The sequence below is a fragment of the Myceligenerans halotolerans genome, assembly GCF_054782975.1.
On record NZ_BAAGRL010000008.1, the window covers coordinates 88,148 to 145,363 of the forward strand.

Here is a 57,216-nt window from a genome sequence, read left to right on the forward strand (position 1 = left end):
TCAGCCTCGACCACGTCCTCCTCGTCGCCGTCGTTGCCCCAGTAGAGGAAGCGGGTGTCGTCGGGGAGCTGGGTCAGGCCTTCGAGGTCCAGGTAGGACAGGCCGAAACCGTCGTCGCCCGGGTCCTGCCAGGCAGCGGCCAGACCGATCTCGGCGGCGACCGCCTGGACCGCGCTGCGCGGACCGTGCATCCGGATCGAGAGGTTCGCCCCCTCCGCGTACGGGGAGGTCAGGACCACGGGCGTGCCGGCCAGACCGGCTGCCTCGATCTTCGCGGCGTTGGCGGCCAGGGTCTCGTCGAGCTCGACGAGCATGTCCTCGGCCTCGGCCTCCTTGCCCACCAGTGTGGCGACGGTACGGAACTCGTCCGTGATCGTGCCCAGCGGGTCCTCGGCGTCGGCGCTGGCCATGATCGCTACCGGGGCGATACGTTCCATCTGTTCCATCGCCTCCTCGGGGATGGAGTTCGATCCGCCGATGATGAGGTCCGGCTCGAGGTCGGCGACCGCCTCGATGCTCGGCTCACGACGCACCCCGACGTCCTCGGGGTCCGTGTCCAGCGGGGCGCCGGCCCCCACCCAGCTCTCGTAGCCGGCCGGGTCGGCCATGCCGATCAGGTCGACGCCGAGGGTCGTCACCATCTCGGCCTGGTTCCACTCGAGGGCGACGACGCGTTCCGCCGGCCCGTCCTCCAGCACGACCTCCTCGCCCCGGGCGTCGGTGACGGTGACGGGTTCGGCCTCGACCGCCGCCTCGGTGCCTTCGGCGCCGGTCTCGGGTACGGCTGCCTCGTCGGTCGTCCCGCAAGCCGTGAGTGCCAGACCCACCAGCAGCGCGGTCGACAGGGCACGAGCAGTTCTCATTCGTTCTTCTCCTTCTGGTCGAGGCCGTTCTTGGCCGTTCAGGCGTCGGCCGTCGCGGTCCGTCGCCGCAGCAGCTGCCGCGGTACGTGCACTCGTGGCACGCGGTCTTCGGCCTGGAGATCGACGACGATGTCGATCTCGAAGACCTCACTGAGCAGTTCGCCGCGCAGCGCCCGCGCGGGTACGTCGTCCGCGACCACGTGCCCGCGGCTCAGCACGACCACCCGGTCGGCGAGCGCGGCGGCCTGGTTGAGGTCGTGCAGCACGGCGCCGACGGCGATGCCGTGGTCGTCGGCCAGCTCACGGATCAGCTCGAGCACCTCGACCTGGTAGCGCAGGTCGAGATGGTTGGTCGGCTCGTCGAGCAGCAGCACGTCGGTGTCCTGGGCCAGGGCGCCGGCGATCCACACCCGCTGGAGCTGCCCTCCGGAGAGCTCGTCGATCAGGTCCGAGGCACGGTCGGTCAGTCGCGTCAGGTGCAGCGCGTACTCGATCCGCTCCGCTCCGCCTGGGTCGCTCCCCCGCCACCGCGAGCGGTGTGGGTGACGGCCGAACTCGACGGCGTCGCGCACCGTGACGCCCACCGGCGTCGGCCGGCTCTGGGCGAGCATCGCGACCTCACGGGCGAACTCCCGGGCGCCGAGGTCACCTGCGTCCCGGCCGTCACGCAGGGTGACCGCGCCCGTCCGCAGCCGTTGCAGCCGGGCGATCCCGCGCAACAGCGTCGACTTGCCGGATCCGTTGGGCCCGACCAGCGCGGTCACCCGTCCCGGGGCGAGCGCGATCTCCGCCCGGTGGACGACGTCGTCGCCGCCGTAGGCGATCGAGACCCCTCGGGCGTGCAGCCACAGGTCCGGACCGTTCAGCTCGACCACGACACCCTCCTCACTATTGGTTAGCCTTACCTAACTAGATTGACGCGAGGTGGGCTCACAGTTCTCAACCTGCGAGACGGCCTCGGCCTCATCACCGGCGCCTCGGCCATGGGTGTGCTCTGTTCGCCGCGGCAGGCGGGCCACGGAAGTGTCCACGGCTTCCTCGGACGCGTCGAGCGTGGCGGTGGTCCACGCGACCGCTTCGGGCCCGACTCCAGGGCCGATGGCGTGCCACGTGTTCACCGCTTATGTCTTCTTGCACCGATAGGCTCGTCATGTGTGGCGACGCCGGGAAGGGGCGTGATGTCGGAAGTTTTCTGGCCGTCGGTGGGGATCGCGGTCGCAATCGTCGTTGTCAGTGTTCCGGTCATGTGGCTGGTCGCGGTCTTCGCCGCGAAGGTGCTGCGCTGGCCCTCACGCAAGACCGTCGAACGCTGGGCCCGCAGCGCGGAGAGGAACCCGAACGCGGACGGCCCGATGACGCCCCTGCTCTTCACGGTCCTGTTCCTGGGGCTCGCCCTCCCGCTCAACGTCGGCACCGCGCTGCTGTGGCACTTCGACGCGCCGACGAAACTCCCGGAGTACACCGGCCACGTCGTCGAGACCGGCACGTGTGAGCACGGGGCACTGGAGCTGTGGTGGCTGTACCGGTGCGAGGCACTCGTGGAGGTCACCGACCGCGAGGTCGCGGAACGGCCCGCCGGGACCGGGCCGGGACTGCCCGAGCCGCCCCAGGAGCCGGCGTGGGTGGAACTGCTCGCCCGGGAGCCGGTGCGCGCCGGGGCGGCGGTCGGCCTGGAGACCGAGTTCGACGACGACGGCGAGATCGTGCGGGACTGGGGCCTGACCTCGGAGGCCGACCGCCCGACCCCGATCGCGGGCGTCCTGGCGGGGACCGCCGTCGCGCTCGCCCTGTCGATCCCGGTAGGTCTCTGGTGGCGCCGCTCCCGCCCCCGAGCACGGATGACCGGCACCACCGGCAAGCCCGCGCCATCGGCCGGCACGCCGGTCTGGACCGAGGACGAGAACGAGTACCGGATCGAGGTACGCGCCAAGCGGCTGTCCATGGCCGCGCTCACGTGGCTCATTGTTCTCGGCGCCGTGATCGGTGCGGCCATCCTGCTGGCGCCGCTCATCGCACTCCAGACGGAGACCGGGATCGAACTGGGTCGTCGTGAGATCGTGCTGGTGGGCCTGCTGGTCGGTATCCCGATCGCGGGCGCCTTCCTCCTCGCTCTGCGCCACGGCATCGCGACCCACCGCGTGGAGATCACGCCCCAGGGAGTGCGCATCGCCTCGACCCAGGACTCTTTCGAGTGGACGTGGACACAGATCGACCGGCTCACCGTCCGCACGGACAGCGACTACGCCCGCGTCGGCATCAGATCCCCGCTCCACGGCAGCTTCACCCTCATGATCGGCGTCATGAACCGCGGGCGAGGCACCTCGGAACTGCCCTACCCCCTGCGCGATCTCGTCGTCGACCAGGGCTTCACCGAACAGCTCCCACCGACCAACGCCCCCGGCCTCCATCGCTTCACCTCCACAGGCGGCGGCCGCGGATCGGCACGCTAGTGTCCTGGGCCTGAGATTCGGGGTGGAGGTCTGTTGCGGTTCGTCGCGAACCGCAATCGTGTGTCGGTCGGTGTCGGCGAACCGCAGCCTGCGCCCGCCCAGCGCCGTCGAGCCGCAGCCTGCGTCTGCCGACCACGGTCGAGCCGCAGGGACACGCCGACAATTCCTAGTGTTGTCGGCGTGTCGCTGCGGCTCGGCGACGGAAACCGTCCTCGAGCTGCGGTTCGGCCGACATCGGTGAACTCAGGGTGCGGCTCGGCCGACACCAGCGAACTCAAGCTGCGGCTCGGCCGACACCAGCGAACTCAGAGTGCGGCTCGGGCAGAGGGAATCGCTGCGCGGCTGCGGTTGGACCCGTGGTGTCTGCATGCTGCTGCGGTTCGCCGGAGACAGCCCGGCATGAGGTTGCGGTTCGCGACGAAGCGCAACCGACTTCCATAACGGATCTCAGGCGCAGGACAGTAGCGAGCGATGCCACCGACGCCGACCCTGGTTGAAGTGCCGGACGGCAAGCACGACCGCGAGCGCACCGCTGACGACGACCGTCGCGAGATGCGCGACCAGGTACGCGGGGTTGAGTTGCACTCCTGGAGTGGTCAGCAGGTGCCCGGACCATGCGGCGAGCCCGTATCCGGCCTGGTCAGCCGGCCATCCATACCCACACGCCCTTCCTCTTCGTCGCGCCGGGCCACGGCCCCGTCCGTCGGGGCCGCCGAGCAGCAGCCGGATCCGCACGTCCTGGTCGGCTAGCCTGATCAGCTCCGATGTGAGGTCCATCACCTGCGCTCCGCCCACTCCACATCGACGGGCATCCGGCCCTCCGCCTCACGCCAGGACTCCGCCCACGACCGGGCCGCCTCGACACCGGCGAGCACGTGCCTCTCGGTGGGCGGCCGCAGCGCGACCGCCGGCCGGGCATCGTCACCGCCGTCAGATGAACGCGGCGATGGTGGGTTCGGATTGGACGAAGTCCGTCGCGACAGCAGAAGTGTCCGGCTCGCGCTTCGATTGCGCGGTTCGGGTCTCTACGACACCGGATGTCCGGAAGGGCCTTCGACGGCTGCCAGGAACAGATCGACGTGACTCGCCGGATTGTCGCCGGGAAACATGACGCCATCCTTCTCGTGTCGGCGCCGCGCCTTCTGTGCTCGCTTGGACGCGGTGGCACGTCGCGCGACGAGGTGCGCTGCGTCGACATGCTTGCCGTTGACCCCGTCCATCGCCTGCGCTGCCTTCACCGCCTCAGCGGTGGTGAGGAAGCCGCCGAGGTCACGGTCGTGGAGCAGCAACCAGGCTTCGAAGCACGGGTTCGAGAATGCAAGATGGACCTTTGCATGCCGAGCGGCCAGCGCGACAACCTCGACCAGCCTGGGATGCCGTCGAGGTGCCTCGACGTCCATGAGGCACCAGACCTCGTCGACGTCGCGGTCGCGCGCCTGCTCGATCGCTCCCTCGACGAGGGGGTACGGCACGGTGTGTGCGGGTGCGATCTTGATGGAGAGAGCGGTGTTCGCGCGCACGTGGTCGAGCCGCTTGAGTGCGTTGACGTACGCCGGTTCGGTGACCTCACCCTCGGTCCACACGACCATGACGCGGCGTGGAGCCTTTCTTGCGCTGGTGCGCGACAGCGACTGCTTGCGGGCCATCGGCGCTCAGCCCGCGAGACCGAGCGAGCGCAGCCGGGTGGGGTCGATCTCAGGGATCGCTCCGTACCGGCCGTGCAGGTAAGCGGACTCCAGGTTCGCCGACTTGCGCACACGCTCGCCGGCGAAGTCGGCGAGCGCGCCGAGCTCGGTCGAGCCGTCGGGACGCTTCTGGGTCAACCAGACCTCGTCGCGGTTGAGGTGGGCCAGCAGGCTGGTGTCGTGGGTGGAGAAGATCAGCTGGGCGCCGCGGGGATTGGTCCGCCGGTCGTGGAAGATCTTGACGAGCTCTGCGGACAGGACCGGGTGGAGGCTGGCGTCGAGTTCGTCGAAGACGACGGGCGCACCGGCGTTCAGGGCATCCAGGACAGGGGCGAGGAGAGCGAACCAGGTCCGAGTGCCTTCGGACTCCTGAGAGAGCTCCAGGGGAATCGATCCCTGAGCGGTCTCGTGGAGCAGTACCGGTCGTCGCCGCGTGGCGGTGCGGAGGTCCCGGTTCGGCGAACCTTCCTTGCTCTCCACGACGACATCAGCGATTCCGAGATCGGCAAGGCGAAGCAGGTCCAGTGCCTGCACTCGGCGGCCCGCAGAGGTCTCGCCGAAGAGATCTTGCTGGTCTGGTTCCTTGGGCGAGATGTCGAAAAGTCGTGTCGTAGGCCCGCTACTCATTGGCGTGACAACGGTCCGGCTGCGATTCGGAAGCTTGCCGAATGCTTCGGTCCGGGTGAACGCCTGAGCGAACCGGGCCGCGACCGGCATTTCAAAGCGGCGCGCGAGCGAGAGCAGGAGCGTCGTCGGCGTGAGTAGCTCGACGAACGGGCCACCGTTACCCAGGCTGCGGTGGAACACGACGTCGTCGCCCACCCGTTCGAAGACTCGGCGGGCACGGCCCTCCGGGTAGTGGTGGAGTTCCTCGCGCACGACACCCGCCCGGGTGAGTTCCAGCAAGTATTCGAACCTGATCCCGTTGACGACGAAGTCGACCGTGAACTCCGTCGGTGTGTCCCTCCGATCGTCGAAGGCGAACGGGTCGACGGGAATGTCGTCGTCCCATGCCTTGAGGGAGTCACGTACTGCATCGACCAGCCAGACGAGCGCCGCGAGGACGTTGGACTTGCCCGAGGCATTCGGTCCATAGATGGCGGCACGGGTGAGCAGGTGCTCACCGAGGCTCGGCATCTCATGGGCGGCCTCGCGTTCGGTATCGATCGCGACGAGCGAGAGCTCGACCGGCTCGGCGATCGACCGGAAGTTCCTGACCTCGAAGCGCGCGAGCATGCCTCGATGCTAGCCGATCTGAAGCAGGATCGACACGGATTCTGCCAACGTCATGCGCGATGGACGGTCTGCGTGCTCAAAATCTGCAGGAAGCGTGCGTGGTGTCGGTCCCTGGAGTACCGCATGGGAGGCGCACTCCCTGTTCTACGGTCGGACTGCCACCCGGTAGCAGGTGGGCAATCGTCGCGTTCACTCCTGCGGGCGGAGCCGTTTCGGGAGCGCCGCGACCACCATGCCGTAAGAGATGTCGACCAGCTCACGCAGCGCCCAGCTCACGCAGCGCCCAGGGCGCGCGGCAGTACGGGCGCTAGGTCCGCTACCGGCTTCAGGCGAAGTGCTCGTTCAGGACCGCCCGGTAGGTCTCGGCTGCCGACAGGTAGCGCTCGCCGCCCGCGTCGGTGATTGCGAGGAAGTTCGAGCGGCGGTCGAAGCCGCACTCCGCGCGCTCCACGAACCCGGCCTTTTCCAGGCGGGTGACGGTCCGTGAGAAGGCACTCTGACTGAGGTGCATCTCGGCCTCGAGATCCTTCATCTTCACCTTGCCCTTGTCCGGCCCGCAGCACCGGCAGAGCGTCTTGAGCAGCTCGAAGTCACTCAGGCCGAGGCCATGACCGGCCTGGAGCTCGTGCTCCAGCTCGTTCGAAACGGCGTGGTAGGTGCGGAGCATCTCGGACCACCGAGCGTCCACGCCGACCTCGGATGCAGCCTCCATGGCGGGGACGTTACCATGCCCGCACATCTCATGTCCACGCATTTTATGCGTTGACATCACATGCACGCGCATTTATGTTGCCACCATGGCGCTCACCGAAACAAGAACTCCGGGCACCCCGGTCCCGGAACCCGCTGATCACGCGACGCCCGCCCCGAAGCCCTGGGGGCCGCGACTGTGGGCCGTGCTCTTCGTCGCCGGCCTGGCCATGTTCCTCGACGCGCTCGACGTGTCCATGGTCGGCGTCGCACTTCCGTCGATCGGCGCCGAACTCGGCCTCGAAACGACCTCGCTCCAATGGATCGTCAACGGCTACATCCTCGGCTACGGCGGCCTGCTCCTGCTCGGCGGGCGGATGGCCGATCTCCTTGGCCGACGGCCGGTGTTCCTCACCGCACTCGTCGTGTTCGGCGCTGCCTCGCTCGTGGGCGGTCTCGTTGACAACGAGGCTCTGCTGATCGCGTCGCGCGTCGTCAAGGGCGTCGCCGCCGCGTTCACCGCCCCGGCCGCCCTGTCGATCATCACCACGACCTTCTCCGAGGGCCACGACCGCAACAAGGCCCTGTCGATCTTCACGGTCTTCGGCGCCACCGGTTACGCGTCGGGCCTCATCGCCTCCGGCGCCCTGACCAGCATCGACTGGCGCCTGACGTTCTTCGCGCCGGTCGCCGTCGTCGTCCTGGTGACCATCGCCGCGTTCATCGTGGTCCCTCGGACCTCCCGGCCGGCGGGAGGCCACATCGACTTCGCCGGTGCCATCACCCTCACCGGCGGGATGCTCGCAGCGGTCTACACCATCGTGACCGTCCCCGAGACCGGGTTCACCCCGCTGGTCACCGTGGCCGCGGTAGGGGCAGCCATCCTCCTCGGCGCGTTCCTCGTGCTCGAGAACCGGGTCCGCGAGCCACTGGTGCGGCTGGGGATCTTCCGGATCAGGTCGATCGTCCGGGCCAACCTGGCCGCGCTCGCGATCTTCGGCTCCTACATCTCGTTCCAGACGATCGTCACCCTGTACCTGCAGAACACGCTCCAGTGGGCGCCGATCCAGATGGCGCTCGCCCTGGCCCCGGCCGGCATCATCGTCGCGATCCTGTCGCCCCTCGCGGGCCGGTTCATCGACCGTTTCGGCACGACGCCGATGATCGTCACCTCGATGGCGGCGTTCGTCCTCGGCTATCTGTGGTTCATCCTGCGCGGCGACTCGGCCGAGCCGTCCTACCTCACCGACTACCTTCCGGCGTTCGCGCTGCTGGGCCTGGGTTTCGCGCTCGGCTTCTCGTCGGTGATGGTCCAGGCCACCGAGGGCATCGCCGACGACGAGCAGGGCCTGGCCTCAGGCCTGGTCCAGACCTCCGGCCAGATCGGCGGAGCCGTCGTCCTCGCGGTCGTCACCGCCCTGATCTCGGGCGGTGCCGCCACGTCGATCACCCAGTACCAGCCAGGGTTGTACATGGTGACCGCGGTGGCGGGGGCCGGGCTGATCGCCAGCGCGACCGCACTCCTCGGCCGCCGCCCCGCTCTCAGCCCCGCCCGGTAAACCGAGGGGCAAGGCGCGCGCCCGCCCGATCGAGGCGCCCGGCCCAATCAGCGTGGTCGCGGATCGCAGGCTCAGCCAGGGCTGGTGCGCGTTCCTCGATGTGAGCGAGGAGTCGTTCGACGTCGTGCCCGGCGGCCTCGGTTCTGCGCAGTTCGGTGCACAAGGATTCTCTGCACTGTGCAGGTGATGGATGTTGCCTGAGGTCAGGTTTGGGGGTGCCCCTCGCCGTCGGACACGTGGCGGATCAGGTCGCCGGGCTGGCAGTCCAGGGCGGTGCACAGCGCGTCGAGCGTGGTGAACCGGACGGCCTTGGCACGCCCGTTCTTCAGGACCGCGAGGTTGGCCGGCGTGATCCCCACACGCTCGGCGAGCTCGCCCACCGACATCTTGCGCCGCGCGAGCATGACGTCGATGTCGACGACGATCGGCATCAGATCACCTCGTCGAGCTCGGCTCGCAACGTCGTCGCCTCACCCTTCAGCCCCACGGCCTTCGCAAGGAGCGAGCGCAGCACACCGACCAGGAGGGCGACGCCCGCCGCCAGCACCGCACAACCGAACAGGACCAGCGCGACGCCCGGCTGCATCCCCATCTCCACCGTCTGCCCCGTCAGCCAGAGCAGGAGGCCGAGGGCCAGCACGCAGGCAGCGACCGCGGCCCCGATGATCCCATCGACCCAGCGGAACGCCCCGCGCGAGAAGACAGCACCGTGACGCACCAACGTCACGAGCCGCCAGACGCAGATCAGGGCCAACTGAGCGGTCGCCAGCATGACGATCGAGGTCACCAAGGTCGGCGTCCGCACGTGGGCAACCTCTGGGTACTGATCCGCGAGCGACCTGGAGATGTCGGGAAGCACTGACACCTGGGCGATCAGGATCCCCAGGAACATGAAGGCGATGACCAGCCGCAGCAGCCCCGTCACGAGAGCGCTCATAACCAACCCGCTTCCTATCGAGAAACGATAGAAAACTATCGTCTCGCAGCCTGGTTGCCAAGAGTGTGGGCCCACTGGGCATCTCCTTGGCGAGCACGGCGTCGCTAGAGTGCCGTGTCATGACGCTCGCCCGGCTGCTCCGCGTCCCGACTCACCGCCTGCTCGTTGCGCGTCTGCGTCGTGAGCTGCGAGGTTTACCCACGCCCGCTCACCTGGGGATGATCATGGACGGGAACCGGCGCTGGGCCCGCAGCGTCGGTGTGGACGATGTCCGGTTCGGGCATCGAGCAGGGGCCGAGCACCTCGACCGTGTCCTCGGCTGGTGCGCACGAGCGGGGATCGGCGCGGTGAGCGTCTACGTGTTGTCGGCCGACAACATCACCAAGCGGGACGACGAGCAGGTGCGGTTCCTGTTCCACCTGCTCGAGACACTGATCCCCGACCGCATCCGCCGACCTGACGGGCTCTGGGAACTGCACATCGCCGGGAACGTCGACATGGTCCCGGACACTACGGCACGCGCGCTCAAGGAGGCCGTGGAGGCCACGCGAGGGCGCCCCCACCGGCTCACGCTCGCGGTCGGTTACGACCCATACGGTGACGTGGTCGACGCCGTGCGCCAGGTCCTGTGGGAAGCGGCAGACCAAGGCGAGTCCGTCGACGACGTCGTGCGCACACTTGAGCCTGAGGCGATCGACGCCCGCGTGAACGCCCCCGACGACGACATCGACCTGATCATCCGCACCAGCGGCGAACGCCGGCTGTCGGGCTACTTCCCCTGGCGCTCGGTCCGCGCCGAACTCATCTTCTGCGACGTGTACTGGCCCGGCTTCCGCGAACTGGATCTGCTGCGCGCGCTACGCACCTACGCCCGACGCCGGGCGAGCACCTCATGACCTCCCTGCCGCCCTCGGAAGATCACACGGCATTTCCGCTGTTCACGGTCCTACCGCTGCCCCCTGCGATCCTCACACGTTGAACCCCAGCATCCGCAGCTGCTCTTTCCCCTCGTCCGTGATCTTCTCCGGCCCCCACGGCGGCATCCACACCCAGTTGATGCGGTGGCCGGTCACGATGCCCTCCAGGGCCTGCGCGGACTGGTCCTCGATCACGTCGGTGAGCGGGCAGGCCGCGGACGTGAGGGTCATGTCGATGGTCGCGAAGCTGTTCTGGTCGATCTGCACGCCGTAGATGAGGCCCAGGTCGACGACGTTGATGCCCAGCTCGGGGTCGATCACGTCGCGCAGCGCCTCCTCGACGTCGGCGACGTTCGCGGGCGCCCCGGCCGCGGCCGCCGCCTCCGTCACGGGAGCCTCGGTCTCCGGAGCCTGCTGTTCGACGTCGGTCGTGGTTCCCTCGGTCATGTGTGTCACCTCAGTGGTTGGTGGCCGACGCGCCGCTGCGCACCAGCGAGTCCTTGAGCGCCGCCCAGCCGAGCAGCGCGCACTTGATCCGGGCCGGGTACTTCGAGACCCCGGTGAAGGCGGTGGCGTCGCCGAGGTCGTCCTCGGCCGTCTCCCCGAGCCCCTTGCCGCGCGAGCCCATGAGGTCGTGGAACAACGCGTCCAGGCGCGCGACCTCGTCCAGCGGCTGGTCGCTGACCAGGTCCGTCATCACGGACACGGACGCCTGGGAGATGGAGCAGCCCTGTCCTTCCCAGGACACGCCGGCCACCCGCGCGGGCGCGCCGTCGGCCCCGGGTACGACGTCGACCCGCAGGGTCACCTCGTCGCCGCACGTCGGGTTCACCTGGTGCGACTCCCCGTGCAGGTGACCGCCGTCGACCGCGACGAGTCCCCGTCCCACGGGATGCTTCGCGTGATCGAGAATCACCTGCTGGTACATCTGCTCGAGCGAGCTCACGCCTGCCCCTTCCGAAAGTTCTGTCATCCCAGCCTAGGACCCGGCGGATGGTCGGTCCGTTGTCGTGCGGTCGGTCGCTTGTCGGATGATCGGTCGCTCGGGGGACCGATCATCCGACAAGCGACCGACCATCCGGCATCTATTCCGCTCCGAAGAACGCCCGGACCCCCGTCAAGGCTTCCCGGAACGTCTCGATCTCCTCGACCGTCGTGTACACCGACGCCGACGCGCGCGCCGTGGCGGCGATCCCGAACCGGCGGTGCAGCGGCTGCGCGCAGTGGTGCCCGACCCGCACGGCGATGCCGGCGTCGTCCAGCACCTGCCCGACGTCGTGCGCGTGCACGTCGTCGACCACGAACGACACGGCCGCGACGCGGTCCGGCAGCCCGGCCTCCGGGCCTGCCTCCTCGCCGAGCGTGCCGACCGACGCCGGCCCGATCACCCGCACACCCGGGATCGACGCGATCCGCAGGAGCTCCGCGGCCAGCTCGGCCTCGTGCGCGGCGACCGCGTCCATGCCGAGCTCGCGCAGGTAGTCCGCGGCCGCCCCGAAGCCGACGGCCTGCGCGACCATCTGCGTGCCCGCCTCGAACTTCAGCGGCGCCGGGGCGAACGTCGTCGCCTCCATGGTCACGACCTCCACCATGGACCCGCCCGTGGTCACCGGCGGCAGGGCCTCCAGCAGCTCGCGCCGCCCGTACAGGGCGCCCACGCCCGTGGGCCCGAGCGTCTTGTGCGCGGAGAACACCGCGAAGTCGACACCCAGCGCGTGGAAGTCCACCGGCCGGTGCGGCACCGACTGGCAGGCGTCCAGCACCGTCAGCGCGCCCACCTCGCGCGCGGCCGCCGCGATCCGGGCCACCGGCGCCACCGCACCGGTCACGTTGGACACGTGCGCGAACGCCACCACGCGGGTCCGGGCGTTGATCAGCCCGGCACCGCCACGACCGCCGTCGTCGCCGGAACCGCCGCCGGCCGCACCCTCGAGACCGGACAGGTCCAGCCGCCCGTCGTCCCCCACCGGGATCCACCGCAGCGTCGCCCCCGTCCGCGCCGCGAGTTCCTGCCACGGCACCAGGTTGGAGTGGTGCTCGGCCTCGGTCACGAGGATCTCGTCGCCCGGCCCGATCCGGAACCGTTCGGCGGCCGCTCCCCCGCGCCCGAGCGTCGCGTTCTGGATGCCCGTGGCCACGAGGTTGATCCCCATGGTGGCGCCGGGCGTCCACACGATCTCGTCGCTGTCGGCCCCCACCAGGGCCGCGACCTGCTCGCGCGCCCGCTCGAACGCCTCCGTGGCCTCCTCCGCGAGCGCGTGCGCGCCGCGGTGCACGGCGGCGTTGCGCTGCTCGTAGAAGTCGACCTCGGTGTCCAGCACCACCTGCGGCTTCTGCGAGGTCGCCGCCGAGTCGAGATAGACGAGACGTCTACCGTCACGCACCGTGCGCCCGAGCAGCGGGAAGTCCGCCCGCACGGCGGCCAGCTCGGTGGGCGTGAAGGTGCGGGCGCTGGGCCCTGCTTCAGTCGTGGTCATCATCTCTCCTCGGCACCGATGTTCTCCGGCGGCGGTGGTGACCGCCGGGTGTGTGATCGGTCGTTCCGTGAACGGTCGGCAGTTCGAACTGCCGATCATTCGCTGAACGACCGACCACGCCGGCCGGTCTCCCGGACCGCCGGCCGTATGTCAGACGGCGGCCGGGGCCGTCGTGCCGACGTACTTGTCGTAGCCCTCTTCCTCCAGGCGGTCGGCGAGCTCCGGCCCGCCCTCCTCGGCGATGCGGCCGTCGACGAAGACGTGCACGAAGTCCGGCTTGATGTAGCGCAGGATGCGCGTGTAGTGCGTGATGAGCAGCACGCCGACGTCCGTGTTCTCCTTGGCGCGGTTCACGCCCTCGGACACGACGCGCAGCGCGTCGACGTCGAGGCCGGAGTCGGTCTCGTCGAGGATCGCGATCTGCGGCTTGAAGAGCTCCATCTGCAGGATCTCGTGGCGCTTCTTCTCGCCGCCGGAGAAGCCCTCGTTCACGGAGCGCTCGGCGAAGGCCGGGTCGATGCGCAGGTTGCCCATCGCGTCCTTGACCTCCTTGCCCCAGGTGCGGAGCTTGGGGGCCTCGCCGTCGATGGCGGTCTTGGCGGTGCGCAGGAAGTTCGCCACGGACACGCCGGGCACCTCGACCGGGTACTGCATGGCGAGGAACAGGCCGGCGCGGGCGCGCTCGTCGACGGTCATCTCCAGGACGTTCTCGCCGTCCAGGGTTACGGTGCCGGAGGTCACCTGGTACTTCGGGTGGCCCGCGAGCGCCGAGGCGAGCGTGGACTTGCCGGAGCCGTTGGGGCCCATGATGGCGTGGGTCTGGCCGGACCCGATGGTCAGGTCGACGCCGCGCAGGATCTGCTTGGGGCCTTCCTTGGTCTCGACGCTGACGTGCAGGTCGCGGATCTCGAGGGTGGACATACATTTTCTCCAGGTTCTTACGGAAGCTTCGTGTGGTGTACGACGGCGGTCGTGGTGACGTCGGTCCTCGGCGTGCGGCCGTTCCCGCGCCGTCGGGCGGTCAGGAACCGCCGGCGGGTTGCCCGTCGATGTCGACGAGCACCTTGTCGCCCTCGACGTTCACGGGGTAGACGGGTACGGGCCGGATCGCGGGGAGCTGGACGGGCTGGCCGGTGCGGACGTCGAACTGCGAGCCGTGCAGCCAGCATTCGACGAGGCAGCCCTCGACCTCGCCGTCGGACAGGGACACCTGCCCGTGGGAGCAGATGTCGCTGATGGCGTGGTAGGCGCCGTCGGCGTCGCGGACGAGCGCGACGGGGACGGGTGCCCCGTCGATGCCGTCGAGCTCGACGAGCATGGCCTCCTCAGGGGCCAGGTCGTCCGTGAGGCACGCGGTCTGGAACGTCACCGGTTGCTCACTCCTCGGGGGCGCCGTCGGCCGGGCCCGCCACACCGGTGATGACGCTCATGGACTTCTCGAGCTCGGCCTCGATGGACGCGATGAGGCGTGCCTCGACGGACTCGACGCCGATCTCCTGGATGAGTTCGGCGAAGAAGCCGCGCACCACGAGGCGGCGGGCGTCGGTCTCGGGGATGCCGCGGGCCATGAGGTAGAAGAGCTGCTCGTCGTCGAACCGGCCGGTCGCGGACGCGTGGCCGGCGCCGTCGATCTCGCCGGTCTCGATCTCGAGGTTCGGCACGGAGTCGGCGCGCGCGCCGTCGCTGAGGACGAGGTTGCGGTTGAGCTCGTACGTGTCGGTGCCCTCGGCCTCGGCGCGGATGAGGACGTCGCCCACCCAGACGGTGTGCGCGCCGGAGCCCTGCAGTGCGCCCTTGTAGGTGACGCGGGACTTGCAGCGCGGCACGGCGTGGTCCACGAAGAGGCGGTGCTCCTGGTGCTGGTCGGCGTCGGCGAAGTAGAGGCCGACCATCTCGACCTCGCCGCCCTCGGCGGTGAACTCGGCGTCGGGGGTGAGGCGCACGACGTCGCCGCCGAACGTCACCACCACGTGCTTGAGCTTCGCGTCGCGGCCGATGCGGGCCCGGTGGCTGGAGGTGTGCACGGCGCCGTCGGCCCAGTCCTGCACGGAGACGACGGTGAGGTGTGCGCCGTCGGCGACGTCGATCTCGACCGTCTGGTTGAGCGTGGCGACGCCGGCGTGGTCGATGACGACGACGGCCTCGGCGTGGTGCTCGGCCTTGACGAGCACGTGGGCGGCGGAGGCCGTGCCCTCGCCGGTGCCGTCGAACCGCACGGAGGTGACGTCGGACGCGACGGCCTCGGCCGGCACGGTCACGACCGTGGCCTCGGTGAACGCGTTCCAGGCGGTGACGCCGGTGCGGTCGCCGGGCTTGCCGGACCGGCCGAGCCGGGCGTCGTCGCGCCCGACGGTCTCGACCTTGACCTCGGGGGCCGTGTCGACGGTGACCCGCACACCGGAGCCGTCCGCGCCCGCGGTCACCAGACCGCCGTCGAACAGCGGCTGGATGCGCGCGACCGGGGAGAAGCGCCATTCCTCCTCGCGGCCCATGGGCACGGGGATGTCGTCCAGGGAGAACGAGGTGAGGCGCTCGGCGCGGGAGCCCTGGGGCTTGGCGCCGACGCCGTGGGTGTGGGCGCCGTCGGCCACGGCGCGGGTGTGATCCGTGGTCAGATCAGTGGTGGTGGTCATATCAGCCGACGGAACCTTCCATCTGGAGCTCGATGAGGCGGTTGAGCTCGAGCGCGTACTCCATGGGCAGCTCGCGCGCGATGGGCTCCACGAACCCGCGCACGATCATCGCCATGGCCTCGGTCTCGGCCATGCCTCGGGACATCAGGTAGAACAGCTGGTCCTCGCTCACGCGGGACACGGTGGCCTCGTGGCCCATGGACACGTCGTCCTCGCGCACGTCCACGTACGGGTACGTGTCGCTGCGGGAGATCTGGTCCACGAGGAGGGCGTCGCACAGGACGTTGGACGCGGAGTGCGAGGCGCCCTCGAGCACCTGCACGAGGCCGCGGTAGGACGTGCGGCCGCCGCCGCGCGCCACCGACTTGGACACGATGGACGACGACGTGTGCGGCGCGGCGTGCACCATCTTGGCGCCGGCGTCCTGGTGCTGGCCCTCGCCGGCGAAGGCGATGGACAGCGTCTCGCCGCGGGCGTGCTCGCCCAGCAGGTAGATCGCCGGGTACTTCATGGTGACCTTGGAGCCGATGTTGCCGTCGACCCACTCCATGGTGGCGCCCTCGGCGGCCGTGGCGCGCTTGGTGACCAGGTTGTACACGTTGTTCGACCAGTTCTGGATGGTCGTGTAGCGCACGCGGGCGTTCTTCTTCACGACGATCTCGACGACGGCCGAGTGCAGCGAGTCGGACTGGTAGATCGGCGCGGTGCAGCCCTCGACGTAGTGCACGTAGGAGCCCTCGTCCGCGATGATCAGCGTCCGCTCGAACTGGCCCATGTTCTCCGTGTTGATGCGGAAGTAGGCCTGCAGCGGGATCTCGACGTGCACGCCCGGCGGCACGTAGACGAACGAGCCGCCCGACCACACGGCCGAGTTCAGCGCGGAGAACTTGTTGTCACCGGCGGGGATGACGGTGCCGAAGTACTCCTGGAAGAGCTCCGGGTAGTCGCGCAGGCCCGTGTCGGTGTCGACGAAGATGACGCCCTGCTGCTCCAGGTCCTCGCGGATCTGGTGGTACACGACCTCGGACTCGTACTGGGCGGCGACGCCCGCGACGAGGCGCTGCTTCTCCGCCTCGGGGATGCCGAGCCGGTCGTACGTCTCCTTGATGTCGTCGGGCAGGTCCTCCCACGACGTCGCCTGCTTCTCCGTGGAGCGCACGAAGTACTTGATCTTGTCGAAGTCGATGCCCGACAGGTCCGAGCCCCACGACGGCATCGGCTTCTTGTCGAAGAGGCGCAGCGCCTTCATGCGCTGCTTCAGCATCCACTCCGGCTCGCTCTTCAGCTCCGAGATGTTGCGGACGACATCTTCGTTCAGGCCGCGCCGAGCGGCCTCACCGGCCTCGTCGCTGTCGCGCCAGCCGTACTCGTAGGCACCGATGGAGGAGATGATCTCCTCGTCGGTGCGCTGCTCCTGCGTCGGTGCACTCATCGTGTTCCTTCGGTGGTGGGGGTCGTTCCCAGGGGGATGTTCGTGGTGCAGGCGTGGGCTCCACCCGCGATGGTCGCCAGGCGCTGCACGTGCGTGCCGAGCAACTCGGTGAACGCGCGTGCCTCCGCCTCGCAGAGTTCGGAGTGTTCCTCCGCCAGGTGCTGCACGGGGCAGTGTCCCTGGCAGAGCTGGACGGCGGGGACGACGCCGTGGGCCGCGACCGCGCCGCTGGATACGGACGCGGTGGGGGCGGCCGTGTCGGTGGCGTCCCCGGACAGTGTCCCCGCTGCGGGCACGGGGCGCACGGAGGCGGCGTAACCGTCCTCGGTCAGGAGTGCGGCGAGCCGGGCCGCCCGGGCGACGACGTCGGACACGGCGGCCTGGGACGCGGCGGGACCGAACCCGGTCGCCGCGGCGCCGTCGGGCGCGGCACCCGGCGTGGCGTCGACTCCCGAGGCGCCGCGCGCGGCGGCATCCGAGCCCGCCGGATCGGGCCGCTCCGCCGCGGGCCCGTCCAGCCGCTTGGCGTACCGGCGCACGACGGCGTCGTACCGCTCGCGGGCGAACGCCGCCACGGCCTCGTCGCCGCCGTGGGCGCGCAGGTGGCGCAGCAGGTCGGCCGCGATCTCCTGGTAGCCGCCGGCCAGCTCGGACTGCCCGCCGTGGGTGACGACGTAGTGCCGTGCGGGACGGCCGCGGCGCGCCGGGCCGGGCTGTCCCTCGTGGACCTCGATGCGGCCCTCGTCCTCCAGGAGGGTCAGGTGCCGGCGCACCGCCGGGGCGGTGAGCCCGAGGGTGGAGGCCAGGTGGGCGGCTGTGACGGGGCCGTCGGAGGCGACGAGCTGCAGCACGCGGCGGCGGGTCGTCCCGTCCGTCTCGTGCGGGTGCGCGGGCTGCGGGCGGGCGGCGGGCCGCACGGGCGCGATGCGCTGCCCGACGGCGGTTGCGGGTACCTGCGTGCTCATGTCACCTCCCAGTGTGGTCGGGCCGGCGGTCGTGCCAGGTGGCCGGGCCGGCGGGCGGGCGGCCCCGGGAACGGGACCGCTGCGATGCGAAAGCCGTGGCGACACCACGTTCCGGGCCCCGCCTTGAGCCTCCACAACGCTTTACGGAACATCCTTGTTCCCTAAATGCCGCTTGGCAAGGAAGGCGAGCCTCAGAACGCGCCGGATCGAGGCGAAGATCACACCCCGCCGCTCAGCCGTTGGCATGTCCCGCCACATGGGTGCGCGCCGAGCCTGCGGTTCGGGCAGCACACGGGCGCCGGCGCGTCAGTGCCACTTGAACCAGCGCGCCGCGGCGAGCGCTCCGGCCACGGTCCAGGCGGTCAGCACCAGGAGCGGCCCGCCCGGCAGGGCGCCGTCCAGGAGGGCACCGCGTACCGCTTCGCCCAGCGCGCCGGACGGCAGCACCGCGGCCAGCGGGCCCAGCGGGCCGAGCCGGTCCGGCGGCACCACGAGCCCGCCGCCCACCACGAGCAGGATCCACACCAGGTTGGCGACCGCCAGCACACCCTCCGCGCGCACGGTCCCCGCCAGCAGCATCGCCAGCGCGGTGAAGCACGCGGTCCCGAGCAGCAGGGCAAGCGCGGCCGGGAGCAGCCCCGCGGGTTCGGGTGTCCAGCCGAGCCCCGCGGCGACCACGCTCAGCACGGCGATCTGCACCACCAGCACCGCGAGCACGGCGAGCGCTTTGCCCGCGAGCAGGCCGCCGCGCCCGAGCGGAGTGGTGGCGAGCAGGCGCAGCACGCCGTTGCGCCGGTCGAAGGCGGTGGCGATGGCTTGCGACGTGAACGCGCTCGACACGACCGCGAGCGCCAGCACGCCGGGCGTGGCGAAGTCGATCCGGCTCGTGCCGCCGGTGGTGATCCCGAGGAACGGTGCGGTGGCCATCCCGACCAGGACGAGCACGGGCAGGATCACCGAGACGAGCAGCTGCTCGCCGTTGCGCAGCAGGGTCCTCGCCTCGAACGCGGCCTGCGTCAGGATACGCCGGGCGGGCGGGGCGGCGGCAGGCGCCGAGGCGACAGGTCGCGCGGCGCCGCTCTCCGCGGATGCAGTCTCCGCGCCCGCAGTCTCCGCGCCCGTGGGCCGGGCCGGCGGTCCGGCGTGCGGCGGCCGCGCGGATCGGGCCGGTCCGGTGGCGTCGTTCATCGCAGGTGCCTCCCGGTCAGGTCGAGGAACACGTCCTCCAGCGTGCGTCCGCCCGTCGTGACGGACCGGGCGAGCGTCCCGGCATCAGCCAGCCAGGCCGTGACGGCGGCGAGCGTGGCCGGGTCGACGGGGCCGTCGGCGACGTACACGCCGGGTTCGGTCTCGGCGACGTGCCAGCCAGATCCGGCCGGTGCCGTCACCGCAGCGCTGCCCGGTCCTGCCGCGCCTCCGGCAGCAGCCACGGCGTCGGCCGGTCGCGCCGTCGTCCCACCGCCCGGTCCGGTCGCGCCCGCGGCCCGTTCTGCCGCCGGGCCGGCGGTTCCGGTCCTCTCGTCGAGGGCCTTCGCGAGGCTCTGCGTGTCGAGTCCGGGCCGGGCCTCCACCCGGACGCGGGCGGCCGTCGTCGTCCCGTGCGGGCCGTCGTTCGCGAGCAGTTCCGGGACGGTGCCGGCGGCGATGACGCGGCCGTGGTCGACGACGTGGACGTGGTCGGCGAGGTCGGCCGCCTCGTCCATGAGGTGGGTGGTGAGGACGACGGCGACGCCGTCGGCGCGCAGCTCACGGATCAGGTCCCACACGGCGCGGCGGGACTGCGGGTCCATGCCGGCGCTGGGCTCGTCGAGGAACACCACCTGTCCGCGGCCGGCCAGGGCGCACGCGAGCGCGAGCCGCTGCCGCTGGCCGCCGGACAGCCGGCGCACGCTGGTGCGGGCGAAACTGCCGATGCCGAGGCGTTCGGAGAGCTCGCCGATGTCGCGCGGGGCGGCGTACATGGCGGCGACATGGCGCAGCACCTCCCCGGCGCGCGCTCCGGAGGGCAGGCCGCCGTCCTGCAGCATGACGCCCACGCGGGGGCGCAGGGCGGCGGCGTCGGCGGCGGGGTCGAGCCCGAGGACGCGCACGCTGCCGCCGTCGGGTGTGCGCAGGCCTTCGCAGCACTCGACGGTGGTGGTCTTGCCGGCCCCGTTGGGGCCGAGCACGGCGGTGACGGCGCCCGCACGGGCGGTCAGGTCGAGGTGTTCGACGACGGCCCGGCCCCCGTACCGCTTGACGAGGCCGCGCACCTCGACGGCGGCGGGGCCACCGGGCGCGGGCGGGGAGACGGTCACCGAGCAATCCTAGGCGCCGCGCGACGGGGCCGACGCCGCCCCGCCGGTGAGGCGAGGGCTCGGCGCTCGCCGAACCGCAGATTCACGACGCCGCCGTTCGGGGTGGCACCCCGGAGCCCGGTGCCGGGTCGAGGTCCTGGACCACGTGGGGCGCTGACGCGAGGTCGTACACACGCCGGGAGGACACGGTGCAGCCGAGCGCACCCGTCGGCGGCCGGCCAGAAGCCCGCGCGCACGGACATCCCCGAACCGCAGTCAGGCGCCGCCGAGGGAGGTCGAACCGCAAGCTGGATCGTGCCATCGAGCGATTCGAACGATTCACCGTGCGATTCGACAGGCAGCACCGACATCTCACTGCGGTTGAAGACTGCGGCACCGACATCTCACTGCGGCTCGGCGCCAACATCAGGCCGCGGCTCGGCGCCGAACCGGCATCTCACTGCGGCTCGGCGGCCCGGTTTCGACGGCGGCTGCGGGCACCACCTCGTACGACGCGCCGGGAGAGGAACGGGACGACGAGGCCCGCCCGGGGGAGGACGCCGTCGGTTTTTCACCCCATACGCCGCCGCTATGACCTATTTGTGAACGGGCAATCCGCCCGTAACCCTACGATTTTCCTTGGTGCAAACCTATGCTTCCGTTGACCCTTTACCGATTCCGGAGAACCCGGACACCGGAGGCAGAAAATGAAGCGTGTCACCCCACACAACCCCGGCTCACGCCGGAACCCTCGCGCCAGGCGATGGGCCGCGACCGCGGCCGGACTCGCCGTCATCGCAGCACCCGCACTGGCCGCACCGAGCGTCGCGAACGCCGCGCCGCCGCTGGACGACAAGTCGCTGATCATCGCGGCCGACTCCCCCGACGCCGTCCCCGGCGAGTACATCGTGGTGCTCGACGAGTCCGAGGTCGGCATCCAGCAGGTCCCCGGCAAGGCTCGCGGCCTGGTCAAGAAGTACGGCGGCACGGTCAAGGAGTCGTACAGGAACGCGATCCGCGGCTTCAGCGTGAAGATGTCGCCCGGCCAGGCCAACAAGCTCAGCCGTGACCCGGCCGTCGCCTACGTCGAGCAGAACCAGGTGGTGCACGCCACCGGTACGCAGTCGCCCACACCGTCGTGGGGCCTGGACCGCATCGACCAGCGCGACCTCCCGCTCGACGACTCGTACACGTACCCGAACACCGGATCGGGCGTCACGGCCTACATCATCGACACCGGGATCCTCACCACCCACCAGGACTTCGGTGGCCGCGCCTCCCACGGCATCGACACGGTCGACGGCGACAACGACGCCACCGACTGCAACGGTCACGGCACCCACGTGGCCGGCACGGTCGGCGGATCGGCGTACGGCGTCGCCAAGGACGTCGACCTGGTCGGCGTCCGCGTGCTCGACTGCGCCGGCTCCGGCACGTACGCCGGCGTCATCGACGGCATCGACTGGGTCACCGCCGACCACACGGCCGGCGAGCTCGCGGTGGCGAACATGTCGCTCGGCGGCGGCTACTCCCAGGCCGTGAACGACGCCGTGGCCGACTCCATCGCCGACGGCGTCACCTACGCGCTGGCCGCCGGCAACGAGTACGCCTCCGACGCCTGCGACACGTCCCCGGCCTCGACGCCGGAGGCGATCACCGTCGGCGCCACCCAGAGCAACGACGCCCGCGCGTCGTACTCGAACATCGGGACCTGCCTGGACATCTTCGCGCCCGGGTCGGACATCACGTCGGCCTGGCACACGTCGAACTCAGCGACGAACACCATCTCCGGCACCTCGATGGCCTCCCCGCACGTCGCGGGTGCCGCCGCCCTCATCACGGCGGCCAACCCGGACTACACGCCCCAGCAGGTGCGCGACACGATGGTCGACAACGCCACCACCGGAGCCGTCACCAACCGGGGCTCCGGCTCGCCCGACGCCCTGCTCTACGTCGGCGACGACGGCAACACGCCGCCGGACCCGGACCCCGAGCCCGAGCCGGGCTGCTCGGGCAGCAACGATGACGACGTCGACATCGAGGACCACTCCACCTCCGAGTCGCCGATCACCATCGCGGACTGCGACTCCCCGAGCGGCACGGCCACCGTCGACGTCGACGTCGTCCACACCTGGGTCGGCGACCTCACGGTCTCACTCGTCTCCCCCGACGGCACCGTCTACACGCTGCGTGAGCGCTCCGGCGGCAGCGCGGACGACATCAACGAGACCTACACGGTCGACGTGAGCGGCGAGTCGCCCGACGGCACCTGGATCCTGCGCGTGCACGACGCGGCGACATGGGACACGGGCTACATCGACGCCTGGAGCCTCTCGCTCTGACACCGAGTCCGGGAGCCCCGCGCGCGGGGTTCCCGGACGCCACCCGCACCCGGACGACCGGCACGTCGGTCCGCGGCGCAACCCGCACACCCGGCCCGCCGGAGCACCTCACCCGGCGTGACCAGCACCACGTACGACGGCGGTCGTCCGCAACCCGGGCGGCCGCCGTCGGGCACTACCGTTGAGGGCGTGAGCACGCCCGACACGCAGGCCGCCCCGGACGACGCACCAGCCGCCGCCCCCGGCGCGAGCCTCCCCGCCCGCCTCCTGGCCCGCCTGCGCCGGTGGACCCGCGCGATCCTCGTCGCGAACCTGATCGGGCAGATCGGCATCATCGTCACCGGCGGCGCGGTCCGCCTCACCGAGTCCGGCCTGGGATGCTCCACCTGGCCCGAGTGCGAACCCGGCCGGTTCACCCCGGCGTTCCACGAGGCCACGAGCCTGCACCCGTACATCGAGTTCGGGAACCGCACGCTGACGGGCGTGCTCGGCATCATCGCGCTCGCGGTGTTCCTGGTCATGATCTCGGACACGTCCCGGACGCGGAGCTACCGGATGCTCGGGCTGCTCCCCGGGCTCGGCGTGATCACCCAGGCAGTGATCGGCGGCGTCGTCGTCCTGCTCGACCTGCATCCGGGCTGGGTGTCGCTGCACTTCGGCGTCTCCGGCGCGCTGGTCGCCCTGTCCCTGTACCTGCTGCACCGCAGCGGCGAGGGCGACGTGGCACCGCGCGTCGTCGTCCCGGCGCCCGCGCGGCTGCTCGCCTGGGTGCTGGGCGCGCTGACCGCCGTCGTCGTCGTGCTGGGCGTGCTGACCACGGGCGCGGGCCCGCACTCCGGCGACGCCGAGGTCGGGTACCGCCTGGCGCTGGACCCCGCGACGATGTCGCAGTGGCACGCGGCCACCGTGTGGGCGTTCCTCCTGGCGCTGGTCGCGTACCTGGTGGTGCTGCACCGGGGCGGCGTGACCGGCGGGGTGGCCGGACCCGGCGCGCTGTCGCGTGCCCGGCGGGCGGCCTGGCTGCTGGTCGCGATCACGCTGGCGCAGGGCGCGATCGGCTACGTCCAGTACTTCACCGGGCTGCCCATCCTCCTGGTGGGCCTGCACATGCTGGGCGCGGCCCTCCTCCTCGCGGGCACCACCCGCGTGTTCCTGACGACCCGCACACGCTGACCGGCCCGCTGCTGAGGCTCGTTCAGCAGGGCCGCGCAGCCCTTTCAGAGGGTTTCGAATGGATTCGAAACCCTGATGAACCGGAGTCAGTACTGATGGAGCCGCCCGGTGGCGGGAGGAGATCTCCCGCCACCGGGCGGCTGTCAGGCCCGCAGGCAGTCAGGTTGTCAGTCCGCGGAGCAGGTGACCTCCGTCGACGACGGCGGGCTGCCGTTGCCGATGAGGCCGAACTCCGCGGATCCGCCCGCGGAGAGTGAGCCGTTCCAGCTCACGTTCGACGCCGTCACCTGGGAGCCCGACGGACTGAACTCGGCGTTCCAGCCCTGCGAGAACGTCGCCGGGGAGAGGTCGAACGACGTCGACCAGCCCGAGATCGCCTCGTTGGCCGTCACCTGGACGTTGGCCTGGAAGCCGCTGTCCCAGGAGTTGACCACGGTCAGCGTCGCCTCGCAGGCGCCGTCCGGGTCGTCCGTCGGAGTGGGAGTCGGGGTCGGGGTCGGAGTGGGAGTCGGCGTCGGGGTCGGCGTCGGCGTCGGATCCGGGTCGCGCGGGTCGTCGATCAGGCGGTCGTACTCGGCGTACGCCGTGGCCACGGCCGTCTGCGCCCAGAACCGGTGGTACCGGAACTGCGGCGCCGGGCCGCCGTCCAGGTGCTCCTGGACCTGGTCGAACATCGGGTCGTCCTCGTAGAACGAGCGGATGTCCAGGAAGGACACGCCCGGCTCGATGACGTCGCCGTTCGGGTAGGTGCCGCTCCAGTCGCTCGGCACGTAGACGCCGTCGCCGCTGCCGCCCTCGTAGACGTCGTCGAACCTGCTGTAGTCGTTGCGGGTCTCGACGGAGGACACGCCCAGGTCGTCGGTGTTCTGCTCGTAGATCGCGTCGAGCAGGGCGCCGGCGGTGTCGGCCGCGGCCTGGTCGTCGGCGGCGGCCGCCCAGTAGGTGAGCGTCTTGGCGATCGCACCGGCCACCCCGACGTCCTGGCTGTGGTCGGTCACCTCGACGTGCAGCCCCGAGTTGTCACCCGGGTTGTCCGGGTTCCAGGTGTCGGGCGCGCCCGACCAGCTCAGCGTGGCCGGGATCTCCCAGTCGGTGTCCGTGATCGTGATCTCGGAGATGACCCACGGCACCCACTTCTCGAGGATCTCCTCGGCGCGGGGGTCGCCTGTCTCGTGGTAGATCTGCGCGATGCGCTCCACGCCCCAGCCCTGCATGCCGAACCACTGGTTCGACGGCGGGTCGTGGTAGACCGGGTCCACGTCGTAGGCCATGTCGTAGAAGGTGGGCGCGCCCGCCGGGTGCGCCGAGTAGTCACCGCCCACCGAGTTCGTCGCGCCGCCGGCAATACCGCCCTCGGCCGACTGCAGCCACTGGAGGAACTCGATCTGCCGGTCGTAGCTCTCGGCCCAGTCGGACTCCGCCGTCGCCGACGCCGGGATCAGGTCGGGGTCGTTGGACAACGCCCACGCCGCCATCGGGTTCTGGTAGCCGAAGTGCGCGTGGCTCGAGCCGATGCGCCAGGCCCACGGACCGCTGGTGTCCAGCGCGCCGCCCCAGGCGTAGTACCAGGACAGCAGGTAGTGGGCCGAGCTCTTGCCGGAGCCCGCCGGGCACGACGGCGATTCGCAGCCCGGCTCCTTGTAGTACTTGTCGAAGAACGAGTACCGCAGGTAGTCGCCCATCTTCGACGCCTTGTCCACGGTGCCGGAGATCTGCCCCTCGGCGCCCTGGGCGGCGGCGAACTTCTTGGCCCAGTACACGGCCTCGACCGAGCGTGCGTCCGCGTCCGGGGCGTTGGTGTACTTCCACTGCTGGGCGTACTGCGCGTCGCCCGTGAACAGGTCGAGGTAACCGTTCGGTCCGCCGTAGGAGAAGTCGTCGATCGACGGCTGCGGGATCGTCTCCCACACCGACTCCTGCTCGCCGCGCTGGAAGGTGTTGATGTAGCTCGTGCCCTCGTAGTCCGGGCCCAGCAGCTCCGAGGACCCCGGTGCCGCGCCGAAGCCGTAGATGTTGTCGACGTCCGCGAGCCAGTGCATGCCGTAGATCTCGTCGGTGCCGTACGTGCTGCTCAGTTCGTCGGCGATCGGGTCGGTACCCACCGAGACCCCGGTGTCGAGCTCGGCCGGGTACTCGCTCGGGTGCCCGTGCTCGGGGGCGTAGGTCGCCGGGTCGGCCGGGTTGTACGCCCCGTTCGTCGGCTGGTTCTCCGTGGTGGGGATCATGTACGCCTCGAGCGTGTCCCACGCGTCGTTGAAGGGCGCCCAGTCGCCGGTCAGCTCGCCGTACGAGGCCTCCAGCCACAGCCAGAACGAGTACGCCTCGCTCGTGGTCTCGTGGCCGTAGTCCGGCGCCTCGACCATGAGGGTCTCGACCGCGTGGTACGGGATGCCCTGATCGGAGAAGTAGCCGCTGGCCGGGTCCTTGATCTTGTCGTACATCTCGAGGAAGCGGTCGGCATAGGGGCCCGCCAGTGCGCGGACCTCGTCCTCCGCCGTCGACGTCCCCTGCACGACGTCGGACCGCGCGGTCTCCCCGCTCGCCGCCGTCGCGCCCGCCGTGGCGAACGCCAGCGCGGCGAGGGTGCTGACAGCGACGGCGGACCTCCGCCGTCGTCTCCGGTTCGGTTCTCGGGTCATTGCTGCCCTCCTGGATCCTGCGCCATCGGCGCAGCACCCGCGACGGTGCGGGCGCCTGGACGACGGTCCGGCCCGGCACCCCCCGGCGGCAACGACGTTAACCGTTTCACAACCCCCGCGGCCGAGGGGCCGACCGGGCTCGTTCTCCGTCCGTGATGTCCGGTCCGCTGTAGAGTGAGCCAGACCTCGGTACGCCAGAACCACACGCGGAGCACCATGACGGACGACGCCGGTCCCACCACATCAGAGACGCCCGGCGGAGACCGTGGCGACGAGCGCCTGGCCCGCGACGAGGAACGGACGCAGCTCGGCGTCGAGCCCCCGCCGGCCTCCCCGCCCGACCCGGACGACGGCGGCAGCGGCTGGCCGGCCGTCACGGTCGTGCTCCTGACGGTCGCGGCGTGGGTACCGGTGGTGCTCACGTTCCTGCGGGCGGGGGTCGACCTGGATCCTTTCGCGTTCCGCACCGACAACGTGTTCTGGGTGCTCGCCATCGTCGGCGCGCCGGCCACCATGACCCTCGTCGCCGGCGCCGCCGGCCTGCATCCCCGTGCGACCGGTGCGGGCCCGCTGCGGGTCGCCGCGGCCTCCGTGACCGGTGCGCAGCTGTTCGTGCTCGCCGTGATCGCCGTGCTCCAGATGCTCTGGGACGCCCGCCCGGTGATCATGGCCCAGACGGCCTACACCGTCGTCGCCCTCGTGCTCGCGGCGGGCGCCGTCACGCTCGCGCTGGCCACCGCCCGGGCGCACCGGCGCGGCACGGTGACCGTCTTCGGGCACCGGGCGCCGGTGATCGGGCTGATCGGCGTGCTCCTGGGCCAGGCGGTCCTGGCGGTCGGCCGGACCGCGCAGTTCCCCGGCGAGTTCGACATCTACGTCGTCTCGCTCCTGATCAGCACGTTCACGGCGACCGTCACGCTGACCGGGCTGTGGCTCGTGGGCCGTGGTCGCCCTGCCGCGGGGTGGATCGGCGCCGCGATGCTGTGCCTGATGGCCGTGCTGTGGCTCGGCTCGATGATCAACGTGTCCCTGCTCGTCGACCTGCCTCTGCCGCACCGCGTGACCGAGATCGTGCAGTACCTGCTGTACGCGGCCGGGGCGGTCACCGCGGTCCTGGCGGCACGCGCGAGCGCCCGGGCCGCGAGCGCGGGCACCGAGGCCGCACCTGTGCGTCCGTAGCCCGGCCGCGCGATCTCCGCACAGCGAAGCGGGCCCGGAGGGGGTCGGCCGGCGATGGCCTGTCCCCTCCGGGCCCGCTTCGTCCTTCAGGACCTCCGGACGCGGATCCCTGGGCTCGGATCAGTACCGAGCGGTCAGATCTCCGGCATCGCGGACACCTCGACGGGCGGGGCCACGTCGAGGTCCATCGGCGCGGGCGGGATCGCGGACGCACCGCCCAGGGCGCGGGTGCCGACCACGCCCGTGGCGAAGTTCGCGTGGCACTGCGGGCAGTACCACTCGGGCGTCGGGACCGGCACGTCGAAGCCGCCGTAGACGACATCGTGCGGCATGTGCATCTCGTCGTGGATCGCCTCGTTCCACACGATCCGCTTCGCGGTCCCGCGCGAGTGACACGACGGGCACGCCGGACGCATCCGGGCGCGCTGCGCTCCGATCGCGTGCGGGTGCAGCAGTTCGTGGCACGGGTCGCACACGAGGAACGTGTCGGCGATGAGCCGGTTCAGCTCGCGGGGGGCCGCCGCGCTCTCGTTGCGGACCGCGATGGCGCCGTCGTCGTGCACGCGGAGCTGCGTGACGTCGACGAACTGCTCGCACGAGTAGCAGCGCTCCTCGTGCCGCAGGTCGGCGCCGGTGATCTGGCGGTGCCCCAGCAGGCGCAGCACGTGCAGGTTGGGCGAGATCTGGCCGGTCTCGCAGTCGCCGGGCTCGAGCGTGCCGGAGGCGCCGTTGCGGAACTGCCCCGCGATGCCGTCCAGCACGAGCCGGGCGTGCTCCTGCGGCAGCCAGCCCGACGAGCGCGCGTACGCCGACGCGCCGTTGAACAGGTCGTCCCAGAGCACGGGCTTGTCCGGCCCGAACAGCTCGTCGGCGATCCAGTCCTCGCCCTGGGTGGTGCCCATCAGCTCGACCGACGCCACGATGCCCGGGTCGGACCCCACCACGGTAACCACGACGTCACCGCGCTGTGGGCCGTCGGCGCCGCGCGGCAGCAGGTGCTCGTTGCCGCCGGTGGCGACAGCTACGGCCTCACGCAGCCAGTCCTCCGACCAGTTCAGGTACACGGAAGGGACGAGCCACGCGGGCAAGGACGAAACAGGGGGAAGCATGTCCGGTTCGCTGGTCACCGCGGAAGAGTAGCGCAGCGCGACGCCCGGGATAAACCCGTCCGGATTGATACCGGGCCGCCCCGGGCGACACCGGACGTCGCGCAGGCGTCGACAGACGGCGGCTGGCGGGGGCGGACGGCGGAGGCTGGCGGACGGCGGCGTCGGGGGCGGACGACGTCACGCACCTGCGCAACGCCGTCAGCCCGCGTCGTGGTCCTCGAACTCCACGGTCACCGTCTCGTAGCCGAACGACCCGACCAGCGCCTCCAGGGTCCTGGTGGTGTTCTCGCGGGCCCGTTCGGTCAGCTCGGACTCCTCGGCCGCCGCGGCGATCTTGTCGGACCCCTGCTCGAGGGCCTCCTGGCGTGCGTCCGAGTTGCTCTCGAACAGGTCGCCGATCTTGTCCACCAGTCCCTTGTCCTCGCTCAGCGCGTGGCTGGACTCCAGATCGATGCGCGGCGCCGCCAGCTCCGGCTCCGGCACGGTGACGGTCACGGCCGTGCCGTCGTCGGAGACCTCGATCGCGCCCGGACCCAGGTCCGAGAACTCCACGTACGACTCCACCGACCCGTTCACCACGAGCGCCAGGTGCGACCCCGCGAGCCACCCCGGCAGGTACTTCACATCCTGCTCCAGGTCCACCAGCACCTCGTACTCGGCCTCGGCCGCGACGAAGCGCGCCAGGTCCCTCATCCCCAGCAGGACCGGCTCCGTCGACCGGTCGACCTCCGACGTCGTGAACGGGTTCAGGCTGTCCAGCAGCACCCGTACGAACGCGTCCCGGAAGTCGTCCTTCAGCCCCGCCAGCACCCCTGCCACGATCCCGGTCGCGATCGCGAACCCCACGATCGCACCGATGATGCCGGCCAGCCAGGCGGGCATCCGCCGCCTGCCCCGCGTCTCCGACGACGGCCCATCGCTCTTTGCCCGGGCCTTCATCGACTCTTTGCCCGACGATCCGCCGGACGACTTGCCCGACGACGCCGGCCGCGCGCCGTCGGTCTTCGTCGTGTCCCCGGTCCGTGCGTCCCCGGCCCGCTCCGCAGTGTCGTCCATGCCTGGCCCCCATGCTCGTGAATGGCAAGTCCGACTTGCCTCATTCCGGGGACAAACAGTAGTACGCCCACCCGAGGCGCTCCGCGCTTGGCACACTTTTCCAGGCGGAGTCCCCCTGGGCCCCGCGAGCCAGGAGGTTGATTACGCCAAACCCGTGTTTGGCGCAATCAACCTCCTGGTCCGGCCAGATCCGGAGCTTCCTGGCCAGGCGACTCCCTCAGCCGAGCGTCCCGGCCGGGCCCCGGCCGGAGCCCGCGGTCAGTTGCGACGGTACTCCCACGGGGACGTGACCGGGCGGAGGGTCTTCCACGCGCTCGCCCGGCCGATGGCCGCCGCGAGGATGCCCGACACGGTCGGGCCGTTGTGGAGCCGACCTGCCAGGGCGAGCGCCACGGCCTCCTCCAGCGGGACCGGAACGGCCACCATGTCGGCCTCTTCGGCCTCGCGGATGTGCCGCTCCGGCTCCGGCACGGGAGTGAGACCGCGGGCCAGGTAGACGCGGGCCGCCTCGTTGCTGCCGCCGGGTGTCGGCAGCAGGTCCAGGAGCACGTCCCAGCGGGCCGCGCGGACGTCCGCCTCTTCGGCGAGCTCACGGGCGGCCGCGATGTGCGGGTCCTCGCCGTCGATGTCGAGCAGCCCGGCCGGCAGCTCCCAGAGGAACGCTCCCACGGGGTGCCGGTACTGGCGCAGCAGGAGCACGTTGCCGTCGTCGTCCAGCGCGACGACGATCACCGAGCCGGGATGGTTCGTGTACTCACGCCGTACGACGCCGGCCTCCCCCAGATCCACCTCGTCGACGGCCACGTCGACGATGCGCCCCTGGAAGGGAACGTCGAGCCGGCGCGCCGGGCGGGGCGCGACGACGTCGCCGATACCGTCGGACGCACTCGGCCACGACCCCGCAACGCCGGCCGGCACGTCCGGGCGCGGCACGTCCGGGCCCGTCGTCCCCGGCTCCGGGGCCGACGACGGTCGCGCGCGACGCTCCGATCCCGGCTCCTCCTCGGATCTCGCCGGCTCCGCAGGCACCGCTGTGCCCGCAGGCACCGCCGTGCCCGCAGGCACCGCCGGCTGCCCGGACCACGCCGGCTCAGCCGCCATCACCGCGTCCGCGGGCCGCGTCGGCTCCCCGGGAGCCGCCGTCTCCCCGGACACCGCGGGCCACGCCGGCTCCGCCTGTGTCGCCGGCCATACCGGCCCCGCCGGTGTGATCGGCCCCGTGCGCGGCAACCCTTCGATCGGTTCCAGCGGCTCGAACTGCCCCGTGTGCTCGGTACCCAACAGCTCCACCAGCTCAGGCACCCTGGCACTCGAGCGCGGCGGCGATGAGCCCCGCGAACAGTGGGTGCGAGCGCGTGGGACGGGACTTGAACTCGGGGTGCGCCTGCGTGGCCACGTAGTACGGGTGGACGTCGGCCGGGAGCTCGACGAACTCCACGAGGGTCCCGCCGGGGCTCGTCCCGGAGATCAGCAGGCCGGCCTCCTCCAGTTCCCCGCGGTACGCGTTGTTCACCTCGTACCGGTGGCGGTGGCGCTCGGCGACCCGCTCGGTGCCGTAGGCCTTGGCGGTCACGGACCCGGGCACGAGGTGCGCGTCGTAGGAGCCGAGTCGCATGGTGCCGCCGAGGTCGCCCTCGCCCTCCACGATCGCCTTCTGCTCGATCATGGTCGCGATCACCGGGTGGGTCGAGTCCGGGGTGAACTCGGTCGAGGAGGCGTCGTCGAGCCCAAGCACGTTGCGGGCGTACTCGATGACCATCGACTGCAGGCCCAGGCAGATGCCGAGGGTGGGCACGCGGTTCTCGCGGGCCCAGCGCAGCGCCCCGACCTTGCCGTCGATGCCGCGCACGCCGAAGCCGCCGGGCACCAGCACGGCGTCGACCCCCTCGAGGGACGACTCGGCGCCCTCGGGCGTGCTGCACTCGTCCGCGGCGACCCACCGGATCGTGACCTTGGCGTCGTTCGAGAAGCCGCCCGACCGCAGGGCCTCGGTGACCGACAGGTAGGCGTCCGGCAGGTCGATGTACTTGCCGACGAGCGCCACCTCCACCGTGTGCGCGGGGGTGTGCACGCGCTCCAGGAGCTGCGCCCAGCCGTCCCAGTCGACGTCGTGGAACGGCAGGTCGAGGCGCCGCACGACGTAGGCGTCGAGTCCCTCGGCGTGCAGCACGCGCGGGATGTCGTAGATGCTCGGCGCGTCGACGGCGTTGACGACGGCCTCGTTGTCGACGTCGCACATCAGCGCGATCTTGTTCTTCACCGACTCCGGCACCACGCGGTCGGCGCGCAGCACGATCGCGTCCGGCTGGATACCGATGCTGCGCAGGGCGGCCACCGAGTGCTGGGTGGGCTTCGTCTTCAGCTCGCCGGACGGCCCGATGTACGGGACGAGCGAGACGTGCAGGAAGAACACGTTGTCGCGGCCCAGCTCGTGCCGCACCTGGCGCGCCGCCTCGAGGAACGGCTGCGACTCGATGTCGCCGACCGTGCCGCCGATCTCGGTGATGATCACGTCGACGTCCTCGGACGCCTGGTCGCGCATGCGGCGCTTGATCTCGTCGGTGATGTGCGGGATCACCTGCACGGTGTCGCCGAGGTAGTCGCCGCGCCGCTCCGTCGCGATCACGTGCGAGTACACCTGGCCGGTGGTGACGTTCGAGGAGGCCGGCAGCTCCACGTCGAGGAAGCGCTCGTAGTGCCCGATGTCGAGGTCGGTCTCGGCGCCGTCCTCCGTGACGAACACCTCGCCGTGCTGGAACGGGTTCATCGTCCCCGGGTCCACGTTGAGGTAGGGATCGAGCTTCTGCATCGTGACGCGCAGGCCACGCGATCGCAGGAGCCGTCCGAGCGAGGAGGCCGTGAGCCCCTTGCCAAGAGAAGAGGCGACACCTCCGGACACGAAGATGTGCTTGGTGACGGAGGAGCGGGACCGGAGTCTGTTCAGGGGATCGACCACGGAACTCCAGCCTACCCGCCATCGGCGGGTCCGCTCGGGGAAAATGCGCAAAGGACTCGCGTAGATCACATCACACCGAGCGGCTCAGCGGCGGCGGGCGGCCAGGGCGCGCAGGCGGGCGCGGACGCCCGGGTCCGCCAGTGCCGCCAGCGCCAGCACGACGACGGCCGCCACGACACCCGCGGCCAGGCCGGACCCGAGCGCCGCGAGGAACTCGCTCGCCACGAACGGCCGGTCACCGCCGGGATACGCGACGAACCCCGGGTCGATCCTCGGGCCCGGCGGCCGCAGCAGGTACCCGACGCCGTACCCCGCGCCCGCCCCGAGCGCGACCGCCGCCACGAGCACGAGCCCGGTGCGCCCCGTCCCCGCGAGCGCCCCGCGCCCCAGATGCCGCCGCACGGCCACCAGCAGGCCGGCCCCGGCGACGAGCATGCCCAGGGTCCCGGCGGCGCCGAGGGCGCCGAGCACGATGTCGTGCCCTGGCTCGCCGTCGACCACCGCCAGGCCGTCGAGGAACGTGAGCCCTTTGAGGAACCCGAGCACCGACGGCTCCGGTGATCCGGACGCCCGCGCGGATCCGGCCGCGTCCGCGCCGCCGAGCGCGACCCAGACCGTGAACAGGCCGACGACCATGGCGCCCCAGCCCGTGGCGGTGGCCACGACGGCGGCCCGGCCGCGGTCGACGACGTAGAGGGCGCGCGACAGGTGCAGGACGAGCGCGAAGCCCGCGAGTCCGGGTGCCATCCAGGCGAGAGCGGAGGCCAGGCCTGGAGCGTCGCCGGTGACGAGCAGGTCGAAGACGACCTCGACGGCGGGGGCGGCGGCGACGAGGGCGGCGACGCCGGCCGCGGCGACGACCAGGAGCGTGCGGGTCGTGCTCGCGACGAGAGCGCGCAGCTCGTTGCGGCGGCCGGCGGCAGCGTGTTCCGCAAGGTGAGGAAAGGCGCTGGTCACGATGGGGTACGCGAGGACTGCGTACGGCAGCAGGTACACGTTGTAGGCGTACAGCCAGGTCGTGTATCCGCCGAGGTCCGTGCCGACGAGCATGACGACGACGAGCGCCACCTGCTGTGCCACGAGTGCCCCGATCCCGGCGAAGGCGAGGTGGGCGGCGCGCCGGCCCTCGCCGTCGGGGAACCGGAGGGTGGGCCGCAGCCGCAGGCCGGTGCGCAGCGTGGGCAGCACGAGCGGCAGGGCGAGGGCGACGACGCCGGCGGTGATCCCCCAGGCGAGCCAGTCGAGGGCGCGTGCGGGGATCTCGGCGAGATCCTGGGTGCCCCGCTCGGGCAGTCGTGCCGCGTAGCCCCAGTACACGCCGATCACCACGAGGCTGGAGATCAGCGGGCTGAACGCGGGCCAGAAGAACCGCTTGTGCGCCTGCAGGATCCCGCCGAGGACCACGGCGATGCCGTACATCGGCACCTGGACGGCGAACACGCGCAGGAACGCGGCGGCCACGTCCGTCAGGGCCGGGTCCCGGATGGGCAGGCCGGCGGCGATGGGCCCCGCGAGCAGTGCCATGAGGACCCCCACGGGGACGAGCACCACGAGGGTCCAGCCCAGGAGTGCCGAGGCCGTGCGGGACGCCTGCTCGCGATGGGCCGCCGCGTTCTCGGAGGTGGGCGTCGCGCGGCTGAGCGGACCCGACACGAGGGGGACGACGGCGCCAGCGAGCGCCCCGCCGGCCGCGACCTCGAAGAGGACGTTGGGCAGCAGGTTGGCGGCGTTGAAGGCGTCGGTGAACGTGCCGTTGCCGACCCACTGCCCCTGGGCGAGCCAGCGCCCGAAGCCGACGACGCGGCTCGCCAGGGTGACGAGGGTGACGAGCAGCGCGGCCCGCGCGAGCCCTGACCTCATCAGGGTGCGACGCCGGACTCCGGAACCGGCCGGCGGCCCAGCATGTCGAGGCGGTGCAGCCCGGGCGTGGACCGGATGACGCGGGAGAAGCTCACCTTCTCGGACGCGAGGGTGAGGCCGACGACTCCGGCGAGCGCGGCGAGCCGAACCGTGCGCGGCGCTCCGAAGGCGAGCTGGGAGCCGACGAGCGCGCCGAGCGCGTTCGCGCCGCCGTCGCCGAGCATGTCCCGCTCGCCGAGGTCGGCGGGGGCGGCCACGGCCGCGGCGCCGAGGAGTGCGCCGGTGACCGCGCTCGCTCCCGGTGCGGCTCCGGCGCCCGGTGTCCCGGCGCCCGCCACGGCGCCGGCGGCGAGGCTCGCCACGGTCGCGACCTTGAGGGCGCGGCCGGGCCGCAGGTCGAAGAGGTTCACGAGATTCGCGGTGCCGCCGATGAGCGCGCCGTTGATCCCGACGTCGACCAGGTGCGCGAACGACCCGCCCCGCCGCGGGGTGCCGGATGCCGATGCGACGAGCGCGGAGCCGCAGATGCCCAGCACCTTGAGGCCGCCGGTGGTGACCTGGCCGCGCGTGAGCGCGCCGAGGTGCCCGCGCAGCCCCTTCACGGCGGAGCCCCGCACGTCCTCGGCGACGTCGTCGATCACGCCGAACGCTCCGGCCGCGGCGGTGGCGAACGCCGTCGGGCCCGCTGCCGGGCCGCCCGCGGCGACGGCTCCGGCCACGAGGCCGGCCGCCACGGCGGGGCCCTCCAGCAGGCTGATGGGCTCGCCGCGGTGGTTCGTCCGGGTCCACGCCTCGGGCGTGGCGACCTTCTCGTGCACGCGCTTCAGCTCGCCCGAGCGCACGGCGGCCTCGAGCCGCCGGCGCGCCCAGGCGGTCGTCGCGCCCGCGGCCAGCGCGGCGGCGACGAACCGGAATGCCGTCATGACAGTGCTCCTCGTCGGTGTCAGTGTTCTCGTTGCCGCGTCCTCGGACTCCGCTCCCGGCGCGTGCCTCGTCCCTCGGCCCCCACCGTCCGCCGCATCCTTCGTCCGCGTCAGTCCGCGGGCACGGGCGGGAACACCGCCGTGTCCGTCTCGGGCCCGTAGTGGTCCACGCGGCCGGTCAGGGCCGCGGCGAGCGCCAGCGGCACGGTGATCTCCCCGATGAGTTCCGTCACCCCGCTGACGGTGCTCACCTCGCGGGCCAGGTCGTCGTCGGACCGTACCCGCTGGACGACGTCGTCGCCGTCGGCCGCCGGGCCCGCGAGCACGGCCGTTCCCGCGACCTGCCCGACGCCCCGGGTCACGCCCGTCCACACGTCGCCCACGTACCGGGGGTTCGCGGGCTCGGGGGTGGCCGTCTCCGTGTCGTCGGTCTCGGCGTCCCCCGCCTCGGCCTCGGGCGGCACGACCGAGGCGGACAGGAGGACGACGGCGTTCGCGGGGAGGGTCTGATCGTCGGCGGTCCGCAGCAGTCCGAACGTCTCGAGCTGCTGCTCGAGGTCCAGCGCGGCCACGCTGCGGTCGCTGGCGGACTCGGTGCCGGTGAGCGCGAGCGTCACGGCCGAGGCGAGCGTGGCCACCGGGTCGTCCTCGTCCGTCTCGACGCCGGCTTGGGCGAGGGGGTCGCGCAGCCCGTCGGCGACGGTGGTCCGGGTGGACTCCTCCTCGGCCTGCGTCCAGTTCACGGGGAGTTTCGCGCTGACGACGACCTCGGCACCGGCCGTCTCGAGCTGGTCGATCACGCCCGCCCGCACGCCGGAGGGCACGTCGCCGAGGCCGACGACGGCGACACGGCGGCCGGGCAGCGCCCCGTCTAGGAGCCGTGGTGCGGCGGCGGCCACGAACTCCTCGTCCGCGCCCAGTCTGCGGGTGGTGTCGTCGAGCTGGGCGCGCAGCACGTTGCGCTCCTCGCGCAGGGTGTCGACCTGCCGGGTGAGGGTCTCGCCGAGCGCCCCCTGGAGCGGCCCCGCCCCGAGGATGATCCCCACCGCGAGGGCGAGGAACACCGAGATGAGGGAGACGAGGTGGTAGCGGAAGTCGATCACGAGGGGCGGAGGTCCTTCATTCGGTCCGTGCGCGGGGCGGGGAGCCCGCGGCGCCACGGTGGGGTCGGTCGGGTGAACGGCGGATGGCCGACGTGACGGTCAGCCGCCGAACAGGCTACTCACCCATGACCAGAAGTCGTCGAAGCGCGCGCCCAGGATGCCGAAGAACGTCTGGCCGGCGGACGTCGCGCCGATGGCGGCCAGCACCGCCGACACGCCGGCCAGGGACAGCATGGTGAGCTGGGTGTTGGAGATGCGCGTGCGGTACAGCCGGGAGACGCCCTTCGCGTCGATGAGCTTGCCTCCCACCCGCAGCCGGGTCAGGAACGTCGACGCCATCCCGGCGCGGCCCTTGTCGAGGAACTCCACCAGGGTGGCGTGGGTGCCGACGGCGACGATGAGCTCGGCGCCCTTGTCGTCCGCGAGCAGCATGGTGATGTCCTCGCTGGTGCCGGTCGCGGGGAACACCACGGGTTCGACGCCGAGCTCGCGCACCCGGTCCAGGCCCGGTGCCTTGCCGTCGCGGTAGGCGTGCACGACGATCTCGGCACCGCCGGCGAGCGCGCGGTCGGAGACGGAGTCCATGTCGCCGACGATCAGGTCGGGCTTCCAGCCCTCGTCGATGATCGCGTCCGCGCCGCCGTCGACCCCGATGAGGACCGGGCGGTTCTCCTTGACGTACGAGCGCAGCATCGCGAGGTCCTCGCGGTAGTGGTAGCCGCGCACGACGATGAGGACGTGGCGCCCCGCGATCGGGGTGCGGATCGCCGGCACGCCCACGCCGTCGAGCAGGAGGTCTCGCTCGCGTCGCAGGTACGTCATGGTGTTCTCGGCGAACCGCTCGATCTCCACGGACAGGCCCTCGCGGGCGGCGGTCATCGCCTCGCCGAGCGACGCCTCGGTCTGGCGGTCGCCCTTGGCGATCACCTCGCCGCCGGACATGACCTGGCCGTCGATGATCTCGAGCGGGGCACGCTCGTCGAGCGCCATGACGGCCGGCCCGAGGTCGTCGATCAGCGGGATGCCCGCCTCGATCAGGATGCCGGGACCCGTGTTCGGGTACCGGCCCGTGATGGAGCGGGCCGCGTTCAGCACGGCGACCGGCTGCGCGGCCACGAGCGCGTCGGCGGCCACGCGGTCGATGTCCGCGTGGTCGATGACGGCGACGTCACCCGGGTTCAGGCGGCCGGTGAGTTCCTTCGTCCGCTTGCCGATGCGCGCGAGCCCCGTGACGGGACCACCGGGGTCCGCCCGGTCCGCGTCGTGCTGGCCGGACCGGGCGAGGATGAGCTTCATCGACCTCATCGTCCCACGACCGACGACTCGAGGAGCTCCAGGGCGTGCTGCCGGGCCGTGGCGGAATCCTCCTGGCCCGAGAGCATGCGCGCCAGCTCGACGACCCGGTTCTCGTCGGCGACCTCGCGGACGCCGGTGACGGTGATCATCCCGTCGTCGCTGCCGCCTCCGCCCGGCGCGCCGTCGGTCGACTTCGTCACCACGAGGTGGGCGTCGCCGAACGCGGCCACCTGGGCCAGGTGCGTCACGACGACCACCTGCGTGGTCCGGCCCAGACGCGCCAGGCGCCGGCCCACCTCGACCGCGGCCCGCCCGCCGACACCGGCGTCGACCTCGTCGAACACGAAGGTCCGGCGCATCGCGGCAGCAGCGGCCCCGTCCTCCTGCTTGTGCGGCGACGTGGCGAGCGCCACCTCCAGGGCGAGCATGACGCGGGACAGCTCACCGCCGGAGGCGCCCTTGCCCAGCGGGCTCGGCGGGGCGCCGGGGTGCGGCACGAGCAGCATCGTGACCTGGTCGGCCCCGTACGGCCCGAGGGTGTCCGCCGGCGCGACGGTGACCTCGAGGTGAGCGCCGCCCATCGCGAGGCCGCGCAGCTCGGTGGTGACGGCCTCGGCGAGCTCGACCGCGCCGGTGGTGCGCGCCTCGGTCAGGACGCCCGCGAGGCGGTCGAGCTCGGCGTCGAGCTCGGCGACGCGCCGCTTCATGGACTCCAGCCGGTCCCCGCCGTCGTCCAGGTCGAGGAGCCGCAGGCCGGCATCACTCGCCCACTGCAGCACGTCGTCGATCGTCTCGCCGTAGCTCCGGGTCAGGCCGTTGAGATCTGCCATGCGCGCGTGCGCGGCCTCCAGGCCGCCCGGGTCGGCCTGGAGGTCGTCGAGGTACGCGGCGACGTCGGTGGCGAGGTCGTTGATCAGGTACCCGACCTCGGCGAACCGGGTCGCCAGCTCGCCCAGCGCCGGGTCGGACGGCGCGCCGCCCTCCAGCGCCCGCCGGGCGGCCTCGACCAGGGCGATCGCGTTCCGCTGCGCGCCGGACTCGTCCTCGCCGGCCATCGCCTGGTGTGCCTCGCCGGCCGCGACCCGCAGGCCCTCCGCGTTGGCGAGACGCTCGATCAGCGCCGCCAGCTCCGCGTCCTCGCCGGGCTGCGGGTCGACCCGCTCGATCTCCTCGAGCCCGATGCGCAGCAGCTCGACCTCGCGGGCGCGCTCGGCGGCCCTCGCCTCCGACCCGGCGATCTCCGCCAGCAGCCCGGTGCGCTCGGACCAGGCCGTCCGGTACTCCGCGAGCACACCCTGGTGGACGGGCCCGGCGAAGTCGTCCAGCGCGTCGCGCTGCTTGGCGCTCGTGCGCAGGCGCAGCTGCTCGGCCTGCCCGTGCACGGTGACGAGGTCGTCCGCGATCTCCGCGAGCACCCCCTGCGGCACCGCGCGGCCGCCCAGGTGGGCGCGGGAACGGCCGTCGGCGATCGTGCGCAGCACCACCACGGTGCCGTCGTCCTCGAGCTCGCCGCCCGCCTCGTCCACGCGCGCCGCGGCCGTGGGGTGCCCCGACACGCGGATCCTGCCCTCGACGGCGGCGCGGTCCGCGCCCGGGCGCACCGACCGCGGGTCGGCCTTCCCGCCCATGAGCAGGTTCAGTCCCGTGAGCACCATCGTCTTGCCCGCGCCCGTCTCACCGGTGATGACGGTCAGCCCCTCGGACAGGGGCACGCGAGCGCCGCGGATGACGCCCAGGTTCTCGATAGCGATCTCCTCGAGCACGTCACTCCTCACCACGCTCGAAAATTTGTCCGGACGGATCAGACCGTACCGCCCGCTCGCGCCAGCCCGCGACGGGCAGGTCGAACTTCGACACCAGCCGGTCGGTGAACGGCGCCTGGCTGAGCCGCGCCAGCCGGATCTCGCCCGCGCGCCGCACGAGCACGTTCGACCCCTGCGGCACGTCGATCCGCCGCCGCCCGTCGCAGGTGAGGACCCCCGGCACGGCCGACGCCGGCAGCACCCGCACCCCGATCTCGTTGCGCGGGCCCACCACCAGCGGGCGGGCGAACAGGGCGTGCGCGCTCAGCGGGACGAACAGCACGGCGTCGACGTCCGGCCAGATCACGGGCCCGCCGCCGGAGAACGCGTGTGCCGTCGACCCGGTCGCCGTGGACATCACCACGCCGTCGCAGCCGAAGGACGACAGCGGCCGCCCGTCGACGCTCACCCCGACCTCGAGCATGCGCCCGCCGAGGCCCTTCTCGATGGTCACCTCGTTGAGCGCCCAGCCCGAGAGGACGTCGCCGTCGTCGGGCAGGTGCACGTCGACCTCGACGCACGCTCGCTTCTCGACCGTGTAGTCCCGCGCGGCGAGCCGCTCCACGGCCGCGTGCAGGTCCTCGCGCTCCGACTCCGCGAGGAAGCCGACGTGCCCCAGGTTCACGCCGAGCAGCGGCACCTCGGTGCCGCGCGTGAGCTCGGCGGCGCGCAGGATCGTGCCGTCCCCGCCGAGCACCATGACGAGCTCGGACTCCGTGACGCCCTCGCGCAGCCGGGCGACGTCCATGTGGTCGCCGAAGTCCTCGGTGAGCGCGTCGTCGTGCAGCGTGGGCTCGAAGCCCGCGGCCTTGAGCTCGCGCACCGCCTCGGTCGTCGCCGCGACGGCCGCGGGACGGCCGCCGTGCGTCACGATGAGCACCCGCCGCGTCATGACAGCTCCTGATCGTCGTGGCCGGGATCGTCGTGGCCGGGATCGTCGTGACCCGGGGCGGCCGTGCCAGGGCCGCCGGGGGCGGCGGCTGGGTCGTCCGGGGTCAGACCTTCGGAGGCGACGGCAGCTGGGTCATCCGAGACCGGACCGTCAGGGACGACGGCGGCCGGACTGCCCGGGGCTGAGCCGTCGGGGACCACAGCGTCAGGGACGACGGCGGCCGCCACCGCGTCGGCGAGTTCCCGGTCCTCCGCGACGGGCGCGGCGGCGTCGGCCGCGAGCCAGACGAAGAACTCGCGGTTCCCGCTCGGGCCCGGCAACCGGCTCGGGACGATCGCACGCAGGCGCAGGCCCGCCTGCTCGGCCGCGCGGACGACGCCGGTCAGCGCCTCGGCGTGCAGCGCCGGATCCCGCACGACGCCGCCCCGCCCGAGCCGTCCGCGACCCACCTCGAACTGGGGCTTGACCAGTAGCAGCGCGCTCCCGTGCGGTGGCAGGACGGCGGCGACGGCGGGCAGCACGAGCGTCAGGGAGATGAACGAGAGGTCGCCGGTGACCAGATCGGGCGCCCGCTCCAGGTCCGCCGGGACCAGGTCGCGGACGTTCTTGCCCTCGACGACCGTGACGCGCGGATCCGCACGCAGCCGCTCCACGAGCTGCCCGTGCCCGACGTCGATCGCCACCACGTGCTCGGCCCCGCGGCACAGGAGCACGTCGGTGAACCCGCCGGTGGACGCGCCGAGATCGGCGCACCACGCGCCGTCGACGACGGGCCCGCCATCCACGGGCGGCATGCCGTACGCGGTGGGAGCGCCGTGGAGGGAGTATGTGCCGTCCGCGGTGGGCCCTCCGTGGGCGGGCGTGGCGTCGCGTCCGTCCGGTGTGGGCGGCTCGCCGTGCGCGACGGATGCACGGGACGCGCCGTGGCCGGCAGGCGGGCCGGCCTGCAGGGCGTCGAGCGCGCCCGCGAGCTTGCGCCCGGCGCGTGAGGCGTACTCGGCCTCGCCGGGATCACCGGGCGTCACCACGACGCCGGCCTCGTCCGTGACCGCCGCCGACGGCTTGGCGACCGCCAGGCCGTCGACCGACACCCGGCCCGCCGCCACGAGCTCGGCGGCATGCCGTCGTGACCTGGCCAGGCCGCGCCGGACCAGCTCGGCGTCCACGCGGGCCCGCGCTGTCATCACTGTCACCACGTCTCTCAGGCGTCGCCGCTCAGGTGGGCGCGCAGCGCCCCGTGCACCTGCTCGAACCGCTGCACGTGCTCGGCCGGCGGGAGCTCGTCCAGCCCGTCCAGTGCGGTGAGCACCTGCCCCACGACCGCCTCCGGAGACTGTTCCACCCCCGCGGAGCCGAGATCCGCGCCGGGATGCTCCGCCCGTCCCCCGCCGACGACCAGCGCTCCGGCGAACGCCTGCTCGTCCGCGTGCCAGCCGCCGTCGCCGGACGGGGCCTCGTACGACTCGGTCACTCGGTCACCTTCTCCGCATCGGACTGACATGCTGCGACAACGCTGCGACTACACGGTACCTGCCGTACCTGACACTCCCCGCGAGGCACGCGCAGTCCTCCCGGGACGGCACGCCGCAAGCTCGGTGTGCCGCCGGCTACCGCCCCGGAACGGGGGCGCCCGTCGCGGCGGGCTCCGCGCACAGGCGCCGTCAGGTCAGGTCCGGCACCGTCGTCACCGGGTCCCCGGCGTCCGCCGCGGCCCAGGCCGCCGCGCAGGCGGCCCGCACCAGGTCGATCCCCTCGCCGGAGCCCGGCCGCAGCGCGCCGTCCTCCACCCGCGCCGACGCCGCACCGCACACCCAGGACTCACCGTCCCGCACGGGCGCGGGGTGCGGCTCCAGCAGCGCGCGCAGGTCGGCCCCGAGAAACGACGGCCGCTCACCCGAGTCCGCCAGGACGGCGTCGCGCGCGGTGGACACGCCGGTCAGCACGTGCAGGCCGGGATATCCGGCGGCTCGTGCCCCGGCGAGGTCCGTGTCCAGCCGGTCGCCGATCACGAGCGGGCGCGACGCCCCCGCCCGCTCGACCGCCATCCGGAACATGCCCGGCCCCGGCTTGCCCGCGCTCGACGGCGTCACGCCCGTCGCCGCGGTCACCGCGCCGACGAGTGCCCCGTTGCCCGGCGCGAACCCGCGCGCCGTCGGCAGCGACATGTCGAGGTTGCTCGCCACGTGCCACGCCCCCTGCCCGACGGCGTACGCCGCCTCCGCGAGGTCCTCCCACGCGAGGTTCGGGGCGTAGCCCTGCGCGACGGCGACCGGACCGTCGTCGGCGGACGACACCACCTCGAACCCCTGCGACTGCACCGCCGTGACCAGCCCCTTGCCGCCCACGACCAGCACCTTCGCGCCAGGTTCCAGCCGCGTGCGCAGCAGCGCGGCGCACGCCTGCGCCGCGGTCATCACCTCGTCCGCGTCGGCCGGGATGCCGAGACCCGTGAGCTGCGCGGCGACCTCCTCGGGCTCGCGCGAGGCGTTGTTCGTCACGAACACGAGCGGCATGCCGCCGGTCCGCGCCGTGGTCAGGCTCGGCGCGGCGTGCTCGATCGGCAGATGCCCCCGGTAGGCCACCCCGTCCAGGTCGACGAGCGCGAGATCGTACGCCTCGGCCAGCGGGGCCGAACTGGCGATCAGCCCGCTCATGCCGCCGGCCCCCGCCCCGTACCGGCCTCCTCGGCCGGCGTCTCGCCAGACCCGGCCTGTTCAGGGACGACGACGGTCGCCGCGGCGGCCTCGACCGCTCCGGCGGCCTCCGACCGGGCAGACTCCGACGAGGAGGACTCCGACAAGGGAACCTCGGACCGGTCCGCCGATGCGGACTCGGCGGGAGTGTCCGCCGCACCGGCGTCGACGTCGACCGCATCGTCAGCCGCGTCGCCGGGCGCGTCACCCTCGACCTCGTCACCGTCGGACGCGTCGTCGATGCCAGCTTCGGCGAGGATCTCGGCGACCTCGGCCTCGACCTCCGCGTCGGTCGGCTCGGGCATGTCGGCCAGGTCGTCCCCGGTGTCCGTCAGCTCGGCTTCAGGCTCTGCGCGGTCGGCAGCCGGACCTCGCGCATCGTCGTCGGCCGCCACCTCCGGGCCGCCGGTCCCCACGTGCTCGTCGTCGCCGGTCCCGGTCTCGGTCTCGGTCTCGGTCTCGGTCTCGGTCTCGGTCTCGGTCTCGGTCTCGGTCTCGCGAGCGTCGTCCGACACGTTCTGGCCCGGGGCGACCGCCTCCTCGATGTCAGCCTCCTCGTCGTAGACGTCGTAGACGATGACGTCCTCCTCCGGCGCCTCGGAGCCCGTCGCGCGCGCCAGCGCCGCGGGGTCGACGTCGGCCAGGACCGCCGCGGCCTCGTCCGGCCGGCCCGCGGCCTCCAGCGCGACCGCGCGCGCCTGCAGCACGCGCAGCCCGAGATCACCAGGGGCCTCGTCGGCGGGAATCCTGTCGAGCACGGCGAGGGCCGCATCGTGCTCACCGAGGTCGCTGCGCGCCCCCGAGACCACGATCGCCAGCTCCGTGCGCCCGCTCGCGTCCAGGGTCTCCGCCTCGGGCGTCGCGGCGAGCGCGATCGCGCGCTCGGGCCGCCCGAGCCCGCGTTCGGCGTCGGCCATCAGCGGCAGGTGCTCCGAGCTGCCGTTGAGCCGCCGGACCGTGCGCAGTTCGCGCAGCGCCTCGGCGAACCGCCCGGTGTGATACGCGGTCAGGCCCGCGGCCTCCCGCACGACGTCGATGCGTCCCGCCCGGCGCACCGCCGCCTGGGCGTGCAGGTAGGCGGTCTCCGGGTCGACGTCGAGCAGGCGCCCGGCCATGATCAGGTGCAGGCCGACCCGCTCCGCGTTGTCCTTGCCCAGGCCGCGCATCCGGGCGCGTGCCTCGCGGTCGAGCTGACCGATCTCCACGTCCTCGGCGATCTCCGGGTCCGGGACCCGGTCCGCGCGGTCGTCCCGGTCGTGCCCGCGCCGGTCGCCACGGAATCCCTTGCCGTCGCCGTCCCGGCGGTCGTCGCGGCGTGGACCGCGATCGTCCCGGAAGTCCCGGCGCGGCCCGCGGTCGTCACGAGAGCCCTCGCGCGGCCCGCGCTCGCCACCGGGGCTACGGCGGTCGTCGGCGCGGAAGCCGCGGGCGGCGGGGCGATCGAACCCGCCGCGGCGATCGCCGTCGTCCCCGCGGTCACGGCGCGGTGGGCGCTCGTCGTGCCGGCGATCGTCCCGGCGGAAGCCCTCGCGACGGTCGCCGTCACCGCGGCGGTCGCCGGGGCCGCGCCCGTCACGCTGCGGCCTGGCCCCGGGGCCGCGGTCGTCCCGGCGCGGGCCGCGCTCGTCGTCGTACCGGCGCCGCGGGCGGTCGTCGCCGTGGCCGCGGTCGTCGCGGCGGAATCCGTCGCGGCGGTCTCCCCCGGCGTCACGGCCGCCGCCCTCGCGGCGATCGTCCCGGCGGAAGCCCTCGCGACGCTCGTCGCGACCGCCTCCGTCGCGGCGGTCGTCGCGCGGCGGCCTGCCGCCGAAACCACGGTCGTCGCGCCGCGGGCCGCGCTCGTCACGTCCCGGGCCACGCTCGTCGTCGCGCCTGCCGTACCCGCCCCGGCGGTCGTCGTCCCGCCTGCCGGGTGCGCCGCGGCGGTCGTCGTCGCGGCGCCCGTCGCGGTACGGGTGCCCGCCGCGGTCGTCCCGGGGGCGGGCCCCGCCGAAGTCGCGACGAGGGGCGTGACCGCCGCCCTCGCGGCGGGGTCCACGCTGATCGTCGCGGCGGGGTCCACGCTGGTCATCCCGGCGAGGTCCACGCTCGTCGTCGCGGCGGGGGCCGCGCTCGTCGTCGCGGCGGGGGCCGCGCTCGTCGTCGTACCGGCGCTGCGGCCGGTCGCCGTACCCGCGGTCATCGCGGCGGTCGTCACGCCGGAACCCCTCCCGGCGGGCAGGGCCGTCACGGTCGTCCCGGCGGGGCCCCTGCCCGCGGTCGTCCCGGCGGGGCCGGTCGGCAGAGCCGCGGTCGTCCCGGCGCGGGCCGCGCTCGTCGTCGTACCGGCGCCGCGGGCGGTCGTCGCCGCCGCGGAACCCGCCGTCACCGTCCTGGCGAGCGCCGTCGCGCCGGAATCCGCCGTCACGCCGGTCTCCCGCGGCGTCGCGCCCGCGATCATCGCGACGGAATCCGTCACGCTTGCCGCCGTCGCCGCGCTCGTCGCGACGCCGGTCGCCACCGTGGTCGCGACGAGGCCGGTCACCGAACCCCTTGCCGTCCCGGCCGGGGCCCCGGTGCCCCTGACCATGACGGTCAGATCGGTGGCCCTCGCGGTCGTTCCCCTGCTCACGGGGCGAATCGTTCACTGTGGTCCTCTCAACGGCAGATGCAGGCTCTATTCTCCCACGCGCCTCGGACACCGCCCGGCGCCCCACCCCTCCCGGCGGTGTGATCCGCACCCGGCTCGCAGAGCGGCGGATACGGTCGGTCGAACGTCGGATGGTCGGCTGGATGTCGGATGATCGGTCGCCCGGGGGACCGATCATCCGACATCCAGCCGATCACACACGCGCCCCCGCCCCGGGACCGACCAGCGTCTCCCGGCCCGCCCCACGCAGCGACGCGTCCAGGACCTGGATCATGTGCGCCGTGGCGATCGAGCGACCTTGGCGCCCGAGCGCCGCGGAGATCTGCATGAGGCATCCGGGGTTGGACGTCACCAGCAGTTCCGCCCCTGTGGCGGCCACGTTCGCGGCCTTGCGGTCGCCCAGCTCCCGTGCCGGTTCCGGGTGGGTCAGGTTGTAGATCCCCGCCGACCCGCAGCACAGGTCGCCCTCCGCGATCTCGCGCACCACCAGGCCTGGAACCGCCCCGAGCAGCCGCCGCGGCTGCGACCGCACCCGCTGTGCGTGGGACAGGTGACAGGCGTCGTGGTACGCGACCGTGAGGGGCAGCGGATGCCGCGTCGCGACGGGCCCGAGCTCGTCGAGGATCTCCGCGACGTCCCGGACCCTGGTCGCGAACTCCGCCGCCCGGCCGGCGTAGGCGGGATCGTCCGCGAGCAGGTCCGCGTACTCCTTCATCGTGGAGCCGCAGCCGGCCGAGTTGACCACGACCCGTTCCACGCCCGCGTCCGCGAACGCGTCCACCAGCGCGCGGGCGTAGTCGAGCCCTTCGGCCTCCCGCCCCGAGTGCACGGAGAGCGCCCCGCAGCATCCCTGCGCGGGAGGCGCCACGACGTCGCACCCCTCCGCCGTGAGCACGCGCACCGTGGCGGCGTTGACGCCGGGGAAGAACTCCCGCTGCACGCACCCGAGCAGCAGCCCCACCGTCATCCGCCGGTCTCCGGACGCGCGGGTCAGCGGTGCCACGGGCTCGGCCCGCGCGGGCGGTGGCGCGACCGACTCCATCGCCGCCAGCGACGGCGAGAGCCGTTCCAGCACGGGCCGCACCACCCGTGACAGTCCGCTGCGCTGGTACAGCGACAGGAACGGCCGCACCGCCCGCAGCCGCCGGGGGTGCGGGAAGAGCGCGAAGACGCCCGCCCGCACCAGTCGCTGCCCGCGCGTGCGGTGGCCGGCCCCGCGCCGCTCCACCTGGGCCCGCGTCGCCTCGACGAGCTTGTCGTACTGCACGCCCGACGGGCAGGCGGTCACGCACGCCATGCAGCCCAGGCAGGCGTCGATGTGCCCGACCAGCGACGCCGACATCGGCGCGCCCTCCAGCCCCTGCTGCATCAGGTGGATGCGCCCGCGCGGCGAGTCCATCTCCTCCCCCCACAGCGTGTAGGTCGGGCAGGCGGGGAGGCAGAACCCGCAGTGCACGCAGTCGTCCACGAGCTCGCGCGACGGCGGGTGGTGCGCGTCGAACGCTCCCTCGTGGCCCGGGTCGAACGACCCGAGCAGGTCCGGCTTGGTCTCGCTCATCAGATGCCTCCCACGAACCGCCCGGGCGCGAGGTTCCGCCCCGGATCCAGCCGGTGCTTGATCGCCCGCATCAGCTCCAGCCCGCCCACGGGACCCCACACGTCCACGGCCGCGCGCACGTCCCGTGGCGCCCGCAGCACGGTCACGGTCCCGTCCCGCGGCGACGGCGCGGCCGCCCGCAGCGCGCGGACGACGCCGGCCACCGCGGCGGGATCGCACGTTCCGGTCTCCTCAGGGCCGGGCGAGACGGTCGCACCGCCGGAGATCCCGCCGTCCTGGCGGCCGAGCCCCTCCGCAGCAGCTGGTACGCCGGAGGTCTCACCGTCTCGACGGGTGCCGGCCCCCCGCTCGCCGATCGCGACGTACAGCACCCCGGCCGCCGTCCCCCGCACGGCGACCCCGGCCCCGTGGGCGTCCTCCGCCGCCCGCGCGGCGTCCAGCAGCGCGGCGACGCCGGTCAGCGTCGCGGTCGCCTTGGCGAGCACGCCGGGCCGGAGATCCGAGCCGAACGCGCCCGGCTCGGGCTCACCGCGCCCGCCGTCGCCGGCCGCACCGGACGCGCGATCCGCACCGGACGCGGGGTCCGCGCCCGCTCCGTCGTCGTCGGGCAGCACCCCCCACCAGTCCGGTGGTGTGGTCCGCACATCGCCGCCCGTCAGGGCGGCCGCCTCCCGGGCCCGCTGCACGACGGCGGTCTCCTGACCCTCCAGCAGTACCGCGACGGTGGCCTCGTCGGACCCCGCCGAGCGGTCGATCTCCACGGCGGCGGGTGCGAGCTGGGAGACCACCACTTCCCGGGCGCGCGCGGCGACGTCGGGCAGCGGGCCGGTGGCGACCACCCACCGGCGCGCCGGACGGACCGGATGCAGCCGGAACGCGGCCCGCACGATCACCCCGAGCGTGCCGTAGGAGCCGGTCATGAGCTTGGCCAGGTCGTATCCGGCGACGTTCTTGACGACCTTGCCGCCGCTGGACGCGACCGTCCCGTCGGCCAGCACCACGGTCGCCCCCAGCACGAGGTCCCGCAGCGCGCCCCGCTGCAGCCGCCGGGGCCCGGACGCGCCCGTCGCCAGCGCGCCGCCGACGGTCGATCCCGCGCCGAGTCTCCGCGGCGGCAGGTCCACGACCAGCTCCTGACCGGCGTCGCCCACGGTCTCCAGCAGTGCCGCGACGGGCAGCCCGGCCTCGGCGACCGTCACGAGGTCCCCCGCTCCGTGCTCGACGAGCCGGTCGAGGGCGGTCAGGTCGAGGATCAGGTCGGCGCGCTCGGGCGGGGCGGCCCAGTCCAGGGCGGTCCCGGCGCCGCGCGCCACGGTGGCCAGCCCCTGCGACGTCGCCTCGCGCAGCACGGCCGCCACGCCGTGGGCCGTCGTCGGCCGCGCCACCACCCGGGCCGCGACCCCGTCCACGGAGCCCTCCGGCCCGGCCTCCAGGACGGTCACGCCGGCATCCGCACCCCGCATCGCGTCCGCGAGCCGTCCCGGGTCCGGCGCGGCGCCCGGCACGCGCGCGCCCGCCGGCTCTCGCGCCGCGTCCCGCGCGGGATGCCCGGCGGGCGAGGCTCCCGGCCCCTGCCCGGCAGCGATCCCGGACGCCCTGCCGGGGTCGGCCCCCGTCTCCGGTCGGTCCGCCATCAGAACACCTCCGCCACGCCGGCCTCGGACAGCGGGTGCTCGCCCTGCCGCCGCCCCGGGCGCTCCCCGCACAGCCGCGGGGTCGGGAAGATCTTCCCGGGGTTGGAGAGCGTCTCCGGGTCGAACGCGCAGCGCACCGCCTGCATCACGGCGAGGTCGTCGGCGGTGAACATGCGCGGCATGTGCTTCGCCTTGTCGGCCCCGACACCGTGTTCGCCGGTGATCGAGCCGCCGTGCTCGAGGCACAGGTCGAGGATGCCGCCGGCGACCCCCTCGGCGCGCTCCACGGCGCCGTCCTGCGACCCGTCGAACAGCACGAGCGGGTGCAGGTTGCCGTCCCCCGCGTGGAACACGTTCGCGACCCGCACGCCGGCGGCGTCGCCCAGCTCGGTGATCCGCCGCAGCACCTGCGGCAGCGCGGTCCGCGGGATGACGCCGTCCTGCACGATGTAGTCGGGGCTGATCCGCCCCACCGCCGCGAACGCGGACTTGCGGCCCTTCCAGATGAGCGCGCGCTCGGCGTCGTCGGCCGCGACGCGCACCTCGAACGCGCCGTTGCCCTCGCACAGCCGCACGACGTCGTCGAACTCGCCGGCCACGTCCGCCGCATGCCCGTCGAGCTCGACCACGAGGACCGCGCCCGCACCCTCCGGGTAGCCGCAGTGCACCGCCTCCTCCGCGGCCTCGATGGACAGGGCGTCCATCATCTCGATCGCGGCGGGGATCACGCCGGCCGCGATGATCGCGGAGGTCGCGGCGCCGGCGTCGTCGATCGTGCGGAACGCGGCCAGGATGGTGCGGACCTCCTGCGGCAGCCGCGTCAGGCGGACGGTGGCCGAGGTGACGATCCCGAGCGTGCCCTCGCTTCCCACGAGCGCGCCGAGCAGGTCGTAGCCGGGCGGGTCGGGGGCCTTGCCGCCGATCTCGACCTGCTCGCCCGCCGGGGTGACGAGGTCGAGCCCGGTGACGTGGTTCGTGGTGAACCCGTACTTGAGGCAGTGCGCGCCGCCGGAGTTCTCCGCGACGTTCCCGCCGATCGAGCACACGGACTGGCTGGAGGGGTCGGGCGCGAAGTAGTGGCCGTCGGGGCCGGCCGTGGCGGTGAGCTGGAGGTTGATCACGCCGGGGTCGACGACGGCGCGCTGGGCGCGGGCGTCGATCTCATGGATGTCGCGCATCTGCGACGTCACGACGAGTACTCCCTCGGAGTGCGGCAGCGCGCCGCCGGACAGGCCCGTCCCCGAACCCCGCGCCACGAACGGGACGTGGCGGGTGGCGCAGGCGAGGACGGTGGCGGCGACGTCGTCGGCGTTCCGCGCCAGCACCACCAGCCCCGGGATCACTCGATAGGCCGCGAGCCCGTCGCACTCGTAGGTCCGGCGTCGCGCGTGGTCGGTGATGACCCGCTCACGGCCGAGTGCGGCGGCGAGGTCGGCCGTCACGGCGGCGAGTGCCGCGTCGGGCGGGTGCGCCGTGTCGGGCGCGCGTGCGGCCGTCCCCTGATCGGAAGTCCTGTCGGGCATCGCAACCTCCTCGTCGCACAGGCCCGGCTCCGGCGGGAACCGGCCCCGCCGAGGTAGCGCCCTTCATGGCGAAGGTACTACCCCGGCGGGTGGGTTCGGCGGCGCACCTCGGTGGCCCGGCGGCCGTCGTCGGCCATGGTCGGTCGTCGTAGTCGGTCGTGCGCGCGTGCCGGCCGGCACGCGCGCGCGGACCGCGATCCGTGCTCAGTCCATGCGGCGGTACGCCGGGAGCGTGAGGAAGTCCGCGTACTCGTCGGCGACGGCGACCTCGAGGAACGTCTGCCGCGCCTCCTCGTAGTCGGCCGCGTCGCCGGGGAGCTTCGCGATCTCCTCGGTGACGATCTCGTGCACGAGCTCCTTGGTGACCGTGCGGCCGGTGTCCGCGAGGGTCACGTCGTTGTGCAGCCACTGCCACACCTGGCTGCGGGAGATCTCGGCGGTGGCGGCGTCCTCCATGAGGTTGAAGATCGCCACGGCGCCGAGGCCGCCCAGCCACGCGCGCAGGTACTGGATCCCGACCGAGATGTTGCTCCGCAGGCCCGCCTCGGTGATGTCGCCGGGGGTGGCGGCGACGTCCAGCAGCTGCTCCGCGGTGACCTCGACGTCGTCGCGGGTGCGGTCGATCTGGTTCGGCCGGTCGCCCAGGACGTCGGTGAAGACCTCCTTGCACAGCTCCACCATGCCGGGGTGCGCCACCCAGGAGCCGTCGAAACCGTCGCCGGCCTCACGCGTCTTGTCGTCGCGCACCTTCGCGAAGGCGGTGGCGTTCACCTCCTCGTCCTTGCTCGGGATGAACGCGGCCATGCCGCCGATCGCGTGCGCGCCCCGCTTGTGGCACGTCCGGACCAGCAGCTCGGTGTAGGCGCGCATGAACGGGACCGTCATCGTCACCGCGTTGCGGTCCGGCAGCATGAACTCGGTGCCGCGGGTCCGGAACGACTTGATGACCGAGAACATGAAGTCCCAGCGGCCCGCGTTCAGGCCGGCGGAGTGGTCGCGCAGCTCGTAGAGGATCTCCTCCATCTCGAACGCGGCCGGGTAGGTCTCGATGAGCACCGTCGCGCGGATCGTGCCCTGCGGGATGCCGAGGTACTCCTGCGCCAGGACGAACGCGTCGTTCCAGAGCCGCGCCTCCAGGTAGGACTCCATCTTCGGCAGGTAGAAGTAGGGGCCCAGGCCCTTGGCGAACTGCCGCATGCCCGCCGTGGCGAGATAGAGCGCGAAGTCCACCAGCGAGCCCGACGTCTCGCGCCCGTCCACGAGGATGTGCTTCTCCGGCAGGTGCCAGCCGCGGGGGCGCATGACGATGGTCGCGAGCTCCGCGTCGGGCTTGAGCGCGTACGTCTTGCCGTTCTCGGCCGTGAAGTCGATGGTGCGGTTGATCGCGTCGAGCAGGTTGAGCTGGCCGCCCACCACCGAGCTCCACTGCGGCGTGTTCGCGTCCTCCTGGTCCGCGAGCCACACCTTGGCACCGCTGTTCAGCGCGTTGACCGTCATCTTGCGGTCGGTGGGGCCGGTGATCTCCACGCGGCGGTCCACGATCCCGGGCGCCGGGTCGGCCACGCGCCACGAGTCGTCCTCGCGGATGTGCCGGGTCTCCTCCAGGAAGCCCAGGGTGCCGCCGGCGGCCAGGTCCTCGACGCGGCGCTCGCGCGCCTCCAGCAGCTCCAGGCGCCGGTCCGCCAGTTCGCGGTGCAGCCTGACGATGAGTTCCAGCGCGGCCGGGGTGAGCACCTCCTCGTACCGCTCGCCGATCTCACCGGTGATCTCGATGCCGTCCGGAGTCTCCACGTCGACACTCTCCTTGCTCAGTTTCCACTATGTGGAAGTAGATGTTCTGATCGTGGAAAGTCTAGCGTCCGGCGAGCCGGTCGCCCACCCTCGCCGCCTCCTCGCGCAGGACGGGGACGGCGTCGTCGGCGAACTCCGGGGTCACGCGGGCCTCCGGGCCCGACACCGACAGCGCCGTGGCCAGCGGCGCGCCCGGCACCGCGACCGCGAAGCACCGGACGCCGACCTCCTGCTCGCCGTCGTCCACCGCATAGCCGCGCTCGCGGATCCGCCCCAGCTCCTCGACGAGCTCGCCGACGTCGGTGATGGAGTGCTCGGTGGCGGCGGGCAGGCCGGTACGCTGCGCGATCGCCCGCACCTGGTCCTCGCCGAGTCCGGCGAGCAGCATCTTGCCCACCCCCGTGCAGTGCAGGTGGACCCGCCGCCCCACCTCGGTGAACATCCGCATGGAGTGCGTGGACGACGCCTGCGCCACGTACACGGCCATCTCGTGGTCGAGCATCGCGAGGTTCGCGGTCTCGCCGAGCGCGGCCGCGATGCGCTCGAGGTGCGGCCGGGCCGCGGCGCCGAGCTGCCGGCCTGCCGCGTCCGCGAGACGCAGCACACCCGGCCCGAGCGCGTACCGGCGTGACGGCATCTGCCGCGCGTACCCGCGCTGCACGAGCGTGCGCAGCAGCCGGTGGATGGTCGGCAGGGGGAGCCCGCTGCGGTCGCTGAGCTCGCTCAGGGTCGCGTCTCCCCCGAGATCCGTCATGATCTCCAGCAGGTCGATCGCCCGCTCGACGGTCTGCACACCGCCGGTGGTGCTTGCCACGTGACTCCTTCAGGCCTGGTTCGCCGATCGGTCGCGGGCGCTACCCGTCCGCGGAACAGAACCAGGATTCCACACCCCGGAATGCCCGGCGCCGCCGCACCGTGGCCGGCGCACCGTGGCCGGCGCACCGTGGCCGGCGCGCAAGCACGAGGCTTCCTGCGCCGGACCGAGGTTCGCGCACGACAGCCGAGAGATCGCGGAGGCAAGCTCATGCCATCGCGGCGAACCTCATTCCCGGCCGGCGGCGCGTTCCCGCTCGGCCGCCGTCGCACCGTTGCCGAGGTACCAGCGGATCTTCTCCCGCAGCCGTTCCTGCTGTTCCACCAGCAGGTCGACCTGCTCCTGGACCCGCCTGTCGTGCGCCTGGAGGAGGGCGAGCCGCTCGTCCATCGTGGAAGCGTCCAGGCAGAGCTCCGCGTACTGCTTCAGGTCGGCGATCGGCATGCCGGTGTCCCGCAGGCAGCGCACGAGCCCGAGCCACTCGAGGTCGGTCCCGGAGTAGGTCCGCCGCCCCCCGGCCGTCCGCGCGATCGGCGCGAGGAGGCCCTCACGCTCGTAGTAGCGCAGCGTGTCGATGCTGAATCCCGACTCGGTCGCGGCTTCCGCGGGGGTGTAGGTACGGGCGTTCGCGGTCTCGGTCATGCGTCCATCATGCCGGTCGCCCCGGTCCGCCCGACATACCCGGGCCCGCCCTCTTGACCTGGAGCGCGCTCCAGGTCGCAGGCTACTGGTCATGGACACGATGAATCTGGCCCTCGGGGCCATGAAGTTCGGCACCGCGGTCGGCGAACGGACCGCGTTCGACCTGCTCGACCAGTTCGTGGACGCGGGCGGGACGTGGATCGACACCGCCGACTGCTACGCGTTCTGGGACAGCGAGAGCGGCTACGGCGGGCAGAGCGAGGAGGTACTGGGCCGCTGGCTCGTCGCGCGGCCCGGCACGCGCGACCGCGTGCGGATCTCGACGAAGTTCGGCGCCGAACCCGTGGTCGCCGGCCGCTGGCCCGCCTCGCGGACCGGCCTGGGCAGTGCGGAGGTGCGCGCGCAGGTCGAGAGCAGCCTCCGGCGGCTCGGCACGGACCGCATCGACCTCGCCTGGGCACACATGGAGGACACGACCGTCCCGATCGACGACGTCGCCGATGCCCTGTCGACCCTGTACGACGACGGGCTCGCAGCCCGTCTCGGCATGTCGAACCACGCGGCATGGCGGGTCGCGACCGCCCGCGCCCGGGCGCTCGGCCAGGGGCGCGAGCCCGTGAGCGCGCTGCAGTACAGCTACTCCTACCTGCACCCCCGGCCGGGAACGCCGGGCGCGGGCCACCGGTTCGGCTTCCTCACCAACGACCACCTCGACCTCGCCGCCGCCGACGGCCTCGAGATCTGGGCGTACTCGCCGATGCTCGGCGGCGCCTACGACAACCCCGCCAAGGAGGTCGCCGAGGAGTTCGACCACCCGGGCACGACCCGCCGTCTCGCGGTCCTCGACGAGGTGTCCGCCGGTCTCGGCCTCACCCGTGGCCAGGTGGTCCTGGCATGGCTCGCGGGCCACACCCCGGCGGTCCGCCCGATCCTCGGCGGCAGCAAGCCGGACCAGCTCACGGCGGCGATCGCCGCCGTCACCACCGGCCTGCCCGACGACGCCCGGGCGCGCCTGGACGCCGTCGAGCCCCTGACACCGGCGGTGGACGACGCCCGGGTGCCGGAGACCGACGCCGCATAGCCGACGCGGTCGCCCGCTCGCCGGCGAGCCAGGTCGACGCCGCCCGTGGCACGGGCAGGACCGGCCGGGGCGTGCGCGCGGGCCTCCGCGGACACCGCCGATCTACGAGCCTATCCGTAGATACACTCACAACCTTGACATCACATGTCATATCTCATATCTTTGTGGACTAGCGTCGAGTAGCGGCACTAGGAGACAACGATGTCCAACCCACCTGAGCGGCGCCCGCAGGTAAGCCGCCGAACGGTACTCGCAAGCGGTCTCGCTGCCATTGGGAGCGCTTCCATTCCCGGCGTGGCGGCGTCGGCCGCACCAGCCCAGGAGTCCGCGGCGACCGCGCCCGGCACGGTCGCCGCGGACTGGACCGACCCACCCAACGGCTACCCGGAGTGGAACAACAACATCGGGATATTCGCGGCGGGCGACGAGCCGCCGCACGCGACATACATGCCCTACGCGGACCTCCAGCAGGCGCTGGACACCGACCGCACCACCTCGCCGTGGTGGGGCGCCAACGGCGAGCACGAGAACGCCCAGCCGCCGTTCGCGCCGACGCGGTTCAACCGGGCACAGCGGCCTGGTGCTCCAGGTGGCGAGTCCGAGCACCGGCGCCGGCATCACCCAGCAGCCCGACACGGGCGCGACGAGCCAGCAGTGGGACGTCGTCGACCACGGCGACGGAACGATCAGCCTGGTCAACCGCCACAGCGACCTGGCGATGGACGTCTGGGAGGAGTCCACGGCCGACGGCGCCCGCATCTCCCAGTGGAACACCACCGGCAGCGCCAACCAGCTGTTCAACCTGCAACGCACCTAGGAGCCCATGCCGGGGCACCACAGGCGGCGCCCCGGTCGGACAAGAGGAGAAGGAGTACTCAATGCCCCCGAACCGATTCCTACAGGCAACGCCGCGACCGCGGCGACGCCTGCGATCCCGGATCCTCGCCGCGGTAGCGGTCGCGGCGACGGCGTTCTCCGTCGCCGCAACCGCGAACACCGCGTCGGCGCAAGTGAACGCTGCGCAGGTGAACGCGCTGGCGAGTGCTGGTTGCGGGCAGAGCCCGGGCATGAACAGCGGCAACCACACCATTCAGGTCAACGGCCTCAACCGCAGCTTCATCCTGAAGGTCCCGGACAACTACGACCCGAACTACCAGCACAAGCTGATCTTCGGGCTGCACTGGTGGGGCGGAACCGCCGACCAGGTCGCTGGTGGGGGCTCGGACGGCGCCGTCTACGCCCACTACGGCCTCGAGCAGCAGGCCGGCGGCACCGCGATCTTCGTCGCCCCTCAGGGCATCGACAACGCCTGGCCCGACTCCGGTGGCAGAGACGTGGCCTTCGTCGACGCGATGATCCAGCGCATCGAGTCCGCCCTGTGCGTCGACGAGTCCCAGCGTTTCTCTCTCGGGTTCAGCTACGGCGGCGCCATGAGCTACGCGCTCGCCTGCGCCCGTCCGGACCAGTTCCGTGCGGTCGCGGCCATCGCCGTGCCCGGCCCGGTCTCCGGTTGCTCGGGCGGATCCCAGCCGGTGGCCTACATGGGCATCCAGGGGGTCACCGACAGCATGCCCCAGGCGCGGGGTATGCGCGACCGGTTCGTGAGCAACAACGGCTGCACCCCGCAGAACCCGCCCGAGCCGGCCTCGGGCTCGGGCCAGCACTTCACCACCACCTATTCAGGCTGCCAGGACGGCTACCCCGTGGTCTGGGCCGCCTTCGACGGCGGGCACCAGCAGGGCCCGGTCGACGGGTGCACCGGCTGCGAGAGCGGCGCACAGAGCTGGGTCAAGGGCGAGATCTGGGACTTCTTCTCCCAGTTCGGCGACAGCCCGCCGCCGCAGACCGATGCCGGCGCGCTGACGGGCCAGGCCTCGGGCAAGTGCGTGGATGTGCCGAACCAGTCCACGACCGACGGCACCCAGGTGCAGGTCTGGGACTGCTGGAGCGGGGCGAACCAGCAGTGGACCCACACCGCCAGCGGTGAGCTGTCGGTCTACTCCGGTGGTTCACGCAAGTGCCTGGACGCCTCGGAGGGCGGCACGAGCGACGGGGCGGCCGTGATCATCTGGTCGTGCCACGGTGGTGAGAACCAGCGCTGGAACCTCAACGGCGACGGTTCCATCACCAGCGCCGCATCGGGCCTGTGCCTCGATGTGTCGGGTGCCTCCACCGCCAACGGGGCCTTGGTCCAGCTGTGGTCCTGCCACGGCGGAGGCAACCAGAAGTGGACCCTGAACTGATCGGGTGAACGACAGGCGGGCCGGCCGGCCGGCCGAGCAGCGCTGCTCGGCCGGCCCGTTCGTGTGCTCTTTCGGGCATGGCTCGAGGCCCGCACCGTACGGTGCGGGCCTCGAGGTGAATTGAGGTCCGGCGGCGTCCTACTCTCCCACCCCCTGGC

The 57,216-nt window shown here is 72.5% G+C and carries 50 protein-coding genes (1 of these 50 running past the window's edge); 10 read left to right on the forward strand and 40 right to left on the reverse strand.

From position 1 onward, the window contains the following. Positions 1-863, reverse strand: the 5' portion of a protein-coding gene (locus ACYVK5_RS07670) for an ABC transporter substrate-binding protein (RefSeq protein WP_460703486.1). Its footprint begins 145 nt before the window's first position; only the first 863 of its 1,008 coding nucleotides appear in the window; its start codon is at positions 861-863; the stop codon falls past the left edge of the window. Between the two features lie 38 nt (positions 864-901). Next, positions 902-1,738, reverse strand: coding sequence for an ABC transporter ATP-binding protein (locus ACYVK5_RS07675; protein WP_460703488.1), 837 nt, complete (start codon positions 1,736-1,738; stop codon positions 902-904). A gap of 303 nt (positions 1,739-2,041) precedes the next feature. Between ACYVK5_RS07675 and ACYVK5_RS07680 the strand changes: the two genes are divergently transcribed. Beyond that, the gene (locus ACYVK5_RS07680) at positions 2,042-3,313 is read left to right on the forward strand and encodes a hypothetical protein (RefSeq protein WP_460703489.1); all 1,272 of its coding nucleotides are present in this window, start codon (positions 2,042-2,044) and stop codon (positions 3,311-3,313) included. Between the two features lie 447 nt (positions 3,314-3,760). Here the strand turns inward: ACYVK5_RS07680 and ACYVK5_RS07685 are convergent, their stop codons facing one another. From ACYVK5_RS07685 to ACYVK5_RS07705, 5 genes are all read right to left on the reverse strand, one after another. Then, positions 3,761-4,090: a hypothetical protein gene (locus ACYVK5_RS07685; RefSeq protein WP_460703491.1), complete on the reverse strand. Its 330-nt coding sequence runs from the start codon at positions 4,088-4,090 to the stop codon at positions 3,761-3,763. Beyond that, positions 4,090-4,299: a DUF3322 domain-containing protein gene (locus ACYVK5_RS07690; RefSeq protein WP_460703585.1), complete on the reverse strand. Its 210-nt coding sequence runs from the start codon at positions 4,297-4,299 to the stop codon at positions 4,090-4,092. The genes ACYVK5_RS07685 and ACYVK5_RS07690 overlap by 1 nt, the downstream gene beginning before the upstream one ends. Positions 4,300-4,338: 39 nt before the next feature. Further along, positions 4,339-4,959, reverse strand: coding sequence for an RloB family protein (locus ACYVK5_RS07695; protein ID WP_460703493.1), 621 nt, complete (start codon positions 4,957-4,959; stop codon positions 4,339-4,341). A gap of 6 nt (positions 4,960-4,965) precedes the next feature. After that, positions 4,966-6,234: an AAA family ATPase gene (locus ACYVK5_RS07700; protein ID WP_460703495.1), complete on the reverse strand. Its 1,269-nt coding sequence runs from the start codon at positions 6,232-6,234 to the stop codon at positions 4,966-4,968. A gap of 325 nt (positions 6,235-6,559) precedes the next feature. Then, positions 6,560-6,946: a MarR family winged helix-turn-helix transcriptional regulator gene (locus ACYVK5_RS07705; protein WP_460703497.1), complete on the reverse strand. Its 387-nt coding sequence runs from the start codon at positions 6,944-6,946 to the stop codon at positions 6,560-6,562. An 85-nt stretch (positions 6,947-7,031) separates the two neighbouring features. Here ACYVK5_RS07705 and ACYVK5_RS07710 point away from each other — a divergent pair, with 85 nt between their 5' ends. Beyond that, on the forward strand, positions 7,032-8,483 hold the full coding sequence (locus tag ACYVK5_RS07710; RefSeq protein WP_460703499.1) for an MFS transporter: 1,452 nt from the start codon (positions 7,032-7,034) through the stop codon (positions 8,481-8,483). A 203-nt stretch (positions 8,484-8,686) separates the two neighbouring features. Here the strand turns inward: ACYVK5_RS07710 and ACYVK5_RS07715 are convergent, their stop codons facing one another. Further along, positions 8,687-8,914 (reverse strand): helix-turn-helix domain-containing protein, encoded by a 228-nt coding sequence (locus ACYVK5_RS07715; protein WP_460703501.1) that lies wholly within the window; start codon positions 8,912-8,914, stop codon positions 8,687-8,689. Continuing rightward, the gene (locus tag ACYVK5_RS07720; RefSeq protein ID WP_460703503.1) at positions 8,914-9,408 is read right to left on the reverse strand and encodes a DUF2975 domain-containing protein; all 495 of its coding nucleotides are present in this window, start codon (positions 9,406-9,408) and stop codon (positions 8,914-8,916) included. The genes ACYVK5_RS07715 and ACYVK5_RS07720 overlap by 1 nt, the downstream gene beginning before the upstream one ends. A 131-nt stretch (positions 9,409-9,539) precedes the next feature. Here ACYVK5_RS07720 and uppS point away from each other — a divergent pair, with 131 nt between their 5' ends. After that, positions 9,540-10,316, forward strand: a complete 777-nt coding sequence (gene uppS, locus ACYVK5_RS07725) for a polyprenyl diphosphate synthase (protein WP_460703505.1) — start codon at positions 9,540-9,542, stop codon at positions 10,314-10,316. 72 nt (positions 10,317-10,388) lie between these two features. On the opposite strand, the gene ACYVK5_RS07730 is transcribed toward uppS, so the two are convergent. From ACYVK5_RS07730 to ACYVK5_RS07775, 10 genes are all read right to left on the reverse strand, one after another. Continuing rightward, complete coding sequence (locus ACYVK5_RS07730; protein ID WP_460703507.1) at positions 10,389-10,784, reverse strand: metal-sulfur cluster assembly factor; 396 nt, start codon at positions 10,782-10,784, stop codon at positions 10,389-10,391. Between the two features lie 10 nt (positions 10,785-10,794). Continuing rightward, complete coding sequence (sufU, locus tag ACYVK5_RS07735; protein WP_460703509.1) at positions 10,795-11,283, reverse strand: Fe-S cluster assembly sulfur transfer protein SufU; 489 nt, start codon at positions 11,281-11,283, stop codon at positions 10,795-10,797. Positions 11,284-11,422: 139 nt separating this feature from the next. Next, positions 11,423-12,817 carry a SufS family cysteine desulfurase gene (locus ACYVK5_RS07740; protein WP_460703511.1) on the reverse strand — a complete coding sequence of 465 codons (1,395 nt, stop codon included), beginning with the start codon at positions 12,815-12,817 and terminating at the stop codon, positions 11,423-11,425. A gap of 147 nt (positions 12,818-12,964) precedes the next feature. After that, positions 12,965-13,735 (reverse strand): Fe-S cluster assembly ATPase SufC, encoded by a 771-nt coding sequence (sufC, locus tag ACYVK5_RS07745; protein ID WP_460703513.1) that lies wholly within the window; start codon positions 13,733-13,735, stop codon positions 12,965-12,967. Between the two features lie 100 nt (positions 13,736-13,835). Next, positions 13,836-14,183 (reverse strand): non-heme iron oxygenase ferredoxin subunit, encoded by a 348-nt coding sequence (locus ACYVK5_RS07750; protein ID WP_460703515.1) that lies wholly within the window; start codon positions 14,181-14,183, stop codon positions 13,836-13,838. 7 nt (positions 14,184-14,190) lie between these two features. After that, entirely contained in the window at positions 14,191-15,447 is a 1,257-nt protein-coding gene (gene sufD / locus ACYVK5_RS07755) for a Fe-S cluster assembly protein SufD (RefSeq protein WP_460703517.1), read from the reverse strand. A gap of 1 nt (position 15,448) precedes the next feature. Continuing rightward, entirely contained in the window at positions 15,449-16,879 is a 1,431-nt protein-coding gene (gene sufB, locus ACYVK5_RS07760) for a Fe-S cluster assembly protein SufB (RefSeq protein WP_460703519.1), read from the reverse strand. After that, on the reverse strand, positions 16,876-17,844 hold the full coding sequence (locus ACYVK5_RS07765) for a helix-turn-helix transcriptional regulator (RefSeq protein WP_460703521.1): 969 nt from the start codon (positions 17,842-17,844) through the stop codon (positions 16,876-16,878). Before ACYVK5_RS07765 ends, sufB begins: the two co-directional genes overlap by 4 nt. 306 nt (positions 17,845-18,150) lie before the next feature. Next, positions 18,151-19,032 (reverse strand): ABC transporter permease, encoded by an 882-nt coding sequence (locus ACYVK5_RS07770; RefSeq protein ID WP_460703523.1) that lies wholly within the window; start codon positions 19,030-19,032, stop codon positions 18,151-18,153. Then, positions 19,029-20,141, reverse strand: a complete 1,113-nt coding sequence (locus ACYVK5_RS07775) for an ABC transporter ATP-binding protein (protein WP_460703525.1) — start codon at positions 20,139-20,141, stop codon at positions 19,029-19,031. Before ACYVK5_RS07775 ends, ACYVK5_RS07770 begins: the two co-directional genes overlap by 4 nt. A gap of 686 nt (positions 20,142-20,827) precedes the next feature. Between ACYVK5_RS07775 and ACYVK5_RS07780 the strand changes: the two genes are divergently transcribed. Beyond that, positions 20,828-22,462 carry a S8 family peptidase gene (locus ACYVK5_RS07780; RefSeq protein WP_460703527.1) on the forward strand — a complete coding sequence of 545 codons (1,635 nt, stop codon included), beginning with the start codon at positions 20,828-20,830 and terminating at the stop codon, positions 22,460-22,462. Positions 22,463-22,651: 189 nt separating this feature from the next. Further along, positions 22,652-23,635, forward strand: a complete 984-nt coding sequence (locus ACYVK5_RS07785; RefSeq protein ID WP_460703529.1) for a COX15/CtaA family protein — start codon at positions 22,652-22,654, stop codon at positions 23,633-23,635. Positions 23,636-23,802: 167 nt separating this feature from the next. Here the strand turns inward: ACYVK5_RS07785 and ACYVK5_RS07790 are convergent, their stop codons facing one another. Continuing rightward, positions 23,803-26,274, reverse strand: a complete 2,472-nt coding sequence (locus tag ACYVK5_RS07790) for a glycoside hydrolase family 48 protein (RefSeq protein WP_460703531.1) — start codon at positions 26,272-26,274, stop codon at positions 23,803-23,805. Between the two features lie 216 nt (positions 26,275-26,490). Between ACYVK5_RS07790 and ACYVK5_RS07795 the strand changes: the two genes are divergently transcribed. After that, positions 26,491-27,453 carry a hypothetical protein gene (locus ACYVK5_RS07795; RefSeq protein WP_460703533.1) on the forward strand — a complete coding sequence of 321 codons (963 nt, stop codon included), beginning with the start codon at positions 26,491-26,493 and terminating at the stop codon, positions 27,451-27,453. Between the two features lie 134 nt (positions 27,454-27,587). Here ACYVK5_RS07795 and ACYVK5_RS07800 read toward each other — a convergent pair whose 3' ends face one another. The 14 genes from ACYVK5_RS07800 to ACYVK5_RS07865 form a co-directional block, all read right to left on the reverse strand. Then, positions 27,588-28,580 carry a hypothetical protein gene (locus ACYVK5_RS07800; RefSeq protein ID WP_460703535.1) on the reverse strand — a complete coding sequence of 331 codons (993 nt, stop codon included), beginning with the start codon at positions 28,578-28,580 and terminating at the stop codon, positions 27,588-27,590. Between the two features lie 180 nt (positions 28,581-28,760). Beyond that, entirely contained in the window at positions 28,761-29,618 is an 858-nt protein-coding gene (locus ACYVK5_RS07805) for a DUF4230 domain-containing protein (RefSeq protein WP_460703537.1), read from the reverse strand. A 258-nt stretch (positions 29,619-29,876) separates the two neighbouring features. After that, positions 29,877-30,491, reverse strand: a complete 615-nt coding sequence (locus ACYVK5_RS07810) for an NUDIX domain-containing protein (RefSeq protein WP_460703587.1) — start codon at positions 30,489-30,491, stop codon at positions 29,877-29,879. Positions 30,492-30,912: 421 nt separating this feature from the next. Further along, positions 30,913-32,574, reverse strand: coding sequence for a CTP synthase (locus tag ACYVK5_RS07815; protein ID WP_460703538.1), 1,662 nt, complete (start codon positions 32,572-32,574; stop codon positions 30,913-30,915). Between the two features lie 84 nt (positions 32,575-32,658). Then, positions 32,659-34,434, reverse strand: coding sequence for a murein biosynthesis integral membrane protein MurJ (murJ, locus tag ACYVK5_RS07820; RefSeq protein ID WP_460703541.1), 1,776 nt, complete (start codon positions 34,432-34,434; stop codon positions 32,659-32,661). Next, positions 34,434-35,357, reverse strand: a complete 924-nt coding sequence (locus tag ACYVK5_RS07825) for a hypothetical protein (RefSeq protein ID WP_460703543.1) — start codon at positions 35,355-35,357, stop codon at positions 34,434-34,436. Before ACYVK5_RS07825 ends, murJ begins: the two co-directional genes overlap by 1 nt. A 110-nt stretch (positions 35,358-35,467) precedes the next feature. Continuing rightward, on the reverse strand, positions 35,468-36,460 hold the full coding sequence (locus tag ACYVK5_RS07830; protein WP_460703545.1) for a copper transporter: 993 nt from the start codon (positions 36,458-36,460) through the stop codon (positions 35,468-35,470). Between the two features lie 99 nt (positions 36,461-36,559). After that, entirely contained in the window at positions 36,560-37,756 is a 1,197-nt protein-coding gene (steA, locus tag ACYVK5_RS07835) for a putative cytokinetic ring protein SteA (protein WP_460703547.1), read from the reverse strand. Positions 37,757-37,761: 5 nt separating this feature from the next. Further along, positions 37,762-39,519: a DNA repair protein RecN gene (gene recN / locus ACYVK5_RS07840; protein WP_460703549.1), complete on the reverse strand. Its 1,758-nt coding sequence runs from the start codon at positions 39,517-39,519 to the stop codon at positions 37,762-37,764. A 1-nt stretch (position 39,520) separates the two neighbouring features. Continuing rightward, positions 39,521-40,450 (reverse strand): NAD kinase, encoded by a 930-nt coding sequence (locus tag ACYVK5_RS07845; protein WP_460703551.1) that lies wholly within the window; start codon positions 40,448-40,450, stop codon positions 39,521-39,523. After that, the gene (locus tag ACYVK5_RS07850) at positions 40,447-41,634 is read right to left on the reverse strand and encodes a TlyA family RNA methyltransferase (protein WP_460703553.1); all 1,188 of its coding nucleotides are present in this window, start codon (positions 41,632-41,634) and stop codon (positions 40,447-40,449) included. The genes ACYVK5_RS07845 and ACYVK5_RS07850 overlap by 4 nt, the downstream gene beginning before the upstream one ends. 17 nt (positions 41,635-41,651) lie before the next feature. Then, positions 41,652-41,921 (reverse strand): hypothetical protein, encoded by a 270-nt coding sequence (locus tag ACYVK5_RS07855; protein ID WP_460703555.1) that lies wholly within the window; start codon positions 41,919-41,921, stop codon positions 41,652-41,654. A gap of 190 nt (positions 41,922-42,111) precedes the next feature. Then, positions 42,112-43,104, reverse strand: coding sequence for an HAD-IIA family hydrolase (locus tag ACYVK5_RS07860; RefSeq protein ID WP_460703557.1), 993 nt, complete (start codon positions 43,102-43,104; stop codon positions 42,112-42,114). Next, positions 43,101-44,348 carry a hypothetical protein gene (locus ACYVK5_RS07865; protein WP_460703559.1) on the reverse strand — a complete coding sequence of 416 codons (1,248 nt, stop codon included), beginning with the start codon at positions 44,346-44,348 and terminating at the stop codon, positions 43,101-43,103. Before ACYVK5_RS07865 ends, ACYVK5_RS07860 begins: the two co-directional genes overlap by 4 nt. A gap of 51 nt (positions 44,349-44,399) precedes the next feature. Here ACYVK5_RS07865 and ACYVK5_RS07870 point away from each other — a divergent pair, with 51 nt between their 5' ends. Then, positions 44,400-45,926 (forward strand): hypothetical protein, encoded by a 1,527-nt coding sequence (locus ACYVK5_RS07870; protein ID WP_460703561.1) that lies wholly within the window; start codon positions 44,400-44,402, stop codon positions 45,924-45,926. Positions 45,927-45,965: 39 nt separating this feature from the next. On the opposite strand, the gene ACYVK5_RS07875 is transcribed toward ACYVK5_RS07870, so the two are convergent. From ACYVK5_RS07875 to ACYVK5_RS07900, 6 genes are all read right to left on the reverse strand, one after another. After that, on the reverse strand, positions 45,966-47,330 hold the full coding sequence (locus ACYVK5_RS07875; RefSeq protein ID WP_460703563.1) for a heterodisulfide reductase-related iron-sulfur binding cluster: 1,365 nt from the start codon (positions 47,328-47,330) through the stop codon (positions 45,966-45,968). Beyond that, positions 47,330-48,964 (reverse strand): FAD-binding oxidoreductase, encoded by a 1,635-nt coding sequence (locus ACYVK5_RS07880; protein WP_460703565.1) that lies wholly within the window; start codon positions 48,962-48,964, stop codon positions 47,330-47,332. Before ACYVK5_RS07880 ends, ACYVK5_RS07875 begins: the two co-directional genes overlap by 1 nt. After that, positions 48,964-50,487 (reverse strand): FAD-linked oxidase C-terminal domain-containing protein, encoded by a 1,524-nt coding sequence (locus ACYVK5_RS07885; protein WP_460703567.1) that lies wholly within the window; start codon positions 50,485-50,487, stop codon positions 48,964-48,966. The genes ACYVK5_RS07880 and ACYVK5_RS07885 overlap by 1 nt, the downstream gene beginning before the upstream one ends. Before the next feature lie 204 nt (positions 50,488-50,691). Beyond that, complete coding sequence (gene aceB, locus ACYVK5_RS07890; protein WP_460703569.1) at positions 50,692-52,278, reverse strand: malate synthase A; 1,587 nt, start codon at positions 52,276-52,278, stop codon at positions 50,692-50,694. 61 nt (positions 52,279-52,339) lie between these two features. Further along, on the reverse strand, positions 52,340-53,092 hold the full coding sequence (locus ACYVK5_RS07895; protein WP_460703571.1) for an IclR family transcriptional regulator: 753 nt from the start codon (positions 53,090-53,092) through the stop codon (positions 52,340-52,342). Positions 53,093-53,320: 228 nt separating this feature from the next. After that, a complete protein-coding gene (locus ACYVK5_RS07900) occupies positions 53,321-53,734 on the reverse strand; it encodes a MerR family transcriptional regulator (RefSeq protein ID WP_460703573.1) in 414 nt (137 codons plus the stop codon). Positions 53,735-53,825: 91 nt separating this feature from the next. Between ACYVK5_RS07900 and ACYVK5_RS07905 the strand changes: the two genes are divergently transcribed. The 3 genes from ACYVK5_RS07905 to ACYVK5_RS07915 all read left to right on the forward strand — a co-directional run bounded on the left by ACYVK5_RS07905 (position 53,826) and on the right by ACYVK5_RS07915 (position 57,058). Further along, positions 53,826-54,815: an aldo/keto reductase gene (locus ACYVK5_RS07905; RefSeq protein WP_460703575.1), complete on the forward strand. Its 990-nt coding sequence runs from the start codon at positions 53,826-53,828 to the stop codon at positions 54,813-54,815. Between the two features lie 580 nt (positions 54,816-55,395). Beyond that, positions 55,396-55,632 carry an RICIN domain-containing protein gene (locus tag ACYVK5_RS07910; RefSeq protein WP_460703577.1) on the forward strand — a complete coding sequence of 79 codons (237 nt, stop codon included), beginning with the start codon at positions 55,396-55,398 and terminating at the stop codon, positions 55,630-55,632. Between the two features lie 61 nt (positions 55,633-55,693). After that, on the forward strand, positions 55,694-57,058 hold the full coding sequence (locus ACYVK5_RS07915) for an RICIN domain-containing protein (protein ID WP_460703579.1): 1,365 nt from the start codon (positions 55,694-55,696) through the stop codon (positions 57,056-57,058). Positions 57,059-57,216 lie beyond the last annotated feature (158 nt).

Excerpts from the sequence above, each read along its gene's own strand:
- ACYVK5_RS07680 (WP_460703489.1), top strand. The coding sequence starts at position 2,042 with ATGTCGGAAGTTTTCTGGCCGTCGGTGGGGATCGCGGTCGCAATCGTC.
- ACYVK5_RS07685 (WP_460703491.1), bottom strand. The coding sequence starts at position 4,090 with ATGGACCTCACATCGGAGCTGATCAGGCTAGCCGACCAGGACGTGCGG.
- ACYVK5_RS07695 (WP_460703493.1), bottom strand. The coding sequence starts at position 4,959 with ATGGCCCGCAAGCAGTCGCTGTCGCGCACCAGCGCAAGAAAGGCTCCA.
- ACYVK5_RS07700 (WP_460703495.1), bottom strand. The coding sequence starts at position 6,234 with ATGCTCGCGCGCTTCGAGGTCAGGAACTTCCGGTCGATCGCCGAGCCG.
- ACYVK5_RS07705 (WP_460703497.1), bottom strand. The coding sequence starts at position 6,946 with ATGGAGGCTGCATCCGAGGTCGGCGTGGACGCTCGGTGGTCCGAGATG.
- ACYVK5_RS07710 (WP_460703499.1), top strand. The coding sequence starts at position 7,032 with ATGGCGCTCACCGAAACAAGAACTCCGGGCACCCCGGTCCCGGAACCC.
- ACYVK5_RS07715 (WP_460703501.1), bottom strand. The coding sequence starts at position 8,914 with ATGCCGATCGTCGTCGACATCGACGTCATGCTCGCGCGGCGCAAGATG.
- uppS (WP_460703505.1), top strand. The coding sequence starts at position 9,540 with ATGACGCTCGCCCGGCTGCTCCGCGTCCCGACTCACCGCCTGCTCGTT.
- ACYVK5_RS07730 (WP_460703507.1), bottom strand. The coding sequence starts at position 10,784 with ATGACCGAGGGAACCACGACCGACGTCGAACAGCAGGCTCCGGAGACC.
- ACYVK5_RS07740 (WP_460703511.1), bottom strand. The coding sequence starts at position 12,817 with ATGATGACCACGACTGAAGCAGGGCCCAGCGCCCGCACCTTCACGCCC.
- sufC (WP_460703513.1), bottom strand. The coding sequence starts at position 13,735 with ATGTCCACCCTCGAGATCCGCGACCTGCACGTCAGCGTCGAGACCAAG.
- sufD (WP_460703517.1), bottom strand. The coding sequence starts at position 15,447 with ATGACCACCACCACTGATCTGACCACGGATCACACCCGCGCCGTGGCC.
- sufB (WP_460703519.1), bottom strand. The coding sequence starts at position 16,879 with ATGAGTGCACCGACGCAGGAGCAGCGCACCGACGAGGAGATCATCTCC.
- ACYVK5_RS07765 (WP_460703521.1), bottom strand. The coding sequence starts at position 17,844 with ATGAGCACGCAGGTACCCGCAACCGCCGTCGGGCAGCGCATCGCGCCC.
- ACYVK5_RS07770 (WP_460703523.1), bottom strand. The coding sequence starts at position 19,032 with ATGAACGACGCCACCGGACCGGCCCGATCCGCGCGGCCGCCGCACGCC.
- ACYVK5_RS07780 (WP_460703527.1), top strand. The coding sequence starts at position 20,828 with ATGAAGCGTGTCACCCCACACAACCCCGGCTCACGCCGGAACCCTCGC.
- ACYVK5_RS07790 (WP_460703531.1), bottom strand. The coding sequence starts at position 26,274 with ATGACCCGAGAACCGAACCGGAGACGACGGCGGAGGTCCGCCGTCGCT.
- ACYVK5_RS07795 (WP_460703533.1), top strand. The coding sequence starts at position 26,491 with ATGACGGACGACGCCGGTCCCACCACATCAGAGACGCCCGGCGGAGAC.
- ACYVK5_RS07805 (WP_460703537.1), bottom strand. The coding sequence starts at position 29,618 with ATGGACGACACTGCGGAGCGGGCCGGGGACGCACGGACCGGGGACACG.
- murJ (WP_460703541.1), bottom strand. The coding sequence starts at position 34,434 with ATGAGGTCAGGGCTCGCGCGGGCCGCGCTGCTCGTCACCCTCGTCACC.
- ACYVK5_RS07825 (WP_460703543.1), bottom strand. The coding sequence starts at position 35,357 with ATGACGGCATTCCGGTTCGTCGCCGCCGCGCTGGCCGCGGGCGCGACG.
- steA (WP_460703547.1), bottom strand. The coding sequence starts at position 37,756 with ATGAAGCTCATCCTCGCCCGGTCCGGCCAGCACGACGCGGACCGGGCG.
- ACYVK5_RS07845 (WP_460703551.1), bottom strand. The coding sequence starts at position 40,450 with ATGACGCGGCGGGTGCTCATCGTGACGCACGGCGGCCGTCCCGCGGCC.
- ACYVK5_RS07850 (WP_460703553.1), bottom strand. The coding sequence starts at position 41,634 with ATGACAGCGCGGGCCCGCGTGGACGCCGAGCTGGTCCGGCGCGGCCTG.
- ACYVK5_RS07860 (WP_460703557.1), bottom strand. The coding sequence starts at position 43,104 with ATGAGCGGGCTGATCGCCAGTTCGGCCCCGCTGGCCGAGGCGTACGAT.
- ACYVK5_RS07875 (WP_460703563.1), bottom strand. The coding sequence starts at position 47,330 with ATGAGCGAGACCAAGCCGGACCTGCTCGGGTCGTTCGACCCGGGCCAC.
- ACYVK5_RS07880 (WP_460703565.1), bottom strand. The coding sequence starts at position 48,964 with ATGGCGGACCGACCGGAGACGGGGGCCGACCCCGGCAGGGCGTCCGGG.
- ACYVK5_RS07885 (WP_460703567.1), bottom strand. The coding sequence starts at position 50,487 with ATGCCCGACAGGACTTCCGATCAGGGGACGGCCGCACGCGCGCCCGAC.
- ACYVK5_RS07900 (WP_460703573.1), bottom strand. The coding sequence starts at position 53,734 with ATGACCGAGACCGCGAACGCCCGTACCTACACCCCCGCGGAAGCCGCG.
- ACYVK5_RS07905 (WP_460703575.1), top strand. The coding sequence starts at position 53,826 with ATGGACACGATGAATCTGGCCCTCGGGGCCATGAAGTTCGGCACCGCG.
- ACYVK5_RS07915 (WP_460703579.1), top strand. The coding sequence starts at position 55,694 with ATGCCCCCGAACCGATTCCTACAGGCAACGCCGCGACCGCGGCGACGC.